The following is a 57,671-nucleotide window of genomic DNA, read 5'->3' on the forward strand; positions in this document are numbered from 1 at the left end:
GTGGGATTGTTTCTACTGGACAGATAGGGCCAATGGAAATTTTGCCCTTTAAAACTCCGTTTTCTTTGGTGGGATTTGGTTCACAGGAACTGCACAAAATAACAGTCCAAATGAAAATTGCAATTTTTGAAATATTCTTCATGACTTCCCAAATTTACCATAAGCAATAACACAAAATTATTGAGGAGCTTCTAAGCTATCCTTAACTAAAGGTACGACCTCTTTTTGAAATAAATTGATCTCCATAGCGTTTTTTGGACTAATAGCAGTAGGCTTTATGGTTTGTTTTACACAAACTGCATCTGTTAATACAAATGGTGTGGGTATCATCCAATTGGCTCTGGGCTGGATATTAAACAACGGATTTTCTAATAAGTCGAAAGAACTTTCCAATAATTGCATGTCAAAAGTAGTGGCTCTATTGAGTACAAAATCCATTTCTAGCGGCTGATTATTTACCACATAATAGCTTAAAATTTTCTTACCATTGCGATTCATTTTATTTCCGGTTTGATCCAATTGTGCTACTCCATTGGCTTTGAAATGGTAAAAATCCATTTTTTCATTGGCAAAAATATCATAACGATTGACAAGGCGATTAGGCGTGATTCTGATTTTTAGAAAATGTAAATTCCCCGCTAAACTGTCTTTTAAAAACTGAATTGTAGCTTTGGGGATAGGTTTTGTAGCTGTTTCAGTAGCATAAGTAAAAGAACTCCCGTATTTGCTAAACAATGGGATGTCATTTTCTAAATCCGCTTTTTTAGGATTGCTTCCTAGGACAGTTCTGGTCCAATCGTCTAGATTTTTATCATAAGTTAGCCAAAAAGCGGTTTCATTATCTGCGTCATATATGTAAACTAGGCTGTTGGATTTGGCTTCTCCTTTTTCATATCCTGAATGATAATGTGCTTTTGTAAAAAAAACAATTGAAATGAGAAAGAAAAGCAATGCCCAAAGTCCTTTTTTAGGGAACGGTCCAAAGAGCGGCAATAGTAAACCAAATAATAAAACAGTTAAAATGGCACTTCCAAATAGTATTTTGAGTCCTAAACCGATTGGGAACATATAAATAAATGGGGTAATAATTAGAAGGGCAGGTAAGCTCATGATAAAATTTAACCAGCGATTGTGGTGTTGACTTATGATAAAATAGGCGAAAATAATTAGTCCACAATATACAGGGAGGATTAAAAATCCAGCACCTTGTAGGTAATAAGCAATTCCTCCATTAATCAATAACCAGAAAAATAAAGGTGCGACCGAATTACTTACGGTTACTTTTTTAGCTGAAAAAAACAGGTAAAAGGTCATGCAGATGGACAATGTTAAAAACACAAAAGCCGCTATATAATCATGACCGTTATATGTAAAACCATTGAGCAAGTCGTTGTACTGTGGGTAAATGGAAAGCAAAGTTTTCCACCCAAAGAAAGTTACCAAGCCAGCGAAAACAAAACTAGCGATAAATGGAATGAAGCCTTTGGCAATGGTTTTGAAATCCAAAATGCGTTTAGCAAGTCCTATGAAAACTAGAATGAAAAACAAGCCAATAGCGATAAATAACATCGTTTTTACCCATTCAAAGGGATAGTGAATAAAGGCAAAGGGGACTGTGAAATAAACTTCATCCTCTAGTGATTGTGTTCTGTTCAGATTGGCATTTGAAAAATAATTTAATAATGGCAATAGGTAAGAACCTTGATGCGCTAAGGTTTTTTTGTCCAAATGTTTACTATCATCTTGAGCAGTATGATAATTATAATGTCCGTCAATAAACGCAAAATTAAAGCCTTGAATATTTCCTTCTTTTCTAAATACGGTGAGGTCAGTGTCGTTAGGGAGCATTTTATATATGCTGTACATCAACGAATTAGATACAGCATAAGGTGCGGCAGCATTGGCAAATTCATTGACTAAACCTGCATTTCCGTTATTGGTTTCCATCAACATATAACTCGGACCTGAAGTTCCTCTAGCTTCAAAGTTGAGTGCCAATCCAATTTCTTTGGCCCATTGGTGTTGTGTGACAAACAATGCAGCACCGTTTAATCCCAATTCCTCCGCATCCGAAAAAAGGATAATGATATCATTTTGGTGTGGCTTTTTCGAATGTAAAAAAGCACGAACACTTTCTAAAATAGTTGCCACTCCTGAACCTGCGTCGCTAGCGCCATAGGAAGCAGAATGTGGAGCGCTATCGTAATGAGAGAGTAGGAGTAAGGCTTTGGTGGTTTTGGTTCCTTTAATTCGGGCTAGAATGTTTTTAGAATAAACTAAGTTTCCCCAATCAGTTAGGGTATAGCCTTCTTGTATGCTTGTTTCAAGTCCTAGTTTATGTAATTCTTTTTGAAGGTGTTGGGCAACTACTTCATGATTTTTTGAGCCTACATAATGAGGTTTTTTCGAAATAGCTTGAACCTGTTTAAAAGCTCTATTGGTTGAAAATTCATTTAAAGGAACATCTGCCGTACTGCCCCATTGTGGCATCATGGTAAAATAACTCATTCCTATAACTAAAAATAGGAGTATCAGTGTAATTAGTGAGGCGTATTTTTTGATCATGATGCGCAGTTGTGGGATTAGATGTCTTTTTTAACAAGCATATAAAAATCATTTTCTAGAAGCATATAGCCTTGGTCATATAAAAAATAGTAGGTGTTTCCAGTTTTGGTTTTCAAAATATTAGTAAAAAAATCAAAATCAAACCCTAGACTCAACAACTTTGTTTTAGTTGTTTTAGACTTTCCTTCGGTGTTTAAACTTGATAAGATTCGGTAGTTTTTGCGCAGCCTATTGTTGATGTTACGCATATAATTGTTGCTGTCCTTGTTGATTTTATTGTTGTACGCATTTCGACAACCGTCACTACAAAATTTTTTGTCCTCCCGTCCAATGATTTTTTCACCACATTCTAAACAAGCTTTCATAGGCTACTTTTTTACTTTTTTTATTTGGTATAAATCATGACGACGGTCTTTTAGTATTTTAACACTTCCGTGTTCGTGTAGTTCTTTCAGTAAATCTAAATCTACATCGACAATTAAAGTCATTTCAGTATTTGGTGTCGTTTCTGCTTTGATTCCATTACTTGGAAAAGCAAAATCTGATGGGGTAAATACCGCCGTTTGTGCGTATTGTATGTCCATGTTGTTTACCTTAGGTAAATTCCCTACACAACCTGCAATGGCTACATAACATTCGTTTTCAATGGCTCTAGCTTGCGCACAGTGTTTGACACGAGTATAGCCGTTTTGTGTATCTGTTAAGAAAGGGACAAATAAGATATGCATGCCTTGGTCAGCCATCAATCGTGATAATTCAGGAAATTCGACATCATAGCAAATCATAATTCCAATTTTACCGCAATCCGTATCAAAGGTTTGAATGGTGTCGCCACCCGTGATTCCCCAATGAAAGACTTCGTTTGGAGTAATATGAATTTTGGTGTAAGTATCGTAAGAACCGTCTCGCCTACATAGAAATCCGCAGTTGTATAAAACACCATCAATCAGATGTGGCATACTGCCCGTAATGATATTGATGTTGTATGCAATGGCTAACTCTAGAAAACGCTTTCTAATTGGTTCTGCATATTTAGCTAGTTCTCTAATGGCATCGGCTTCAGATAAGTGATTGTAATCTGCCATCAAGGGAGCTATAAATAGTTCGGGAAATACGGCAAAGTCACTTCCATAACCAGAAACTGCATCGATAAAAAATTCAGATTGTTCGAATAAGGCTTCTAGATCTTTCAGTGGACGCATCTGCCACTGGATTAATCCTAAACGGATAACGCTTTTTTCAAGATTAATTATTTTAGGACTATCATCATAATAGATGTTGTTCCATTCTAGTAAAACGGCAAATTCTTTGGATTTTCTATCGCCTTCCAAATAATTTTTCATGATTCGCATCACGTGAAAATCATTGCTCAATTGAAAAGAAAGGACTGGGTCGTGAATTTCTTTTCTTTTTACTTTATCGATATAGGCTTTTGGTGTTAATTCTGTGGCATATTTTCCGTAGTTTGGGATTCTACCAGCAAACACAATTGATTTTAAATTGAGTTGCTCGCATATTTCTTTTCGAGCATCATACATACGGCGTCCCAATCGCAATCCACGGTATTTGGGGTCTACAAAAACATCTATACCATACAAAACCTCCCCTTTGTAGGTATGTGTTGAAAAAGTATAATTGCCAGTTATTTTAGCATAATCATGGTTTTTTTCTACTAAATCTTCTGGAACAATCAATGATAGGGCAGAACCTACTACGATGCCGTCGACAAGTATAACCAATTGTCCTTCGGGGAATATTTTGAGCAATTTTTTGACTTCAGATTCGTCCCAATAATTATCAGCCATTTCGGGATAAGACTGCATCATGGACTTTTTTAACTCTTTATAGTCTGCTATTTTTAAATTTCGTAATTCAACTTTATTGATTTCTGCTTGCATAAAAATGTTTTGGTTTTCGCTAAGTTACGAAAAAAAGTTATCCGTTTACAAACGGTTACAAATATTTACAACCGAAAGTAATTGAATGACAACCGAATAATTTTTGGGGGCTGTCGCATCTTTGCAATGTCGAAAACAAACAACGCTTCTTTCGACAAAATGATATACCAACAAAAGAATCTGAAACGAGTTCGGATTGAAACATTTAAATTTATACGCCATGAATGCATTAAGAAACAAAGTACAGTTAATTGGACACTTAGGAAATGACCCAGAAATCAAAAATTTTGATGGGGGTAAAAAACTGGCTCAGTTTACATTAGCCACAAATGAAAGCTACAAAAATGACAAAGGAGAAAAAGTAGAAGATACCCAATGGCATAAAGTAGTAGCTTGGGGAAAAACCGCCGAAATTATTGAAAAGTATGTCACAAAAGGCAAAGAGATTGTAGTTGAAGGAAAGCTTACTCATCGTACTTATGATGATAAAAACGGAGAGAAACGATATATTACAGAGGTAGTAGTTTCTGAGCTATTGATGTTAGGGAAATAGTGATTGATACTTTTAAAGGAAATCCTAGTTGGCAAATTGTTTTGCGAACTGGGATTTTTTATTCTAAATCAAATCTAGGACATTTTTTACAGCGTTTGTGTTCTCCTTTTTTGTATTTCTCACAACATTTATCCTTACGGTCTTTTTCTTTTTTACCGTTTTCTAAGGATTTTTTTTTGTCCTTTTTCTTTTCTTTTTTTTTGTCTTTATTGCCCAATTTGTAAAAATTTAAAAGTCAAAGCCAGAGTGGATTCTATTGGATGAAAGATGAAGTTAAACAGGTATTTAGATAATAGTGCCGTTGTTATTTATTTGCTGAATGTCTCTGTCAAATAAATACAGTCCTCCTTTATCATCGCCGATAAGGTTGATTTTGTCTAATATGGTTTTGGCTTGTGATTCTTCTTCTACTTGTTCTGCTACATACCATTGTAAGAAGTTGTGGGTAGCATAGTCTTTTTCTAAAAAACTAAGATGTACTAATTCATTTATGGATTCCGAAACAAATACTTCATGATTGTATAATTCTTGAAACATTTCCTGAAAAGTATCATAAGTGGTTTTGGGGGCTTTCAATTCAGAAACTTGAGCATGTCCGCCTCTTTCGTTAATGTATTTTACAATTTTAAGCATGTGCATACGTTCTTCATCTGACTGGGCATACATGAATTTAGAAATACCTTCTAGTCCATGAGTCTCTGCCCAAGATGCCATTGAAAGATAAATTTGAGAGGATTCAGCTTCAATTCGAACCTGTTTATTTAGCGCGGTTTCAATATTTTTGGATAGCATAGCGTAGTCTTTCTTGTAAAGTTACAAAAAAAACCTAAACTAGGATTTTAAGGATATTTGGAATTTGGATCAATTTAAAACAAAAAAAGCTCCAAAGAATTTCTTTGGAGCTTTTGAAAATAGGTAATAAGATTATTTTATTTTGAAAGTAACTCTTCTTACTAGTTTTCTTGCATCAGCAGAAGATTTATCTACTGAAGTGTCTTCACCAGAAGCAATTACATTTAATCTTGAAGCAGCAACGTTTGATTTCAACAAAGTTTGTTTCACATTGTTAGCTCTTGCAGCAGATAGTTTGTTATTGTATTGAGTTCCACCGATTTCATCAGCATGACCAATAATGTCTACTGAAGCAGAAGGATTGTTTCTTAAATATGCCAATACGTATGAAATAGCATCAGTAGATTCTTCTGTTGGTGTTGTTTTGTTGAAGTCAAAGAAAACACTAACATATCCACCATTTACTAAGTTTTTGATAGTTTCACTATCTGATGGAGTAGCAGTTGATGTTTTGTATTTACTGTCAATGTATTTCTCGATCTCATCAGGAATACCGTTTTTGTTCAAGTCAATAGCACGACCTCTAGAGTCAACCATTACACCTGACATAGTGTTTGGTTCAGCATCTAAGTAATCAACTACACCATCTCTGTCTGTATCGTTGTTCATTGTTTCAAGTTCGTCTACTCTTTTTTCTAAAGAAAGAACGTCTTTGTCTTTAAGAACGATCCAATCAGCATGTTTTTCGCTTTTTCCAAGGTAGTAAGTAAGACCTACAGTGGTATTAAGCATAATACCAAATGGGTAATTTGCCCCTGATTTCACATCAAAGTTTAAGTTTTGTCTAGCGTTAACAATACCAGTTGCATCTGCAGTTAAAGCAAAACGGTTAGATAATCTAACTTGAGCAGTTAAACCTGCCATAGCATTAAGTACGTTGTTTTTAGTGTCTCCACTTCTTACTTGTCCAGCACCAAGACCTCCATGAGCTAATAAACCTAAGCTGTTAGTCCAAGTTTCAAAATTCATGATACGTCCTAAGTTAGCAACCCCTTGTAAGTTTGCTCTGTAGTATCTTGATTCAAAAGCAGGAGTGTCATTTTTTTCTGAAAGGTTGTTGTAACCTACATCAGCTTTGATACCAAATTTATTGTTAATCATGTATCTTATTCCTAAATCAACAGTGTAAGGAGATACAAATCCAAAGGAATACCCAGGAGTGATGTCGTTTAATGGTTTGTTAAAACCACCTGCTAATTCAATAGACCATTTATTATAGTCTTGAGTTGCGTCATTCTTGACGTCATTTTGTGCGCTTACAGAAGATACAGCTGAAGCAAATGCTAGTGTAAATATAAGTCTTTTCATAGATTTTAAATTTTTTGATAAAAATAGCCTTTTTTTTTAAATTTAAAGTTTCAAAATTACATTTTAATTTTATTTAATTCCCATTCTATGTTTGGAAGCAGTTAAAAATAAAGATATGATTAGTACTATAATTCTGGTTTTTGTAAAAATGGTTTAATTATTTAAGGGTTGAATTATCATTTTTGTATTATTTTATCCTAAAATTTATAGTATTGAAAATAGTAATTTTATTTTTCAGTTGTGTCAAAAAAGTAAAAATTTTCCATTAATGATTAAAACTAAAGCCTTAAATGTAGTTTTTATCTTATTATTTTTAAAATTTCATTAATTGATTTTATGCTTTTAAAGTTGTTATGAACTATTTTATGGTCGATTTTTTCATGTGCCCAGGTTGTATGAAAGGGAATGTGTACAGCATGGCCTCCTATTTCGAGTACTGGGAGTACATCTGATTTAAGGGAATTCCCAATCATTAAAAATTCATTGGGCTGAATTTCCAAACGCTTTAGCAAGTCTAAATAATCAATTTGTTGTTTGTCTGACATCACTTCAATATGATGGAAGTATTTTCCAAGTCCTGAATTGTGTAATTTTCTACGTTGGTCTAATAAGTCTCCTTTGGTGGCTACTACTAATTTGTATTTTCCATACAAGGCCTCCAAAGTTTCTTCAACTCCATCGAGTAATTCGATAGGTTTGTCAAAGAGTTCTTTACCGTATAAGATGATTTTTTCAACTACTTCAATGGGAATGGTGTTGTTTGATATGGTCATGGCAGCTTCAATCATCGAAAGAATGTATCCTTTAATTCCGTAACCGTATCTTTTTAAGTTTTCGATTTCAATACGAAACAATTCTTGTGAAATGCTTTGGTGTGAAAGATAGTCACTCATTAAGGCGCAAAATTTCTCCTCAGTTTCAGCAAAATAGGTTTCGTTTACAAATAAGGTGTCGTCAGCATCAAAAGCAATTACTTTGAGAGTCATGGTTTGTGTTTTAAATTTTTATACGAGATGGGTTTGTCGTAAAAAGTAATTCGTATTCCTAAAAGTAGAAAAACAGCACCAATAATCCTAAACCCACTCATTTTTTCGTCCAAAAAAATCCAAGCTAAAAATGTTGCTAGTACAGCCTGTCCTAATAAACTTAGTGAAACTCTTGTGGCACGTAAATGTTGAGTGGCATAACTAATCAGTAACCAAGCGGTCAATTGACAAATGGCGCCTTGAATAAACAATACAAACCAAGCCGTGTTTGAAAAGCCTTTAAAAGATTCGTTTGCTCCCCAACAAACCAATCCTAAAAATAAACTTGAGGAAACCAAAACGATACTCATAAAGGAAAATACCTCCATTTGAGATAATATTTTTTTACTCATTAATATATAGGTAGCGTATAGCATTCCTGAAACAAGGGCAAAAGTAAAGGCTAGGTCAAAATGAAGTTGACTAAAAACTTCAAAGCCTACTAAGATTACCATTCCTATAAGAGCTATGGTAGTGCCAATCCAAAAATTAAGAACAGGTTTGCTTTTTAAAAACAAGAAAGATCCAAAGCCCACCCAAACTGGTGATAAGTTAGCCAATAAAGTTGCTTGTGTCGCACTGGAATGTTGAATGGCAATATTCCAAATTGCAATGTCAATTGCAAAGACAACGCCACTAAGACTAGCTAAAAGAATGTTTTTTGTATTTGGGAGTTGAAATTTTTTGGTGACTATTATATATGGTAATAATAAAACTGCTGCTATGAACATACGGTAAAAAGCCGAAATCAACCCAGTTGTCAATTGCAGCCGAACCAAAATAGGAAAGATAGAAATACAGAGTATTCCTATCGCTAACGCTATTTTGGGTTTGGCATTCATCATTTTTCATATTTTTAAAAACAAAAATTGCCACTAAATTAATTCGTGGCAATCTTTGTAATCAGTGATTTTATGGGTCTCTGGAATAGTTAAATTAGGTACTTTAGTGCATTTTGCTTTTAGCCTCTAAAAAATGCGCTCTGTGATTTTGCAGACTTTAAGTCTGCAAACCAAATCTTTGGACTTTGAGTCCAAAGTGGTTTAGTTCTTAACTAATCATGTCTCCATTAGGAACACCTTCGGCATCAGGATTGATGAAAATCAATTTTCCTTCGGCATTGGTTGCCATCAAAATCATTCCTTGACTTTCAACTCCACGCAACGCTCTTGGTGCTAGGTTTACCAAAACACTCACACGTTTCCCGATAATGTCTTCGGGTTTGAAACTCTCTGCAATTCCCGAAACAATCGTACGAACATCTATTCCCGTATCTACTTTCAAAACCAATAGTTTGTTTGCTTTTGGCATTTTCTCCGCTTCTAGAATTGTTCCTACGCGGATATCCATTTTGGCGAAATCCTCAAACTGAATGGTTTCTTTTTGTGGTTCTGCTTTTTTGTTATCGGCGATGTTAGCGGTTTTTGTAGCTTCCAATTTGTCTATTTGTTTTTGAATTTCTTCGTCTTCGATTTTTGCAAACAATAATTCAGCTTGTCCTATTTGATGTCCAGCTACCAATAAATCAGATATTTCAGAAACCGTATCCCAAGTGATAGTAGCATCTGGTTCCGAAATATTCAAAATACGTTTCAATTTTTGAGAAGTAAAAGGCAAGAACGGTTCGCACAGTGTACTCAAAGCAGCAGCAATCTGTAACGCTACATACATTTGTGTTTTTACCCGTTCTGGATTTTCTTTCACCATTTTCCATGGCTCTTCGTCTGCAAGGTATTTATTACCTAAACGAGCCACGTTCATCAATTCGCTCAACGCTTCTCTAAAACGGTATCTTTCTACAGAACTCGAAATCACCGCTGGATAGGCTTTTAATTCCGCCAAGGTTTGTTCATCTACTTCTTTGAAATCATTTGGTGTAGGTATAATTCCGTTATAATATTTATTGGTCAACACCACCACACGGTTGATGAAGTTCCCAAAAATAGCCACCAATTCATTATTATTTCTCGCTTGAAAATCTTTCCAAGTAAAGTCGTTGTCTTTGGTTTCTGGAGCATTTGATGTTAATGCATAACGTAAAACATCTTGTTGTCCCGGAAATTCTTCCAAATATTCATGCAGCCAAACCGCCCAGTTTTTAGACGTTGATAATTTATTTCCTTCCAAGTTCAAGAACTCGTTTGCAGGAACATTGTCTGGTAAAATATAACTTCCTTCGGCTTTCAGCATCGCTGGGAAAATCACACAGTGAAATACAATGTTGTCTTTTCCAATGAAATGTACCATTTTGGTGTCCTTATCTTTCCAATAAGGTTCCCAATCTTTTCCTTCTCGAGCGGCCCATTCTTTAGATGACGAAATGTATCCAATAGGAGCGTCAAACCACACATATAGCTTTTTTCCTTCTGCCCCTTCCACTGGAACGTCAATTCCCCAGTCTAAGTCACGAGTTACGGCACGAGGTTCAAGTCCGCCGTCAATCCATGATTTTACTTGACCATAAACATTCGGTTTCCAATCGTTTTTATGTCCTTCAATTATCCACTCTCTCAAGAAAGCATCGTATCGATCCAAAGGTAGAAACCAGTGTTTCGTTTCTTTCATGATGGGAGTTTCTCCTGTAATAGTTGATTTTGGATTAATCAAATCCGTAGCGTTCAGGGTAGAACCACATTTTTCACATTGGTCACCATAGGCCTCTTCGTTGCCACATTTTGGGCAAGTTCCAGTCACAAAACGGTCGGCTAAAAACTGGTCTGCTTTCGCATCATACAATTGCTCGGTTACTTCTTCTATAAAATCACCTTGGTTGTATAATTTCTTGAAAAATTCCGAAGCCGTATCATGATGAATCTGAACCGAAGTTCTAGAGTAATTGTCAAAAGAAACCCCAAAATCTGAAAATGATTTACGGATAATCCCATCGTACTTGTCAATTACTTCTTGAGGCGTGATGCCTTCTTTCTTAGCTTTCATCGAGATAGCCACACCGTGCTCATCACTTCCACACACAAACAAAACGTCTTTGTTATGGGCTCTTAAATAACGGGAATAAATATCAGCAGGAACGTAAACTCCAGCTAAATGCCCAATATGAATAGGGCCGTTCGTATATGGTAAAGCAGCAGTAATGGTATATCTTTTCGGATTCTGTATCATTTTTCTATTTTATTGGGTGCAAAAATAAGCAATAGAATTCAAAGTTTAGTACTTTTTATTAGGTCCTATTTAGCTCCGTTGAATCTTCGCTTTCCCGCTCCCGACGCTTCGGGACGCTATATCTTTTCTTATCAAAAAAAAGCATGAAAAGGATGCTGCGTCTATCGGGGCTCTAGGGGTTTTGGGAATCTAAACATATTTCGTTTCCAAGTATTCCCTATATTTGATATTCATTTCTAAACTACCAAAAATGAAAACCCTTTTCCAAGAAGAACAAAAATTTACCCAATGGTGGCTTTGGCTAATATTAAGTGTAATAGCAATTATTCCGGTATACGGAATTTACCAACAAATCATTCAAGGAGAAGTTTTTGGTGACAAACCCATGTCTGATAAAGGGTTGATTGTTTTAGCCATTTGTTCGCTTGGAATCCTACTGTTATTTTGGCTTTTTACATTAAAAACCGAAATCAATTCCAACGAAATCCAAATAAAATTTTTTCCGTTAGTTAAGAGAGTAGTGGAATGGAAAGACGTAAAATCTGCGGAGCTGTTAAACTATGGTTTTGTGGGTGGATGGGGGATTCGACTGTTTACAAAATATGGAACCGTTTACAACATCAAAGGGAACATAGGCCTTGCCCTAGAATTAAAAAACGGTAAAAAACTTTTAGTAGGCACTCAAAAAATGGAGGAATTGAAAGAGGTTGTTGGGTATGTTTTTAAATTGGAATCATAAATTACTCGCAAAATACCTTTTCGATTCAGTCTCTTGACAAATCTTGTTTTCTTAATTCTTTTAAAATTTTGTTGATTAAAAAAAGGATAAATTAAAAGTAGAATTTTGATTACTTTTTAATTGTTTGGTTTCCAATAACAATCGATTGACCTTGAAAAAACAACAACTTATTCTTAAAATTTTAGGATTAAAATAAAATAAATATATTTTTGTAAATCTACCAAAAATAGTATCATCCAATAAACAAGACAGTAGTTGAATATGGAGACTTTAGATCAATTTTCAAAATTATTTGTATTGGATATTCGCAGTACAATGGGATTGTTGTTTTGGGGGAATTTAGCTTTAGCTGCCCTTGTGTTTACGTTTAGATTTGCACTTTTTAGTAAGGATAATCAAAAACATTTATTGGTTTTTGGTTGTTCTAAAATTTTTCAAACTTTAGCATGGTTGTCTTTTTTTCTTAGGACGGATACCGTCACTTTCAATGCTGTTAACATAATTATTCCTAATACGCTGATTTTTTCCAGTTATTTTTTAGAGTCGATTGCCATGCTGATGCTGGTTAAGAGTAGCACTAAAAAGGATTTTCGCGGGCAAGCTATACTGTTTGTTGTTGCTTTATTGAGTTTTTATTATGCAGTTTGGGTAGAGTCGAGAACCAATATTCGAGTTTCACTGGCATCACTCATTATTTTTTTACTCTTAATTACTCCAGCTTTACGATTTTTGACAGAGGCAAGAAGTAGTTTGTTTAAAAAAATTCTAGGATTTAATTATATCATACTGTTAGTGGTCTTAATTTTTAGGATGTTTTATCCTCTCTTTAAGACTTCAACAACTTTGTATTCAATTGATGCCACGCAAAAAATCATTTTTTTAATTATATTTATGATGATGATGATTAGCGGTGTAGGTTATTTGCTTTTGCTGCAAGAGGAAAAAGAATTGCAAATCAAAAAATTATTAGAAGATAAAGACAAATTTTTTTCCATTATTGCTCACGATTTAAGAGGTCCATTTAACGGAATTATTGGTTTGTCGGAATTGCTTTTGGAGAATGATAATGAGTTAGATCAAAAAGAATCTAATGAATTTATACAGATGATTCACCAATCTTCAAAGAATACGTTTTCACTATTAGAAAACCTTTTAACTTGGGCAAAATCACAAACTGGAAGTTTAGAATTTAGTCCAGTAAATTTTGAAATCAGTACAATCACTGATAAAACAATCAGCCTATTGGCGAATATTGCTAAAAGTAAAAATATCAGTCTTCGGTCTGAAATAGAACCAAATCAATTTGTGGTTGCTGATAAGAATATGCTGGAAACCATTTTCCGAAATTTAATTACCAATGCCTTAAAGTTCACGGAGAATAATGGGGAAGTATTGCTTTCGATGCAAAGAGAAAAGAACCAAGTCGTCTTTTTAATTAAGGATAATGGGATTGGAATTGCTCCTCAAAAGTTAACCAATTTGTTTTCAATTAATCATAAAAACCACAGTCTGGGAACAAATGACGAAACAGGTACTGGATTAGGATTAATGCTGTGTAAGGACTTTGTTGAAAAACATGGTGGTGAAATTTGGGTTACTAGTGAAGTGGGAAAAGGAAGTGAATTTAAGTTTAGTATAGTCGAGGGTTTAAATTAATTTGAATGCTTCTGGACTCAATTCCTTTTTTTTAACTTTGCATTCATAATCAAATACGATTACAACCATGGCTAAAGGACCCCAAAAAAACACCAGAAACAAGGCTTTGCATACCAAACTACTCAATAGGAAAAAGGCAAAAGTCCAAGATGAGAAAAGAGAAAGAGCCGCACAGTTGAAAGCCATTGTAACAAAGATGAATCAACAAAAGAAAAGCAACGAATTAGACACTCCATAAATCTGTGAAATCTGTGTTGAAAAAGATTTCATCCTTCACTATTTTACCCGAAATTTGCCTTTTCAACTCCTTTAAACAACAATTTCATGGAATTTGGTAGTATCATTATCTCAGAAACAGCAGTCAATAGTGGCAATCCACAAGACATCATCAACTCAAATATATCCGTAATCAATCTCATGCGTGAAGAAAAAATCGATGACGACTTGATTCACGAGGATGCTTTAATGAGTTATTATATGGATTATTATGTGTCGCAATGTACTCAAGGAAATTTTGCGCAATTTGTCTATAATTCTAAATGGAATATGGAACTCAATGGGCTGATAGCCGATGGTTTGGAAATTCTTGGAGCGACAAAACACTTGGAATTGTTTCAAGCACAATGCAAAAAAGTAAACTTAATGAGCAGTGTGAAACGCGAAAAATTTTTTAAAAGTAAGTTAGAAGGTGTGAACCCAATACGTGATATTATTAACAACGATACTTTTTTCGAAATTGAAGAAAATCTGGTGCATCTAAATGCCGATTTCCTAAAATCACACCCTGATACCCAAATTTTGACTGTGGACGGGATGTTTGAATTGTTGGAGGATTATTTGGGTAGAGCTATAAAAAGAGAATAGCTTTAGTTTTTGCCAACCATCTATTTTAGTCCTCCCATTTTAATTTTACATTAGTTTTTGATCTTTAAAAATTTCCAATATTAACTATAAATAGTAAGGAATCCGTTAAATTAATGACTTATTATTTTTATTTTCTAAAATTAACCATATATTTGGAGAACCAAATTGGTAAACCAATAATATTTTATAAATATTCACTAATAATGAAGTTGTTGGTATTCTAGAAATTTCCTTTCATCCAGTATTGCTAGTGCAATTTGTTTGATTAGAATACAAGGAGATGATTTATATTTTGGATTAATGATTAAAACATAGTGTTGATGAAATTAAAGGGAAATAATTATTTAGAAATGGCTGCTTTAGTAGTGTTTTTATTAGTCTTTCAATATGGAATAGCTCAAGGACATCCCCGATTGATAATGACCCAGAAAGGAGTTCAGGAAATCAAATCACAATTAGGTAAAGTACCGCTTTTTGACAATTCAGTTGCTGAGGTTAAAAAAGAAGTTGATGCTGAAATGGCATTGGGAATTGATGTTCCTTTACCTAAAGATTTTTCTGGAGGTTACACGCATGAACGCCACAAAAAAAACTGGTTGATTATGCAAAAAGCAGGTGCTTTGTATCAAATACTAGGAGACAAGAAATACGCAACTTATGTGAAAGAAATGTTGTTAGCGTATACTAAATTGTATCCTACTTTGCCTCTGCATCTACAAGAGCGTTCTTATGCCCGTGGAAAATTATTTTGGCAAGCTTTAAATGATGCCAATTGGTTGGTTTATGTAAGTCAAGCTTATGATTGTGTGTATGATTTTATAGGAGCTAAGGATCGTGCTTTGATTGAGAAAGATTTGTTTAAACCTTTTGCAGATTTTATTTCTATAGGTTCTCCACAATATTTTAATAGAGTTCATAATCATAGTACTTGGGGCAATGTAGCTGTAGGAATGATAGCTTTGGTTATGGATGATGCAGAGTTGCTCGAACGCGCAATGTACGGTTTAAAAGAAGATTCTGTTCCTGCTGGAATGAAAGATAATGATGGTGGATTAATTAAAAAACCAGGGCAAAAAACGGGTTTTTTGGCAAATGTAGACGAGCCTTTTTCGCCTGACGGCTATTACAATGAAGGTCCGTATTACCAGCGTTATGCCATGTATCCTTTTATGGTTTTTGCAGAAGCCTTACAAAACACGAAGCCGAAGCTAAAAATTTTTGAGTATAAAAATGGTATCCTTATTAAATCTGTTTATGCTTTACTGAATTTAACCAATTCAGCGGGTGAGTTTTTTCCTTTAAATGACGGACAAAAAGGGATGTCCTATTATTCAAGAGAATTAGTTTCGGCGGTGGATATTGCTTATTTGTACGGAGGAAAAGATCCTTCTTTGTTGTCCATTGCTGAGAAACAAGGAAGAGTGCAATTGGACAATTCAGGAATGGCTGTAGCATTAGGAGTTAAAAATAACTTAACAAAGCCATTTGTGAAAAAATCAATCGATTTGTCTGATGGTTCAGATGGTAAACAAGGAGGTGTAGCTATCATTAGAAATAGGAACAAAGACAAAGAGCTAACATTAGTGATGAAATATGCCGCTCAGGGTTCCAGTCATGGACATTTTGATAAATTATCTTTTTCGTATTATAATAATAGTTCGGAGGTATTACAAGACTATGGATTGGCACGTTTTGTCAATATTGAACAAAAAGGAGGTGGGAATTATTTGAAAGAAAATACTACTTGGGCAAAGCAAACTATAGCACATAATACAATTGTTCAGAACGAAACTTCTCATTTTGGAGCCGATTTTGAAACAGGTAGTCAATTCTCATCAAAAAAATATTCATACGATGTGAGCAATCCTAAAGTTCAAATTATTAGTGCAACTGAAGATAATGCATATCCAGGAACAAAAATGCATCGTACAATGGTAGTTTTGGAAACAGATGATTTCGAAAATCCATTATTGCTAGATATCTTTCAAGTGAATTCTAAAACAGCTAACCAATATGATTTGCCGTTTTATTACTTAGGGCAGATGATGTCGGCTAATTTTAAGTACGAAACCCCAAAAATATTAGAGCCACTTGGAAAATCTTTTGGCTACCAACATCTGTGGAAAGAAGCTGTTGGAAAATCTTCATCAGAGAACACAAAATTTTCATGGTTGTATGAAGGTAGTTTTTATACTTTGACTTCGGCAACAAGTCCTGATGATGAGTTGTTGTTAGTTCGGTTGGGAGCCAATGATCCTAATTTTAATTTGCGTAGAGATGCTGGATTTATTATTCGTAAAAAAAACACTCAAAAATCGATTTTTGTAAATGTAATTGAAACGCATGGGAGTTATAGTCCAGTAACGGAAAATGCCGTAAATGCTTTCAGTGCAGTTGCAAATGTTGAGGTGGTATATGAGGATGAGAATTATGTAGCGGTTTCAATTAAAAATAACAAGGGAAAGGTTTCTTTGTTTATCTTATCTACCATGAATAATTCTGCAACGCAAAATCACAATATAGAAATAAAAGGAAAGACCTATTCTTGGGTTGGTACACATTATTATACATTAATTAAGTAAATATATCGATATGCAAAGTTTTGGAGCAAGTAAAGAGTTTTTGATTGGAGATGAAATACAATGGGAAGTTGTAGGAGAAGGAGTAAAACGTAAAATCATGGGTTATGATGATACCATCATGCTTGTGAATGTAGATTTTAAAAAAGGAAGTATTGGACCGTTACACGAGCATTACCATGCACAAGTAACTTATGTGGTAAGTGGTGAGTTTGAAGTGACTATTGGGGATGATAAGAAAGTATTAAAAGGTGGCGATTGCTTTTATATTCCACCGCATGTACTACACGGAGCTATTTGTTTGGCAGATGGTGTTTTGATCGATGTGTTCAGTCCTATACGTGAAGATTTCATGAATAAAGAACATTACTAGAAATTTGTACCACAGTTTGTAGGTTGAAATTTAACTGCAAAACATTTATTGATATGTTTTGCAGTTTTTTTATGCTTTTTTTAGAAAAGTTAAGCTATTCTTTACAAATTATTTGTCATGGTATTCTTGATTAAGTGCTTGTTTTATTGCTTTTTATGAGATTGAAGCTAAGATTTATAAAATAAATCACGAATTGTTTTTTTTAATTGAAATTAGTTTTTATATTTGGTTCTCCAAATTGGTTTACCAAACTGGTAGGGTAAAAAAAGTAACGCTATTTAACTAACTATTTATCAAGTAAAACAATTATAATGAAATTACATTTTTCAAAAATTGCATTTTTGGCTTTGTTGACTACTGTAGCAATAAGTTATGGTCAAGACAAAAAAGATAAAAAAAATAAAACAGCAAAAATTGATTGGGCACATTGGACAGTAACTGTTCCTGAAGAAAACCCTAACAAGCCCGGAAAACCATATTCAATTGGTTATCCACAAATTTTAGAATATGCCAATGATAAGATTGTTTCTAAATATATGTATGACGATCCAAAAGACAGGTCTGTTGTTTTTTATGCCTATCCTTCTGGGACTACAACCGCTAATAGCAGTTACTCTCGTTCTGAGTTAAGAGAAACGATGGAGACTGGAAGCAATAAGGCGAACTGGACTTTTGTCCAAGGAGGAAAAATGAGAGCTACTTATGCTATTGAAGATATCTCTAAAGAACCTGATGGTAAATACAGTCGTGTTATTATTGCGCAAATTCACGGAGTATTGACAGATGAACAACGGGAATTGATTGGTCAAAAAGATAATAATGCACCGCCAATCTTAAAAATATATTGGGATAAAGGTAAAATTCGGGTAAAAACAAAAGTCCTAAAGGATTTGAATGCAACGTATAAAGAGATGCTTTCAGAGCATGCTTGGGGTGACGATGAAGGGAGAAATTTTAAAGAAAAAATTGATTTGAATACGAAATTTACTTTAGAAGTTAAAGTGTCTAGTGGACGAATGGAAGTGATTCTGAATGATGGGGAATCATTGATTTATGATGACATTCATATGAGCAAATGGAACATTTTTGAAAATTATTTTAAAGCTGGAAACTATTTTCAGTCAAAAAATCCTAACTCTTTTGCAAAAGTAAAAATATATTCACTAGAAGTGTCTCATTAACAAGTTGTTAGTTTTGATTTTTTAATGGTTTCTTTTTGAATTTTGTGTTGTTTTTTTTTATAATTTTATCAACCAATCTGGTTAACCAGAGTTTTTAATTTAATTTAAAGAGTATGAAGTTAGAAGTTTTCACCAAAAAAGATAATAAGGAATCACTAAATACAATTATAGCTAAAATAAGAGATTATATAAATTATAAAAATTTAGAACCACAAGATAAGCTTCCGTCAGAGAGAATGTTGTCTGAAAAGTTTGAGGTAAGTAGAAGCAGTGTTCGTGAAGCTATCCAGAAATTGGAGTTTTACGGAATTCTAAAGTCAATACCTCAAAGTGGAACATTTGTGGCTAATATTGGAAAAATAGCGATCAACGGTATAATAGACGATATTTTGAGATTAGGAACATCTGATTTTAAATCATTAGTAGAAACCAGAATTCTTATCGAATTGAAAACAGTTCGCTTAGCGGCTACAAGGAGAACTGAAGATGATATAATTAATATAAAAACAGCTTTGGATGCTTATGCAGAAAAAGTTCAGAAAGGCGAAGATGCTGTTCAAGAGGATTTGATTTTTCACTTAGCTATTGCTAAAGCTAGTGGCAATAGCACCATCAATAATTTGATGTTGATTATTACACCTGAAATTTTGACCAATTTTGAGAAGTATCATGTATGTGACAAAAGTGAAAATGAGGGTTTTGATAGGGTAAAAGAACATACTGAGGTTTTTGATGCTATTGTCGCACAGGATCCTCAATTGGCAAAACAAAAAATGAAAGAACATTTCAAAGCATTATATGAATATTGCTATAGTGTACAGGAATAATACAAACATCCAAAAGTTAAAAATGGACTCAGGTGCCATAGTTCTTTTTTAACATATTACATTTTTTTAGAATTTTAAGACAATTTTGCCTAATTGTAAAATATAGGTACGGGTAACTTTTGGCTTTTTTTAAACGAAAGTTTTAGGCCAATACAAACAGTAATATTATGAAAATAAAGGGATTAAGATGGTGGATTATTACGCTAATCTGTTTAGCTACAGTGATTAATTACATTGACAGAACGGCATTTGGTATCATGTGGCCAGAGATGGGTAAGGATTTAGGTATGGACGAAGCTGATTATGCAATCATGCTTAATATATTTATGATTACATACGCTGCTGGTAAGTTTTTGTCGGGTAAACTTTATGACATGATTGGAACTCGTTTAGGTTTTACAGTCTCAATTATTTTGTGGTCTGTAGCTTCTATTTTTCATGCTTTTGCCAAAGGATTATTCTCTTTAACTCTTTTTAGAGGACTCTTAGGTCTTGGTGAAGCAGGGAACTGGCCTGGAGCTGTAAAAAGTAATGGAGAATGGTTTCCTGTAAAACAAAGAGCTATCGCTCAAGGAATTTTCAATGCAGGGGCTTCTTTAGGAAGTGTTATCGCTCCAGTTTTAATTGCTACTTTATACGGAGCTTATGGTTGGAGAATGACTTACATTATCATTGGTGCGGTTGGAGTTTTATGGGTCATTCCATGGTTGTTTATCAATAAATCAACTCCAGAGAAACATCCTTGGATTACGGAAGAAGAATTGAATCTTATTGTGGCAAGTAGTAAGGTGGATGACTCTAAGGAGGCTTCAAAGGAAAAAGGACTAAGTGTGATGGGGATTTTGAAATACAAAGAATCATGGGGAGTTCTTGTGGGGAGTTTCTTTATAGAACCTATTTGGTGGTTGTTTGTGGGTTGGATGCCATTATATCTTCATTCTGCTTATGGATTTAGCATTGTAGAAATTGGTTCTACTATATGGATATCTTATTTGGGCGGAATGGCAGGAAGTATTATAGGCGGATGGTATTGTGGAAAATTAATTGAGACAAAAACCGTTGACGCCGCAAGAAAAATTACAATCGGGATTGGTTGTGCATTGATACTAATGGGATTGTTAGGAATTATCTTTTTAATAGACGGATCAAACGCGATGTCATTTATATACATTGTTGCCTTGGTGCTTTTTGGTTTTCAATTTGCTATTGGAAACTTGCAAACATTATCAAGTGATTTGTTCAAAGGACCATCTGTAGGAACATTAGCTGGATTAGCGGGTAGTGTGGGAGCTGTCTCTGTAATCATTATGAACTGGTTGATCCCTAAAATCACAACAGTATCGTATACACCAGCTTTCATTATCATAGCGGTTTTAGCGCCACTAACGTTATTGTCGATTGTGTTTTTTATTAAAAAAATACATCCAGTAGAAAAATAAAATAAAGAGTAAAAAAAAATAAGGATTTTAAATAATTAAAATAGAATAAAGATGAGTAAAGTAGAAGGAAAAGTTGCATTCATTACTGGTGCTACTGGAGGAATTGGTTTTGCAGTAGCTAAAAGGTTAGGTAAAGACGGTTATACTGTAGTTTTAAACGGTATTGATGATGAAGCAGGTGCGCAAAGAATAGCTGAACTTACTGCAGAAGGAATCACTGCTGAATATTATGGATTTGACGTAACAAATGCTGATGCGGTAACTGAAAACATCAACAAAATTGGTGAAAAGTACGGTAAAATTGATGCTTTAATCAATAATACTGGTGGTATCGGTATCAGAGCTAGATTTGAAGATATGACAAATGATGAGTACAAATTCGTTATGGCTTTGAACCTTGATTCGGTATTTTATGCATCAAGAGCAGCTATTCCTTTCTTGAAAAAAGGTAAAAATGCTTCTATCATTAACTATACTTCAAATGCAGCATGGAATGGAGCAGGACCTGGGGCAGGTATCTATGCAACTTCTAAAGGTGGAGTACAATCTATCACTAGAGCTTTAGCTAAAGATTTAGCGGAGTACGGAATTAGAGTGAATGCAGTATCTCCTGGTACAATTGACACTCCTTTCCACGCTCAAATTAAAGCTACTAAACCAGAAGTTTTTGCATCTTGGAAAAGTAGTGTTTTGTTAGGTAGATTAGGAGAACCAGAAGAAGTAGCTTCTGTGATTTCTTTCTTAATTAGTGACGAAGCTTCTTTCTTAACTGCCGAAACTATTCAAATTGGTGGAGGTCAAGCTTTAGGAATCTAATTATATTTTCTCAAAAAGGAAGTGTATTAGTCATAGTAGGAATATTTTAGTCCTAAGATGATTGCAATTTGTATTCATGATGATTTCACAAAAGATTGAGATCATGTGAATGTTGCAAAGAACACACTTTTAATAATTGGAAACGTACTTGTTAAGCGTTGAATTTACTAGCTTTTCAAGCTGCTGTAAATTTGCCATTTTAACAAATAAGAATGTAAACAGTAGTAACGAATTGGCTTTAGCCAAAAAAAATAATATGATTTACATTTAAAAAAGTTACTTTTGAACCTTCTTTCGAAAACGATTGAAGGTTTTTTTATATTTATTTAGCTTTGCTAAACATTGTTAATCAATTAGGAATTTAATAAGATGAAAAAAGTAATCACTTTTGGTGAAATTTTACTCCGTTTGTCAACAGAAAGACATTTGCGATTTTCGCAAGCTGAATCTTTTAAGGCTACTTATGGTGGAGGTGAATTTAATGTAGCTGTATCATTAGTAAATTATGGTATGAATGCTGAATATGTAACTAAGATACCAAACAACGAATTGGGAATTAGTGCCTTGAAAGAAATGCGTAAGCTTGATGTAGGTTGTGAAAATGTATTATTTGGAGGCGATCGTTTAGGGATTTATTTTTTAGAAACAGGAACCAGTACTCGTGCTAGTAATGTGATTTATGATAGAGCCAATAGTTCTATGGCATCATTGGAAAAAGGAGAGTTTAATTGGAGAGAAGTTCTAAAAGGTGCTACTTGGTTCCATTGGAGCGGAATTACTCCTGCACTTTCTGAATCTGCAGCTGAGGCTTGTTTGGAAGCGATCAAAGTGGCGCACGAAATGGGATTGACTATTTCTACCGATTTGAACTATCGTGCTAAACTATGGAATTATGGGAAAGAACCAAAAGATGTTATGCCTGAGATGTTGAAGTACAGTAACGTGATTTTGGGAGATATTGATACGGCTTACTTCATGTTAGGTTTAAATAAAGTGGATCCAGATTATACAAAAGGAGAATTATTGCCTTCATTGTATGATAAAATTTTTGAATTATGTCCTGAAATGAAGTATGTAGCAACTACACTACGTTATTCAGTAAGTGCTTCTCATCAAAGAATTGGTGGTGTATTGTATGATGGTAAAAAGATATACAATGCCGCTGTGCAGGAAGTAACTCCAGTTGTGGATAGAGTAGGTAGTGGTGATGCCTTTATGGGAGGTTTGATTTATGGATTGAACGAAGAACCTTTAGATAATCAGAGAGCATTAAATTTTGCTGTTGCGGCTTGCTGTTTGAAACACACCATCTCAGGAGATTATAACTTAGTAACCAAACCAGAAATTGAAAAATTATTATCAGGTGATTTTTCAGGAAAAGTTTCAAGATAAAATAATAAAATATGGCTCAATTTTCAAGAATAGAAGTAGCACAAGTGATGAAAGAAACAGGTCTTGTACCGTTGTTTTATCATAAAGATGTAGAAGTAAGTAAAAAAGTATTGAAGGCTTGTTATGATGGAGGGGCTCGTTTGTTAGAATTCACTAGCAGAGGAGATTTTGCTCATGAAATTTTTGCAGCATTAGTGAAATATGCAGTTGCTGAATTACCAGGAATGGTATTGGGTGTAGGTTCTGTTACTGATGCAGCGGCAGCGTCATTGTATATGCAATTGGGAGCTAATTTTATTGTTACTCCAGTTTTTAGAGAAGATATTGCAATTGTATGTAACCGTCGTAAAGTGATGTGGTCACCAGGTTGTGGTTCGTTAACTGAAATTGCAAGAGCAGAAGAAATGGGTTGTGAAGTGGTAAAATTATTCCCAGGTGAATTATATGGTCCTGCTTTTATCAACGGAATCAAAGGGCCTCAACCATGGACTACTATTATGCCAACAGGTGGGGTTTCGCCAACCAAGGAAAGCTTAACAGAATGGATCACTGCAGGTGCAGTTTGCGTAGGTATGGGTTCCAAATTAATTAAAGCCGAAGCAGATGGTAATTTTGATTTAGCTAAAATTGAATCTTTGACTAGAGAATGTATTGAAATTATTAAGGATTTAAAAAAATAATATTCTGTTGAAATACAATTAGTCGAATGACTAATAAATATAAAATCCCAACTTACTTTATTTGTAAGTTGGGATTTTTTAGATTATTCTATCAGATTAGATGTTTTGTACAGTATATAGATTCATTTTTTACATAAACAATATTTATTGGTAACTACTAGGTTTTTTTTTGATTATTATTGGTTTTGCTAAAAGGTTTATATCAAATGTTTTAACTTAAAAAAAACATTTGGTTTCAAAAAATTATTTTTATATTTGGTTTTTCAAATTGGTAAACCAAAATGATTTTCCAGAAAAAACAACTAACCAAAATATTAAAATAATGAAAAAAACTACTTTTCTAAAAGGCAAAACAATGAAGCATTTCTTGGTGCTTGTGGTGCTTTTTTTATTTAATGTTGTTGAAGCTCAAACACTTTATACCTCTGCTTCTGCTTTACAAACTGCTGTAAATGCTTCTGCTGCCACAGGAGGAACCTTTATTATAAAAGATGGTTCGTATTCTGGTTTTAAGGTTACAATAACTTCAGTTACAGCAACTAGTGATAAGCCTATTGTTATTAAGCCACAATCTTTGGGAGGGGTCACATTTACAGGAGATTCTTATTTTACTTTTAAAAAATCGGCTAATATTATATTAGAAGGATTTAATTTTAATTGCAGTGGAAATAGTACCATTGTGAAATTGGAAGGGAGTAATAATATTAGAGTAACTCGCAATATATTTAAATTAACGACTCTTAATCCAATCAAATGGGTTTTTATAGGTGGCGTTTGGGATGATGTTGAACCATATCAATTCTTAAGTCATCACAATCGAATTGATCATAATGTCTTTAAGGATAAGAATACCCCAGGACATTACATTACTGTTGATGGAACGGGTGAAAAAGTGCAATCACAGTATGACCGTATCGATCATAATCATTTTAAAGACAATAGTCCTAGAGCGGTAAACGAGCAGGAGTCTATTCGAGTGGGATGGAGTAAAATGTCGAAATCCATTGGTTTTACTACCGTGGAATATAATTTATTTGAAAACTGTGATGGTGATCCTGAAATAGTTTCTGTAAAATCTTCTGATAACATTATTAGACACAACACTTTTAGAGGGAGCTATGGTACACTTTCTTTTAGACACGGAAACAGAAACAGATCCGAAGGGAATTATTTTTTTGGTAATGGTAGGTCTATTAGTACTTCGCCTGACGGAGCTACTTTGTATACAGGAGGAATGCGTGTGTACGGTACTGATCATGTAATAATCAATAATTATTTTGAAGGACTAAACGGAACCAAATGGGATGCGCCAATTACCTTAACGCAAGGGGATGCTATTGAAGGAAGTAGTTCTGATTTGACAAAACATTACAGAATAGAACGTCTTGTTGTTGCATACAATACTTTGGTGAACAATGATCAAGGAATCGAAATTGGCTTTTCTAATAATGGAGCCTATGGTCAAAAAATGAAAGAGGTCACAATCGCAAATAATCTCATTACTAGCGATAGAAATAGCTTGGTTAAAATAGTAGATGGTAAAGATCAAGGTTCTGATATTACTTGGATAAATAACCTGATGTATCCTACGGGTAGTGCAACTTTAATATCAGGAGCAACAACGACTACTCTGTCGAGTACAAGTCAGGTCATTAATGAAAATCCGAATTTAATATTTAATACTGGCACAGGTACATGGAAATCTACAGTGTTAACGCCACTTTATGCTAATGGTGCTACATTAACTAATGATGAAGATATTGATGGGCAATCAAGGCCGTCAAGCAGCAATCCCGGTGCGGACCATTTCAGTATGGAATCAGTACGTTATATGCCAATGACAGCGGCAACGGTTGGGCCATTAGCCTATGAAGATATTCCACTAGCTTTATCTCCAATTACAAGTTTTGCAATAGGAGGCGAGAGTAAAACGACAAATGTAACCACTAACCTTTCTTGGACAGCGAGTGTTGATAGTCCGAGTTGGTTGAGTATCAATAATAGTTCTGGAACAGGAAATGGTTCTATTTCAATAACTGCTACAGCAAATACATCTGGCGTAGCAAGAACAGGTTTGTTAACTGTGACTGGAAACGGAATTGATCCAGTTACATTAACCGTGACTCAAGTTGGACCTACACTTACATTATCAGCTATTTCAAATTTTGTAGCTACAGGTGAAAGTAAAGCGACTACAGTAACCTCTAATGTTTCATGGACAGCGAGTATTGACAACCCAAGTTGGTTAAGTATCAATTCTGCTTCTGGAACAAATGATGGTTCCATTACAGTTACTGCAACAACTAATCCATCAACAACAGCTAGAACAGGTACTTTGACAGTAACGGGTAGTGGGATGTCTCCAACTACTTTGACAATCACTCAAGCTGGGCAGCAGTCTGGAGCAATCTTGATAAATTCAGGAACAAATGGAAATCCGGTTTCAGCTACTGCTACTTCTGAACAAGTTGGAGGGTCAAATTTTAATTATGCGATAAATTCATTGGATAAAGATACCGCAACAAGATGGTCCGATAATGCTGATGGTGGAATTATTACTTATGATTTTGGTAGTGTTTATACAATGGAGTCTATTAAAATTGCTACAACAGGCTCTGCTTCAAAATGGTATTTCTATGATGTTCAGTTTTCAACTGACGGTGTAAATTATTCAGCAGCTACAAGCATACAAAGTGCTGCTGCTGGAGCTACAACTTTTGCAACTTTTCCATTTACAAATGTGGCTCGATATGTGAAAATTACTGGTAAAGGGAATAATACTTCTTCATTTTCAACTATTTCTGAAATCGAGTTTTATGGTACAGTAAATTTGTCTGTTAAGAAAAATGCTTTGAACAATGCATTTACAGTCTATCCTAATCCTGCTTCTGGAAGTATAAGTATGTATACTGCTATCGCAACGAATGCTGTAAATGCTTTGGTTTACAGTATGGATGGTAAACAAGTATTGGATAAACAACTTCAGAACTCCGATGTTAATTTCTATAATCTAGATATTAGCACACTTAAAAACGGTACATATTTGTTGAAAATCCAAAATGATAAAAATGCTACCGTAGGAACTAAAATGATAATCGTAAGAAATTAGTTGAGTCAAATTTCTGTAAGTGTTTTAAGCACAGAATGTTTTTTGCATGTTAAAAATGAATTTTTATAGAAAAACGTTTTTTTAATATAATTAGATTGCTTATATTTGGTAACCCAAATTGGTTTTCCAGTTTGGGTTACCATAAAAAATAATCTAATCTTTAAATTTTTACATTATGAAAAAACATTACTTATTAATTTTATTACTTGCCATAAGTGTATCTGGATTTGGGCAAATAAAGTGGGTTGCTGCAGGTAGTGGCGACTGGGGAACTGCTTCAAACTGGAGTGGTGGTGTAGTGCCAACAATTGGTGATGATGTTGTTTTGGATAACTCTACTACAGTTGGAGCTTACACTGTTACGATGCCTGGAAATGGTACACCTGTTGAAATTAAATCTTTACAAATTGGGTATCCAGGAAATGTCAATGTAATTAAAGTTCTAATTACTAATGATAGTCCAGCAACTGGAAGTATTTTGAAGTTAAATGGTGGTGGTGCAACCGCCTTGCACATAACAGATAATGGTGTTTTACAAAATGAAGGTTCTAAAATTAATGATGCAAGAGTAGTTGCATTAAGTTCAACTACTGATATTTTTAAAATGTCTGGAAACGCTAAATACATTCATAAAATGATTGGCGGTTCAAGTACTACTACTTCAAATAACACAGCTTTGCCTTCGAAAAATTCAACAGATAATAATTATGATTTTGGAATTGATAGTACGGTTGAAGTTCAAGTTACTGGAGGTGCTACAACATCACTAAGAGGGGAATTTGCCAGACCTACATATGGAAATTTTACAGTAATAGGTACAACGTCAATAAACTTTTTTGGTGCTTCAGGTACGAATGAAACTACTATAAATGGTAATTTAACTATAGGCTCTGGTGCTGGTTCTGCTATGACATTAAGTCTTGGTTCAAGTAATGGGGGGACTTTAACGGTTGAAAAAAATATTATAATTAATGCTGATGCAGAATTAAAAGGGGCTAATGGAACTGGTGCACAAACTTTGATAGTTAAAGGAGATGTTACAGGAGATGGTAGAGTAAGTATGACAGGAACAACTTCTTCAGGATTGGTAAGTTTCACATTACAGGGTAATCTTAACGCAAGACTTGGTGGTATTGCTAGTGCAACAGGGCAAAATAGCGGAAATATTTTAAAATTTAGTGGCGGAGCAGTAAGTAACGTAAACTTCAATGCAACAAATTTAAGTGGAGATAGTTTAATAAAAAACATTATCATTGATAGCGGGAAAAATGTTACATTAAGTGGAAAAGCTACTTTTGTATCTGATGCTACTCCATTGGCAAAATCTATTACTATTAACAGTGGAGGTTCTTTAATTATAGGAACAACAGGCATTTTAAACACAGATGTCTCCAAAGTAACAGGAGCTGGTACATTGGTGGTTAACGGTACTTTAGGTATAGGTTCATTAGATGTTAGCAATGCTTTTTCAGACAATATTAATCCTACAACAGTAACATTAAATCCTACAGCTAATATAGAGCTTAACGGTACTGCTGCTCAAAAATTAGCTGCTCGTACTTTTCCTAATTTGACTATTAATAATGCAGCTGGTGTTACTTTAGGTGGTGTAATTACTGTAACAGACAAACTTAATATAGCTACTGGGATACTAAACTTAGGTTCATTTACTCATACTGCAGATAAACTCTATACTGCAGGAGTAGGAACAGTCTCAGGTTCTTGGGGAAGTGAAAGTTCATCTGCAACTAATAAAAGCGATGTTTATTTTGCAGGATCTGGACTTTTAAATGTTACTGCAACAACTTTAAGCGTGGCAAAAAACAACATCCAAGGATTAAATGTTTATCCAAATCCAGTGAAAGACGGTATATTGTTTATCAATACTAATAGCAGTGATGCTAAAACGGTTGCTATTTATGACATTTTAGGAAAACAAGTAGTGTCTAAAGAAGTTGCTTCTGGACAAGTTGATGTTTCTAGTTTGAATAAAGGTATTTATGTTTTGAAAATTACAGAAGCTGGAAAAACAAGTACAAGAAAAATAGTTATTGAATAAATATTTCCACAATATTTTTGTGTTACAAAAAAAAAGATCGCTTCCCCAAGGCGGTCTTTTTTTGTTTACTCAACATTGTTTTAAGTTTTTCATATTGTCCGCTTATAATTGAAACATTTCCTTAAATTTGCTTACTTTATTAGTAAGAACAACTAGAGTAATAAAAATCAAACTATGTTACAAATTGCATTTATTAGAGAGAATCAGGATAAGGTAATCCAAGCTTTGACAAAAAGAAATATGGACGCGAGACCTGTGGTGGAAGAAGTGGTACAACTAGACGAAAAGCGTCGTGCTACACAAGTGGAGTTAGACAATACTTTAGCCGAATCTAATAAGCTATCCAAAGACATAGGTGGATTAATGAAAAGTGGTGAAAAAGCAAAAGCAGCCATCTTAAAAGAGAAAACAGTTACTTTAAAGGAAAAAAGTAAGGAACTAGCAGAAGTTGCAGATACTTTGGCAGCTGAACTTACTGAGAAACTATACACGCTTCCAAATCTTCCTGCAGACATTGTTCCTGAAGGGAAAACTCCTGAAGAAAATCTAAACGTATTTGAAACTGGTGAAATACCTGTTTTGCACGAAGGAGCACAACCGCACTGGGAGTTGGTGAAAAAATACGACATTATTGATTTTGAACTAGGGAATAAAATCACCGGGGCAGGTTTTCCTGTTTATAAAGGGAAAGGAGCTCGTTTGCAACGTGCCTTAATCAATTATTTTTTAGACAAAAATACAGCTGCAGGATACAATGAGGTGCAAGTCCCGCATTTAGTTAATGAAGCTTCAGCTTATGGAACTGGACAATTGCCTGATAAAGAAGGGCAAATGTACCACGATGCCACTGACGATTTGTATTTAATTCCAACAGCAGAAGTTCCGGTTACCAACTTATTCAGAGATGTGATATTGACTGAAAGTGAATTACCTGTTTTAACAACTGCTTACACACCTTGTTTTCGTCGTGAAGCGGGTTCATACGGAGCACACGTACGTGGATTGAATCGTTTACACCAGTTTGATAAAGTGGAAATTGTACGCGTAGAACACCCTGATAAATCTTATGAAGCTTTGGATGGAATGGTAGAACATGTAAAAGATATTTTAAACGACTTAAAATTACCATACCGTATTCTTCGTCTTTGTGGAGGAGATATGGGATTCACATCAGCATTGACTTATGATTTTGAAGTATTTTCAACGGCTCAAGATCGTTGGTTAGAGATTTCTTCTGTTTCTAATTTTGAAACCTTTCAAGCAAATCGTTTGAAGTTGCGTTTCAAAGACAAAGACGGTAAAAATCAATTAGCACATACCTTAAACGGAAGTGCATTGGCTTTACCTAGAGTATTAGCAGGAATCTTAGAAAATTACCAGACTCCAGAAGGAATCGTAATTCCAGAAGTATTGCGTCCTTACTGTGGGTTTGATATTATAAATTAAATTTTATATAATTTAATACAGTAACCATTAAGAAATTAAGAGTCATTAAACTTAATCTACTTAATTTCTTAATGGTTTATTTTTTTGTCAATTAAATGTTTAATTGCAAAATGGACTTTGATTAAAAAACTGAAATATGAAAAACATTTTTATTTATATTGTTTTATTATCATCAGTTTTTGTGTTTTCGCAAAACGAACAACTCGCGCAGTATTACTACGATAAAGGCGATTTTGAAAAAGCAAAAATCAGTTACCAAGAGTTGTTAGAATCGGTGCCGCAAAACATGCAGTATTTTCTAAGAACCGTTGATTGTCTCCAGCAATTACAAGAATTTGGCATTGCCGAGAAAACCATTACTGAACAACTTAATAAATACAAACAAGCCAGTGTTTTAGTGGAATTGGGATACAACTTTCAATTACAAAAAAACGAATCCAAAGCCAAAGAATACTACCAGCAAGCTATTGATAGAATCAGTATTAATGCCTATGAGGTATATGGAGTTGCTGCTTCTTTTGAGAAGAAGGTTTTGCTGGATTATGCATTGAAATCCTATGAAACGGCGGAGCTCAAAATGCCAAATCTCAATTTCAACTATCAAAAAGGATTGCTTTACGGACAATTAGGAAATATGGAAAAGATGATTACTACTTTTCTAGACGAAGCTTATTTGAATCCTCCAAATTCTGTTTTGATTCAAAATCAAATGTCGCGATTTATGACAGGCGAGGGAGATGCTGCTTTTAGTGATTTGCTCAAAAAAGCCTTAATTCTTAGAGTTCAAAAAAATCAGGATGTTTTTTGGAATCATTATTTGAGTTGGTTTTATGTCCAACAAAGAGAATTTGCAAAGGCATTTGTTCAAGAAAAAGCCGTTTACAAACGCAATCCTGTTTCACTTTCAAATATCGTAAATTTGGCTCAAAGCTGTATTGAAGAGGATGAAAATGAGACTGCTAAGGAAATATTAGATTTTGTTATTGAAAACACCAAGGATTTAGAGCTTTTGATTCAAGCCAATTCTTATTTGATGCAGATGAAAATTGATAAAGCAACACCCAAAGAATATCCATTAATTCAAACAGCACTAGAAGACTTGCTCAAACAATATGAAATCGGTCCTTTTAGTTTATCTTTGCAGCTGATTCAGGCGCATTTTATGGCTTTTAATTTGAAAAAACCAGAAGAAGCGAGGTTGATAATCAAAAAAGCACTCGATTTACAGCTGAATGAATATCAAAAAGCGCAGGTTAAAATGGAGCTTGCGGATATTTTGTTATTCGAAGAAAAATTCAATCAAGCTTTGTTGTATTATTCTCAAATCGAATTGGATTTAAAAAATGATGCTGTTGCGCATGAAGCAAGTTTAAAAGCGGCCAAAACCAGTTATTTCAAAGGTGATTTTGATTGGGCTTTGAAACAATTTAAAGAATTGAAGTCGGCCAGTACGCAGTTGATTGCCAATGATGCTTTGGAATATTTTCTGTTGATAAATGACAATACCGTTGCCGATTCAACGCAAACAGCATTAAAAGAATTTGCCAAAGGCGATTATTTGTTGTACCAAAGTAGAAACGAAGAAGCAATTGCACAGTTTCAAGCTATTTTAAAAAAGTATAAGGGTGCGGAAATAGAGGCTGTGACCTTGTTACGATTGGGAAAAATATTTGAAAAATTAGGTGATTTCCCTTTGGCGTTAAGCCAGTACCAAGAGATAATGGACAAACACAAGGACGGAATCTATATTGATGAAGCCTTGTATTTTTCAGCTGAGATTTATAATAAAAAAATGATGGAGCCCGAAAATGCAAAGCCGCTTTACGAGAAAATACTCTTTAATCACCAGGATAGTATTTATTTTGTTGAAGCAAGAAAAAATTTCAGGACTTTGAGGGGAGATAAGAATTTGTGAAATAAGGTTAATCGCTTAATTGTTTAGAGTTTAATCGTTTAAGAAAAGGTTTAAAGGGTTGACTGTTTAATAGTTTAGAAGATTCTTTCGATTAACCAGTTAACCGATTAACCAATTAAACAAAAAAAAGAAAACATGATAATATACAACGTTACTACAAACATACACGAGAGCGTACACGACCAATGGATGATCTGGATGCAGCACAAACACATTCCAGAAATGATTGCAACTGGGAAATTTATTTCAGCTCGTTTGGTTCGTGTTTTGGTCGAAGAAGAAATGGGAGGTGTAACCTATTCTACACAATACACTACGGATAGTAAAGAGACTCTGGAGAAATATTATTTAGAAGACGCGGCTGCCTTACAGGCCGAAGGACAAGAAATATTTGGAGAAAGAATGCTCACTTTCCGTACAGAATTACAAGTGATATCGGAACATTAAAATAGTAGTCAGTTTCAGTAATCAGTGATCAGATTTCAGGGAATAAAAACTTAGTATCTAAGTTACTTAGTAACTTAGAACCTTATAGAAATATGGAAAAAGTAAAAGCAAAAAAACACCTAGGACAACATTTCTTAAAAGATGAAAGTATCGCTAAAGACATCGCTGATACCTTGAGCATAGAGGGATACGAAGATGTTTTGGAAATAGGTCCAGGAATGGGAGTGTTGACTAAGTATTTGTTAGAAAAACCAGTGACTACTTATGTAGTGGAAATCGATACAGAATCTGTGGACTACTTAGGAGTTAATTATCCAAAGTTAGAAGGAAAGATTATCTCCAAAGATTTCTTGAAGTATGATGTTAATGAAATTTTTGCTGGAAAACAATTCGCTATTGTAGGTAATTTTCCTTATAATATTTCGACTCAGATTGTCTTTCGAATGCTAGAATACAAAGAGCAAGTGCCTGAGTTTTCAGGAATGTTTCAAAAAGAAGTAGCCGAGCGTATTTGCGAGAAAAAAGGAAGTAAGACGTATGGCATTTTATCCGTTTTGGCACAAGCTTTTTATGATGCGGAGTATTTGTTTACTGTGGACGAAAATGTATTTAATCCACCGCCAAAGGTGAAGTCGGGAGTATTGCGTTTAAGACGAAAAGAAGATTTTAGTTTGCCTTGTGGAGAGAAATTGTTTTTTACCGTTGTAAAAACGGCTTTCCAGCAACGTAGAAAGACTTTGCGCAACAGTTTAAAAACCTTAAATTTGTCCGACATTTTAAGGGAAGACGAAGTGTTTAACCTTAGACCTGAGCAACTAAGCGTTGCACAATTTATTGAATTGACTCAAAAAATAGAAGCCGATGGAATTCAAAATCAGTAAAGATTTAATACAAGAACTAGAGCAGCACATTGTCAATAAAAACGACAGGGAATTAGAGTCCTTGTTGAATGACATGCACCATGCTGATATAGCCGAGGTATTAGATGAACTGGATTTTGATGAGGCAACCTATATCTTTAAGCTTTTAGATTCTGAGAAGACCGCTGAGATTCTTCTGGAACTAGAAGATGATTTAAGAGAAAATATATTAAGTCGCCTTTCGGCAAAAGAAATTGCAGAGGAGTTAGACGAGTTGGATACCGATGATGCGGCAGATATTATTGCTGAGTTGTCACAATCCAAAAAAGAAGAGGTAATCTCAGAATTAGAAGATTTAGAGCATGCCAAAGACATTATTGACTTGCTACGCTATGATGAGGATACCGCTGGTGGACTTATGGGGAAAGAGCTTGTCAAAGTCAATGAAAACTGGAATGTTTTAACTTGTGTGAAGGAAATGCGTGCACAAGCGGAAAACGTTTCTCGTGTACATTCTATTTATGTGGTTGACGATGAGAATCGATTGAAGGGTAGGTTGTCGCTCAAAGATTTATTGACCACTTCTACCAAAGCTCAAATTTCGGATATATATATTAAAAACGTGACTTCAGTAAGCGTAGACGCTGAAGATGTGGAGGTGGCTCGTATCATGCAAAAGTACGATTTGGAAGCGATTCCAGTAATCGATGCAATGGGCCGATTAGTAGGTCGTATTACCATTGATGATATTATTGATGTAATTCGTGAAGAAGCTGATAAGGATTACCAGTTAGCTGCGGGTATCTCTCAAGACGTTGAAGCAGATGATAGCATCATTGAATTGACCAAAGCACGTTTGCCTTGGCTAGTTTTGGCCTTATTGGGTGGATTTATTACCGTACGAGTGTTAGGATTGTTTGAAGGCGCAATGCTAGAGCATGGTAAATTATTTTTCTTCACACCTCTTATTGCCGCTATGGCAGGAAATGTGGGCGTACAATCATCGGCAATTATTGTACAAGGTTTGGCAAATGACACCTTAAGTGGTTCTTTGTTTAATCGACTCATCAAAGAAATTTCATTGAGTTTGTTAAATGGAACTATCTTAGCTGTGATTCTGTTTTTAGGGAGTTACTTGTTATTAGACGAACCATTAATTATGGGATTTGTCATTTGTTGTGCTTTGATTTCTGTGATTGTTATTGCGTCTCTTATTGGGACATTTGTTCCCCTGTTGCTGGATAAGTTTGGAGTTGATCCTGCTTTGGCAACTGGTCCATTTATCACAACCAGTAACGATATTTGCGGAATTTTGATTTATTTCTCAATCGCAAAACTGATTTTAGGATTTTAAAATAACATAGATATAATTCAATATGAAAATACACATTATAGGTGGTGGAAATCTTGGAGTTTCAGTTGCAGTAGGAATTGCCAAGTTTACACAAGGAAACCAAGTTACTGTTACAAGACGTAATGTAGCGAATATCAAACATCTTGAAGAACTAGGAATTACGGTTTCTTCAGATAATAAACATAACATTCAAGAAGCTGATGTAGTTCTTTTGACTATTAAACCTTACCAAGTAGATTTGGTATTGGCTGAAATTCTGCCTGTATTGTCCAATAAAATCATTGCTTCGGCAGTAAGTGGCTTGTCAATTGAGTCACTTCAAAATAAAATTGGGACCAATCATCACGCCATTCGTGTGATGCCTAATATTGCTGCTCAATTTGGTGAATCAGCGACATGTGTCAGCTTTCAAGAGGACAAAGAAAGCTACGGACAACAGTTAGTAACTTTGTTTGAAGGACTTGGAACAGCACCTGTTATTGATGAAAAATTGATGGATGCTGCAACCGTTTTGGCTGCTAGTGGAACTGCTTTTGCTTTGCGTTATATGCGCGCTTCCATGCAAGCAGGAATCGAAATTGGATTTGATTGGAAAACTGCTTTGGCAATCTCAGCTCAAACCGTTAAAGGTGCTGCTGAAATGTTAATGGAAGAACAGGTGCATCCAGAACAATTAATTGACCGCGTAACAACGCCACAAGGTTGTACCATTGCTGGATTGAGCGAGATGGAATCACATGGTTTTAGTTCGTCTCTTATTCGCGGAATTAAATCGGCTTTGAAAAAAATCAAAGGATAGTCCTCAAACTGAAATAATTAATGTGTTTTTGGGTTTAAATAAAATATTTTGAGAGAAATTAAGATTCTACATATCGATAGCAACAATCCCATCATGATGGAGCAGTTAGAATCTGCTGGTTTTGTCAATCAAGAAGATTTTTCTTCTTCAAAAGAAGAAATTGAATCTAAAATTCAAAATTATCAGGGCGTTGTCATTAGAAGTCGATTCAAGATAGATCAAACATTTTTGGACAAAGCGACCAACTTGCAGTTTATTGCAAGAGTAGGAGCTGGATTAGAAAGTATTGATTGTGATTATGCCGAATCTAAAAACATTACCTTAATTGCTGCGCCAGAAGGCAATCGTAATGCTGTTGGGGAACATACCTTAGGAATGATTTTGTCTTTGTTCAACAATCTCAATAAAGCGGATAGAGAAATCCGTTCGGGCCAATGGAATCGTGAAAGTAACCGCGGTCATGAACTCGATGGGAAAACCGTTGGAATCATTGGCTACGGCAATATGGGAAAATCATTTGCCAAAAAACTAAGAGGATTTGAAGTCGATGTACTTTGTTATGACATTAAAGAAAATGTAGGTGACGAAAATGCCAAACAAGTTTCCTTTCAAGAGTTTCAACAAAAGGTAGATGTAGTGAGTTTACATGTTCCTTGGACACCAGAAACTAATAGAATGGTTAATGAAGCGTTTATTGATGGTTTTAAGAAGCCTTTTTGGCTTATGAATACATCAAGAGGTAAAAACATTGTTACGACGGACCTAGTTGCTGCCTTAGAGTCTGGAAAAATATTAGGTGCGGGACTAGATGTGTTGGAGTATGAGAAGTCTTCTTTTGAAACCCTTTTTCAAGAAAATGACACTCCAGAAGCCTTTCAGTATTTGTTAGGAGCTAATAATGTAATTTTATCCCCTCATGTCGCTGGTTGGACTTTTGAAAGCCACAAACGATTGGCACAAGTAATCGTGGATAAGATTAAATTGAAGTATGATTTATAGCTGTTTTTGTTTGTAATAGTCTTTAAGTTAGAATGTTGTGTGTTTGTTGTCGTTGTAAAAGAATGAGTAATTGAGTTTTTTTTCGTAAATTTAGGAGATATAAAAATCCTTAAATTACTTAATCATGGAAAATTCAAGTCATATGCATTGGAATGATCCGCATTCTTATGAGGAAGATAGTAAACGATTGGCAGCAGGTATATTAGCTATAGTGTTAGCTCCATTTGGTGTTCATAAATTTCTTTTAGGCTATGTCAAAGAAGGAATTATTTGGCTCATCATGAGCGCTGTAACTATGGGAATGTTGACGGGGTTCTTAGGGATAATGGAAGGATTTCTTTATTTGTCAAAATCGGATGAGGAATTTTACGATACCTACCAACTTCATACAAAAAAGTGGTTCTAATTCATAAAAAAAGGCCTCGAGATTTTCGAGGCCTTTTTTGTTATATTTCAGAGTCATGTTCATGTTCTCCTTTTTCGTTTAGTTTTCGTTCTAATTCTGCCTGAAATTCTTCCATAACAGGTTTCATAGTGCTTTCAGGAATATCTTCGATACGAATGTACATTAAGCCGTCAACGGCATTATTAAAAAGTGGGTCCACATTAAAGGCTACCACTCTTGCATTTTGTTTGATGTATTTTTTGATTAATACAGGCAAACGTAAAACGCCTGGTTCTAATTCGTCAATAATTTTATCAAACTTATTTAAATCGGCTTCGGTTTCATTAAAGATAAAATCTTTATCAGCATCCTTTAGTTTAACCTTGTAGGCTTTTTTAGGATGAATGTATTGCGCAATATAAGGATCGTAATAATTCGATTTCATGAATTGAATCATCAACGATTTAGAGAAATCCGAAAACTGATTACTGATACTTACGCCACCCATTAAGAATTTATGCTCAGGAAAACGGAGAGTAGTATGTATAATTCCTTTCCAAAGTAAGAACAAAGGCATTGGTTTTTGTTGGTATTCTTTGATGATGAAAGCACGTCCCATTTCGATACTTTTGCTCATCATATCGTGCAATTCGGGTTCAAAACGAAAAAGGTCATTCAAATAGAATCCCTCAATACCGTGGTTTTTGTATATTTCAGAACCTAATCCCATTCTATAGGCGCCAGCTATTTTTTTTGCTTCTTCATCCCATAGGAACAAATGGTGGTAATATTGGTCAAATTTGTCTAAGTCGATAGACTCGTTTGTTCCTTCACCGACTTCTCTAAAGGTAATTTCACGTAATCTTCCAATTTCATGGAGGACATTAGGTATTTTGTCTGCACCAGCAAAAAAGACTTCATAATTTTTACTTTGCAAAAGTCGGCAATCGGTTTCTCTTAGTGCTGAAACTTCACTAACAATATTATCAGTATTGGCTGGAGTTACGATTTCTTTTGGGCTCCTAGGTAGTTTTAGGTTTGGAGTAGAGATTAACTTGCTTTCCTTTTCAAAAGGATTAGCAAGCATATAGGTTTTTTTTCTCAGGAATTCTGAGTAGGCTTCAATGGTTTTGTATTCGTTTTGTTCATTTACTGAAATGGGCTTTCCTATACGAACCTTAATCACTCGTTTTTTTTGACTAAAAACTTCAGATGGCAATTTCGCTGTGCGAAGTGTACCACTGATTGCGGATAGTAAATAAAATAATCGACTATTTTTGGCGTGGAAATAAATAGGGACCACAGGAACTTGTGCTTTTCTGATGACTTTGATAGCTCCTTCTTCCCATGGTTTGTCGACCATTAATTGACCGTCTCGGTAACTAGAGACTTCACCGGCTGGAAACATACCAAGAGGTTTGCCATCACTCAGGTGACGTAATGTTTCTTTAATTCCTACCACGCTAGATTTGGCATCCTTATGATTTTCAAAAGGATTAACCGGCATGATGTATTGCTTAAGAGGCTCAATACGGTGTAGTAAAAAATTGGCAATGATTTTGAAATTAGGCTCTCTTTCAAGCATTAATTTCAATAATAAAACACCGTCAATTCCGCCAAGAGGATGATTGGATATGGTAATATAAGGGCCGTCTTTTGGGATTCGTTTTAAATCTTCTTCGGGTATTTCAAATTTAATTTTCAAGTCATCTAGAACACCATTTAGAAAGGCTACTTCTTGTAAATGTTTGTTCCTATTATAAACTTTGTTTAAAGTTGATATTTTTAGAATTTTCATTAATAGCCAACCTGAAAAAGTTCCTAAAATCCCGTATTTTTCAATATTGATAGCTTTTGCAACTTCCTTGGCAGTAACTAGACCCATATGTTTTTTTCTTTTTGAGCGAAAAACAAAGATAGAAAAAAACTCCATTATTTAGCCATCGACTATTTCTAATTTCAGGAATTATCCATAGTCCTTTTTATTTTTTAGTACTTTTGAAAAATGCAATAAAATTAAAAATATGAAGATTATATCCTATAATGTAAATGGAATTAGAGCAGCAATTACTAAAGGACTCATTACTTGGTTGCAACAAGCAGACCCTGATGTGATTTGTTTACAAGAAATTAAGGCAACACCTGAACAAGTTCCTTTAGAAGATTTTGAAGCTGCGGGTTATCCTTACCATTATTGGTTTCCTGCTACAAAAAAAGGGTATAGCGGAGTGGCTATTTTGTCTAAAATAAAACCCAATAATGTGGTTTATGGCACGGGAATTGAGCACATGGACTTTGAAGGAAGGAATCTAAGAGTAGACTTTGATACCGTTTCGGTAATGAGTTTGTATTTGCCTTCTGGGACTAACAGCGAACGCTTGAGTCACAAGTTTAAATATATGGATGATTTTCAAGAATATATTACAAATTTGAAGAAGGAAATTCCTAATCTTGTGATTTGCGGGGATTATAACATCTGTCACGAGGCAATCGATATTCATGATCCTGTTCGAAATAAAAAAGTCTCTGGATTTTTACCTGAAGAGCGGGCTTGGTTGGATGCTTTTTTAAATAATGGATTTATTGATAGTTTCCGTTTTTTAAATAAAGAACCTGATAATTATACCTGGTGGACGATGCGATTTCCTTCCGCTAGATTGAATAATAAAGGATGGCGTATAGATTATTGTTTGGTGAGTGAACCTTTAAAAGAGCGAATTACAAGAGCCTTGATTTTGCCCGAAGCCAAACATTCTGACCATTGTCCCATTGTAGTTGAGATAAAATAAACAGTATATTAATATTTAAAAATTGAATTTGATGATTAAAAAAGTTTCCATCGGATTGTTGCTCGTTGCAATGACCAGTTCCTGTGTTTCTAAGAAGATTTATAATGAATTAGAGAGTAAATATACCGATCTTAAGAAAGAAAATAGAAGCCTTTCGGATGAAAATGCGGAACTTTTAAAAAGCAAAAACCAATTAGAATTAGATCAAGACGCTTTGAAGTCAGAATTAGCTAAAGTTAAATCGGAACGTGAAAGATTAAATGCGGAATATGCAGCTTTAAATGATAAATTTAAAAATCTAGACGCTTCCTATAAGGCTTTGGAGAAAAACAGTAACGAAGCTTTGCAAGCCAATATGAGCAAAAATCGTGATTTGCTTTCGCAATTGGATGCTAAGTCTAAGGCTTTGGCCATCGAGCAAGAGCGTTTGAACAAAAGTGCACAACGATTGCAAGAACTGGAATCTTTGATTGCAGCTAAGGAAGAAAACATGCGCAAGTTGAAAGAAACTTTGTCAAATGCATTAAATGGATTTGAAGGCAAAGGATTGACTGTAGAACAAAAGAACGGAAAAGTTTATGTTTCTATGGAGAATAAATTACTGTTCGGTTCAGGAAGTTGGTCTGTAGGCTCAGAAGGTCGTAAGGCCGTAGTGGAAGTAGGGAAAGTTTTGGCTGACAATCCCGAAATTTCGGTTTTGATTGAAGGACATACAGATGATGATCCTTATCTAGCTTCAGGTCCTATTGCGAATAACTGGGATTTATCAACAAAAAGAGCGACAGCTATTGTTGCCATTTTGAGTGAAAACAAAATGATCAATAAACAAAACCTAACTGCAGCAGGTAGAGGGGAGTTTTCTCCATTAGCAACTAATGCTACTGCCGAAGGAAAAGCAAAGAATCGTAGAATTGAAATTATTTTGACTCCGCGGTTAGATGAAATTTCTAAAATGTTGAATGAAATCAACTAGAAAGGTTTAATTTTAAGAAAAGGTTCAGAGTTATTCTTTGAACCTTTTTTGTATTTTAGATACTTTTGTTGCTGATTAAAGAATTAAGATATGATATATAATAAATTACCCAATACAGATATAAAGGTAAGCGAAGTGTGCCTTGGTACGATGACTTTTGGTCAACAAAACTCTGAATCCGAAGGTCATGCTCAGATGGATTATGCCTTTGAAAAAGGCGTGAATTTTTTTGATACTGCTGAGATGTATTCTATTCCAAGCCATAAGGAAACTTACGGAAGTACTGAGAAAATAATAGGTTCCTGGTTTAAAAGTACGGGTAAAAGAGAGAAGGTTGTATTGGCCAGTAAAATTGCGGGACCAAGCCCGATTTTTGGATATATGCGTGAGAAATTAGACTTTTCACCTGAAAGTTTACAATACGCATTGGATAATAGTCTTAAACGTTTGCAAACGGATTATATCGATTTGTATCAATTGCATTGGCCTGAACGAAAGACTAATATTTTTGGACAGCGAGGATTTAAGGTGAAAGATGATCAATGGGAGGACAATATACATCAAGTTTTAGAGACCTTAGATGGTTTTATCAAGGCTGGAAAAATAAAAGCTATCGGAGTTTCAAATGAAACCCCATGGGGTTTGATGCGTTTTCTAGAAGAAAGCAAAAAATACAATTTGCCTAAAATAGCAACGGTTCAAAATCCGTATTCATTGTTAAACCGCTTGTTTGAAGTGGGTTCGGCTGAAATTTGTTATAGAGAAAATGTTGGTTTATTGGCCTATTCTCCTTTAGGTTTTGGGGTATTAACAGGGAAGTTTTTAGATGAAAAAGTCAAACATCCTAAAGCTCGATTAAATTTGTTTCCACAGTACAATCGTTATAGTAGTGAACAAAGCACGGCAGCTACAAAGATGTATAATGATATTGCGAGCAGTCATGGCTTGACCTTGACACAAATGGCATTGGCATTTGTGAATCAACAACCATCAGTGACTAGTACTATTATTGGCGCAACCTCAATTCCGCAATTAAAAGAAAATATAGAATCTTTTAGGATAAAACTTTCAACCGAAATTTTTGACCTAATTGAAGCGGTTCAAGCGGTTTATCCAAATCCTGCTCCGTAATTAAAATTTGAAGGGACGATATTTTGTTCAAATATTTTAATTTTTTAAAATCGCCGTTTTTAGTTTTCTAAAAACGGCTATTTTTTGGTGGATTTACTATCGGAACAGGAGTAAGTTTAGGAGTAATTAAAGAATCTATTTTGGTCGAATCTTTAACTGTTATTTTGATTAATGATTTCGCAGGACCAGATATAATAACTGGTTGTGTTTTGTAGATTGTGTCTTCAATAGTCAAAAGCCCTCTTTTTATCATAATGTTGGTTATGAAAGATGCAACTTTTTTAGAGGAATCTTTTAGGTTTCCTTCGGAGTTAAAATGATACATGAATTTATTGGGACTTGGGATAATTCGTGCCAAGTACAAGCATTCGTTTAAGGTTAAATCGATAGGTTTTTTTTGGAAGTAATATTGGCTAGCCTCTCCAATTCCGTAGACATTTGGACCCCATTCGATAATGTTGAAATATACTTCGAGCATGCGTTCTTTACTTGCGATTCGGTTGTTTTCTAATAGGTAGACTAGTAATATTTCTTCTAGTTTTCGAGATAATGTTTTTTCGCGGGTTAGAAAAACATTTTTGACCAATTGCATGCTGATGGTACTTGCGCCTCTGGAGAATTTTTTTGTCTTGATGTTTTTGGCGATGGACTGTTTAAAAGCTTCGTTGATGAAACCACGATGATTAAAAAATGAAGGGTCTTCGGATGTTAAAACACTTTTTTGTAAATAAGGCGAAATCTGGTCTAAAGGAGTGAAATTAGGGTTGTCTGGTCCAACCAAAATTGGGCGTTGCAGTACGTCTTTTATGATGGCTCGATACGTGAAATCACTATTGATTTTGCTGAGGTTTGCCTCGCCATATTTAGTAATTCGTAAATTTTCTTTTTTGATATTGCTGTCAAATACTAACTGATTTGGTTTGTTTTTGTTGAATTTAAAATTCAATTTATAATTAAAATAACCCGTAGTTTCCATTCCTTCAAAATGGGTAAATAGCCCTTCAGGAAGCGAGGTGATAAAATCTTGGGCTTTCATTTTTGGGATTGCTACTTTAAGCCTGTAAATAGTGTCATCTTCAGTATTGTAGGACAAGTAGGGGTGTAGTTTTATTTTGTTTAATTGAACCGTAGAGCTACTATCTATTGAAATAAAATCAGCGCCTAAAAGGAAACGATAGTCAAAGCGGGCATTTTTTAAAAAAACGTCTTTGCGGGCAATTTTGGGATGGTTAATTTTCAAATTTACAATGGAAGCAAAACCGTCCAAATGGAATTCACCTCTGCTTTTTTCAATATTTTGAATGTTTAAACGTATGGAATCAAAACTCGAAATTAGATTATAGCGTTCGTCAAAATAAGGTAGTTTGATAGCTCCTGAGTCTAAATTAAAGAATCGGATATCGGCTTGTTTGTTTCGAGGGTCAGCTAGTCCTTTGATTTTCCATCGTTGCGTAAAAGTATTGGTCTGCACATGAATGGCTGTTTCGATATTCTTATTGACAAGTATCAGTTTTTTGATGTCAATAGTTGCTTTTTTGTCATTGTCATCAAGTTTGAAAACTAGATTTTCAATATTCATATTTGTGGGAACCAAATTCAAAAGCTTTGAAATGGTTTTGTAAGTAAATGAAGCGTAGTTTAATTTGTCATTCTTAGTGTTTTCAGTGCTGTCTTTTTTTATAAAGGCGGCAAAATTTTTCAGCTTGCCCTTTTGAGTCAATTGTACGTAACCATTGTTGATTTTTAATGTGCCGATTTGCACATCTCCTAAGAATAATTTCCAAATATTAATTGTGGTTTCAATATTTTGGATTTTAAAAAGGGTGTCTGCATTCTTTGGAGCAAGAATTACATTAGTCAATTTTACGCCTGAAAAACCATCGAAAGAAGCTTCTTTTATAGTGAAGTTACAGTCGTATTGGTAAGCAGCTTTGGAAGTGGTTCGGGTTAATAATTGATCCAAAAGCGTGTTCCTAAAGCTAAAAAGACCAATAATTACGATAGTAGCAATCGCGAAAGTTATTTTTAAAAATAGTAGTATTTTTTGTTTTCGGGTTCTCATGAACGGGCTAATATTTTGCAACGGGCTAAAATAATAACTTTTTTTGTTAGGCTACGGATATTTATCTAAAGTTTAATAAAAATATGAGTGTGAGAATAAAAAAAGAAGCGGTATCCCCAGATATTGTGGCAAACAGACAATGTAAATACACGAGGGCAACTTACTACAGCCAAAATGGCTAATGGAAATATTAGTATTAGCAATACCTACGATAGTTATGGGTTTATAACCCAATCAAAGCAAGATAGGGCAAATGGTTATTCAGGTAATATTATGACCCTTAACACCGTATTTGATGAGCAAAGAGGTAATTTAACGAGTAGAACCAATAGCTTGTTTAATTGGAGCGAAAGCTTTACTTATGATTCCTTAGACCGTCTTACAACATATAAAAACGTTGCTGGAATAACCGAAACACAAAGTTATGATGACCGTGGAAGAATCACTCAAAATGCAGTGGGAACATACAATTATTCCAATAGCCCTAAGCCGTATCAAAACACCTCAGTGACAGTAACACCAGATGCTCTAGCATATTATCAAGGGAATACAGAGCAAAACATTAGTTATAACGCCTTCAAAAGTCCCTATGAAATAGAAGAAGTAGGCAAAGATAAAATTAGTTTTACCTATAATGATAGCAACGGTCGTAGTACAATGTTCTACGGTAGTCTCGCTAATGATAAATCATTACGCCCCTTACGTAAATACTACAGTGCTGATAGTAGTATGGAGATAAAACATAATAGCACCACTGGAGCTGTTGAGTTTATAACCTACATAGGTGGTGATGGCTACACCGCACCACTAGTGTTAAAAAGTGACGGAACCACCCAAAATTACTTATTTTTACAGCGAGATTATCAAGGCAGTATTGTGGCTATAAGCGACAACTCAGGAATGGTACTAGAAAAACGCTTGTATGATGCTTGGGGAAATGTTTTGGTGCAAGATGGTGCAGGTAATACGCTAAACTGTCTTACTTTATTGGATAGAGGATATACAGGTCATGAGCATTTGCAAAGCGTAGGACTCATACACATGAATGGGCGCTTATACGATCCTAAATTGCATCGATTTTTACAACCTGATAATTATGTGCAAGATCCTTCTAATACGCAGAATTATAATAGGTATGGGTACGTTCTTAATAATCCTTTGAAGTATACCGATCCTAGTGGGGAAATATCGTTTAAATCGGCTGGAAGGTGGTTAGATAAAAATTGGAAAAGTGTGGTCACTGTCGGAGCTGCGGTAGTTACAGGAGTTGTCATTGTAGCTTCTATGGGAACTGCAACTCCATTAGCAGTTGCTTTTTGGGCTGGGGCTGGAGCAGGATTTGTTGGAGGAACATTAGGTACTGCATTAAATGGTGGAAACTTTGGAGAATCCTTAGTGGCAGGTTTGACTGGTGCAGCTTTTGGTGCGGTTACTGGTATGGCAGGAGCTTATATGAGTGCAGCTGTAGGTGCAGTAGGAATAATTCCAGGGGCGATTGCTGGAGCGGCTAATTCAACTGCTTTAACTGCATTTACCAATTTGGTAACTGGTAATGATTGGAATTCGGGATTAGGAATGTCGGCAATATTTGGAGCAGTAGGTGGAGGTATTTCGGGTTTTCAAGCAGCAAAAGACAGCGGTGCGGGAATTTGGATGGGTACTAAATCAAAGCCGTCAATATCGGTCATTGCAACAAGTAATCAAAACTCAGGAACTAAATTTGAAAACAGTCCAGAAGTAAGAGATGCAATTAAAGCACAAGCGAAAGCTACTAATGTAGAAATTGATATGGGAAATCAAGGCAAACATTTATTAGATCATAATAATTATATGGACGGTAGAAGTATTTTAGATGCTAACCCACATACTCTTTTGGAAAATGTTCAATCAGGTAATATTAAAAGCTTACAGACGATTAATTCTGTAAAAACAAGGATAGATTTTGGAACAGGAATAGGTACTTTTAGGGATATCAATCTCGGAGGTGCTGCATCTCAGACAACAAAAGCTATAATGATTACTGGGAAAAATGGAGTTCATTTTGTTCCATCAAGACCGTAATTATAGTTAAAAAATGGAAAAAATGGAAAAAAATATTGATTTATTTAGGAATGTCTTATTATCTGCGCAGAGAGCTATTCTAGGTGAAATATATGTTGAAATTAGGGCAATTGCGATTGGATTTGATTCTAAAAAACTCACGATTATTTGTTATTTAGACAGGATGCCAATTGAGGACGATTATGAAAATTTAAGTAATATAGCAGGGCAAATATTGGCGGATATAGATTTTGAAACAGTTGAAGAAAGATGTGTATTTAGCAACGATTTATTCTCAAAACTCGATAGTTTAGATTCTTTTATATATGCAAGAAAAGAGCACCCTGTCTCGTCCTAAAATAGGTTTATTCCTGTGAGTCATAGGGATGTAGATGTTAAAGGTATAAGCTTACCAAACAAGGGTACATAATATTAAAATAGATGATAGAAAAAGATTTTTTTATAGATACTTTGAAAATAATGCCTGAAAATTCAATCTGTTATTTACAGGCACCTAATTTAAGTTCGAAATTATTGTTAAGAGTGTTGCAAGATTCTGAATATGAATACTATCTAAAAATAAAATTGGATAATCTTAACAGAAAATTATTAATAAATTGCATTTTATCAGAAAATATTCAAGAAGATCTTCAGTCAATTGAAATAAAGAAAGATGATGAATTACTTTTTGAAGGATTTGATGGTGTAGAATACGGCACAATATCGAATAAATTAAAACTTACGGAGGATTATATTAAAAAATACATAAATGATGATTTTTGTAATATTTCCAATGATTGGTGATCCAGGAAGTCAAGTAAAAGGTCAACTCCAGCTATGCAAAGTGTTCGATAAAAAGAAAAACGTTATTAAAAGTCGGGAATTGCTGTGCGAAGGCACATTCAGAAGTAAGTTTGTTTTTTTTCAAGAAATAAAAAAATGACCAAATTTTGAGTTTCAAAATTGGTCATTTATATTTTTCACGAACTTGCTGGAGCGGCTAATTCAACTGCTTTAACTGCATTTACCAATTTGGTAACTGGTAATGATTGGAATGCGGGATTAGGAATGTCGGCAATATTTGGAGCAGTAGGTGGAGGTATTTCGGGTTTTCAAGCAGCAAAAGACAGCGGTGCGGGAATTTGGATGGGTACTAAATCAAAGCCGTCAATATCGGTCATTGCAACTAGTAACCAAAACAAAGGAACTAAATTTGAAAACAGTCCAGAAGTAAGAGATGCAATTAAAGCACAGGCGAAAGCAACAGGAGAAACTAATTCTGGAAAATATCCAGAAGGTTACATAAATACAGATTCTCCGAAACCTAATAATATTCCTAATTCATCAAAAGATTATACAACGTCAAATGGTAAGCCAATTTCAAAACATTTTTATGATAGTAATGGTAATATTGAATTTGAAATTAATTATAAAAATCATAATATGGGAGCTCCACATGGACACAAATTTAGTATCCCAGGAAATATGCAGAGTGGGCATTTGCCAGAAAATCATATACCTTTTATGTTAATTCCCAAAAAATATTTTTAAAAATTAAGTTTTATGATTAAGAAAATAATAGAAGATTATTATGAGTTTTCAGATTCTTGGATTTCAGAAATTAAGTTATTCGAGAATAATAATGAAAATGTATTTGATTTAATTATTCATTGTGCAAATAAAGGTAAAAATTATAACTATGAAAAAGTAAAGATTTCTTTTATAGAAGTTATTTTTTATAAATTAATTGGAGAAAATGGAATATCTGATTTTGCACCAAAAGATGTTTATATAAAAGAAGAAGATGGAGTAATAACTTTTGATTTTTTTCCAATAGATCATTTTGATTATTTAGAAGAAAATCCTAACTCTAATTTTATAATTAAATGTAGAAAAATTGAGTTTAAAGTTTTAAAATAAAATATGCTTATCCGTAAACTGACCTAAAATTTGTAAATTTATTTAACAAAATTGAATCCCAGCTATGCAAAGTGTTCCATAAAAGAAAAACGTTATTAAAAGTCGGGGATTGCTGTGCGAAGTCTCCCGACTTCGTACCCGTTCCAATAGTTCACACAGTTAATCAGGCAAAAAAAATGTTTATTTGTAGTAAAAAACTACATATTTGAATAAAAAAGTGATATCTGAAGGATACAAGATAAGAAACCAAACTTTGCCACATTTTGTAACGGCAACCGTTGTTGATTGGGTTGATGTTTTTACAAGAAAAAATTATAGAGACATCGTTATAGGCTGTTTGGATTTTTGTATCAAAGAAAAGCCAATGGTTTTGTACGGCTATGTGATTATGAGTAATCATATTCATATGGTAGTGCAATCTGGCGATGGCGAGTTATCGGATTTGTTGCGAGATTTTAAGAAATTTACAGCTACAAAAATTATAGAAAAAATAAAATCAGATGCCGAGAGTCGAAGTGAAACCTAACGAAGTGGTTCGGCGGAGCCAATGGATGTTAGAGCGTTTTAAATTGGCAACCGAAAGTCATTCAAGAAACAAAAATTATCAGTTTTGGCAGTATGGCAATCATCCTGAAGAAATTTACAGCAACAAGTTTATGTGGTCAAAGTTGGATTATATTCACTTAAATCCTGTTCGTGCAGGAATTGTAGAGAAAGCATCACATTATACTTATTCAAGTGCCAGTAATTATGTTTCGGATACAGGCTTACTAAAAATAGAAAAAGCAGAGATTCCGATAGTTGATGTTTTAAATTTGAATAATTTTACTCGTTATAATGAATATTGAGTTTTAGAAATTTGGAACGGCATATAGGAATGGGTACGAAGTCGGGAGACTTCGCACAGCATACCCCTATTTCTAGGAATTTTTTTTAGACGACTTCGTGCAGCGGGTCTCACAACTTGCATTGCATCCATATAGCATCTAACTTTTTGGTGTAGCTTAACTTCGTGAAACAGCTTCTTCGTAATATTTTAACTTAGGTTATTTCTTAAAGAATTTTTTTACTTGTGCTACAACTTGATTTTGGGTCATGCTATCAGCGGTCTCAACTAATTTTAATTTAGTAGCTATTTCGGTTTTTTCACTATTAATTTTTTGCTGTAGTTTGTTCTTTGTTTCTGCTGGGCCAAAAACATACAATTCATCGGCTTCTGCCACTTTAGAAATAACATTTTTCAAATAGTTATTGGTTTGATGTTTCTTTCTTTCGTCAAATGTTTTTTCTGAATTTACGTGTTGGTCGCCAAAAAAAGCGCCTTTGTTTCCTTCGCCGTTGTGATGTACAGGGTTTTCTATATCTGATAGGATTTCGGTGATGGATTCATTTTGACCGTCTATCGTTACTATGATTGCTTTTTTTGTATCTATCCAAATGCCAGTTTGCTTTTTCATGAGTATTGGTTTTTTAGGTTAAAAATAGATTGCTTTTGATATTATTTATCAGGTGCATTTTAATTTTAGTTCGCTAATTTTCGTCGAAAAGGTTTATATAAGTTCCATTGTTCAAATACGCTTCATTACTGAAAAATATAGGAACTATAGTTCGTTAACTGTGAATAAAGATTAGCGTAACTGTACTTATTTGTTAATTGAAGTCTTTTTTGATAGTACTGAAATAGTATAAAAAATGACACCTCTTAAAGGTACGAAAAAAACATTGAAATAAATAGTTGTCAGGTAGTTAAGTGGTTGAAGTGGCTGGTTTTTATTTGCTAATCTGTGAAGGTGTTGATTATAGCCGATGAGGGCTATTAAGTTTATTTTAATTCAGATTATTTGTTTAAAAATAAATTTTATCCAAACAACATACTTGCTACATCTTCGATTTTGGCAACCAATTCAATTTTGATTCCTGGATTTTTTAGCGCTATTTTATTGTATTTAGATACAAAAATCGTAGAAAATCCTAATTTTTCGGCTTCTTGAATGCGTTGGTCTACTCGGTTTACGGGACGAATTTCACCAGATAAACCTACTTCTCCTGCAAAGCAAAAACCTTTGTTTACTGGGATATCTTCGTTTGAGGATAAAATGGCTGCAACAACAGCCAAGTCAATGGCAGGATCGTCAACAGAAATTCCGCCCGTTACATTGAGGAAAACATCTTTGGCTCCTAATCTAAAACCTGCTCTTTTTTCAAGTACAGCTAGGATCATATTTAATCTTTTGGCGTTATATCCTGTGGTGCTACGTTGAGGTGTTCCGTAAACTGCAGTGCTGACAAGAGATTGGATTTCAATCATTAGTGGTCGCATTCCTTCAAGAGTGGTGGCAATGGCGGTTCCAGATAATTCTTCGTCTTTGTGCGAGATTAATATTTCAGAAGGATTGTGAACTTCGCGCAATCCGCTTCCTAGCATTTCATAGATTCCAATTTCGGCTGTGGAACCAAAACGGTTTTTTAGGGAACGTAAAATACGGTATACATGGTTTCGGTCGCCTTCAAATTGAAGTACCGTATCGACCATATGTTCCAAGATTTTAGGACCAGCAATATTTCCGTCTTTTGTAATGTGACCAATAAGAATCACTGGAATATTGGATTCTTTAGCAAACTTGATGAGTTCAGCAGTGGTTTCCCGAATTTGAGAAATGCTACCAGCAGTAGATTCTATATAGTCCGTATGAAGCGTTTGAATAGAATCAATAATAACAATTTCGGGTGCAATAGCTTCAATTTGTTTGAAGATGTTTTGTGTTTTCGTTTCGGTTAAAATGTAACAGTTGTCACTAGAATCAGTGATGCGTTCTGCGCGCATTTTGATTTGTTTTTGACTTTCTTCTCCTGAAACGTACAATGTTTTATAGGGTAATTTTAACGAAATTTGAAGTAAGAGTGTACTTTTTCCAATTCCTGGTTCACCGCCTAAAAGCGTTAAAGAACCAGGTACTAACCCGCCTCCAAGGACACGGTTTAGTTCAGAGTCGGTAGTATTCATTCGAACCTCCTGTGTGGAGTCAATCTCTTTGATTTTTAAAGGTTTGGAGACTCTGTTGTTTTGGGATGATTCTGTTTTCCAAGCTACCTTGTCTTGTTTTTGAATGATTTCTTCGGCTATGGTGTTCCATTCTTTGCAAGAGTTACATTGTCCTTGCCATTTGGCAAATTGTGTTCCGCAATTTTGACAAAAAAAAGTAGTTTTTACTTTGGACATAACTTGGTTTTATTTCGTTATTTGAAGTTCAAAAATAGCATAAAATAAATAATATTGTAGTTTATCTATTTTTTTAAAAATGTTTATAAAAAACAAAAGAGGAGTGTGTTTTTGCAAACATACTCCTCTTTATGACTTTGTTTTTCTTTAATTAGGTTAACGAATTGTCTTTTTCATTTGGGAAAATAATCCAAGGCTTGAAAGTTTTGGCCTCTTCAAAGTCCAATGTAGCATAAGATATAATGATGATAATATCGTCTTTTTGAACTTTACGAGCGGCTGGACCGTTCAGTGTGATTTCGCCTGAATTTCTTTCACCTTTGATGGCGTAAGTGTCAAAACGTTCTCCGTTATTAATATTTACAATGGCTACTTTTTCACCTTCAATAATGTTTGAAGCTTCTAGTAGCGTTTCATCGATGGTAATACTGCCAATGTAATTTAAATCGGCCCCCGTTACTTTTACACGATGAATTTTTGATTTTAGTACTTGAATTTGCATGGCGCAAAATTAAATTATTTTAATGAAATTGTATCAATCAATCGGATATTATTAACAAATACGGCAATAAATGCACGATATTTTTTATCTTTTTCCGGGTCAATACAAGGGTTAAGTGTTTCTTCGTCAGCAATTTCAAAATATTCTAAATCAAAAGTGGGGTTTTTTTCAAACACCTCCGCTACCCATTCTTTAATGGCTGCTGGACTTTTGTTTTTGAATAGTTCTTTGGTTTTAAAAATAGTTTGGCTAATTAGGCTGGCTTCTTCACGTTGTTGAGCTGTTAGGCGTTCGTTTCGGGAGCTCATCGCTAATCCGTTTGCTTCACGGTGAATGGGACAGCCTACAATAGTGACGGCCAGATTGTTTTTTAGAGTCATTTTCTTGACTATTTGTAATTGTTGGAAATCTTTTTCGCCAAAATAAGCATTATTTGGTTGTACGATTTCAAATAGGCGTTTGACAATTGTTCCTACGCCATCAAAATGACCAGGTCTAAATTTGCCTTCCATTTGGTTTTCTAATCCATCAAAATCAAAGGATTCTGCATTAACATTGCCTTCGTAAATATCCTCAACGGAAGGTGCGTAAATAATAATTTCAGGATCTAAGTCATTAATTTTTTCGGTGTCTTGTTCTAGTGTTCTTGGGTATTTAGAAAGATCTTCGGGGTTGTTGAACTGGGTTGGATTGACAAAAATACTAACTACCGTATATTGGTTTTCTTTTAATGATTGTTGCATCAATGAAAGATGACCTTGGTGTAATGCTCCCATAGTAGGGACAAAGCCAATGGAAGTATTTTGTTTTTTGACCGACTTTAAAAAAGTGTTCAAAGCTACTTTTCCGTAGAAAATAGGCATGGCTATTTTATTAAAATTAAATGCAAACATAATATTTTAGTTAATAACTGCATAAAATTTTGTAATTTTGCATGGTTTTTATTGCCAATAAATAAAGCAAATTACAATATGAAAGACAAGAGGATATTATATGTATCATCTGAAGTGGTGCCTTATCTTGCTGAAAATGAAGTTTCTTTGATGTCTTACGATGTTCCGAAGATGGTAAATGATCAAGGAGGACAAATCAGAATTTTTATGCCGAGATACGGAAATATTAATGAGAGAAGACATCAATTACATGAGGTAATCAGGCTTTCTGGGATGAATTTAGTAGTGAATGATTTAGATATGCCATTGATTATCAAAGTCGCTTCCATTCCAAAAGAAAGAATTCAGGTCTATTTTATCGATAACGATGAGTATTTTAAAAGAAAAGCAACTTTTGCTGATGAAGAGGGGGTTTTGTATCCAGATAATGATGAGCGCGCTATTTTCTTTGCTAAAGGAGTAGTGGAGACTGTCAAAAAATTAAATTGGGTTCCAGATATTATTCATGTTCACGGATGGATGGCTGCAATGTTGCCAGTGTATATGAAGCATTATTACAAGAATGAAGCTTTGTTTTCCGAAACAAAAATAGTGACTTCTGTGTATGGTCAGTCTTTTGATGGTACACTTGATGCAGAGATGATTAATAAAGTAAAACTAGATGGAGTTTTAGAAGAGGCTATTTCTGATTTAGTGATTCCTGATTATGAAGGAGTCATGAAAGCGGCTGTAAAACATTCTGATGGAGTGATAATAGCCTCAGAAAATGTTTCTGCAAGTTTAACAAAATTTATAGAGTCATCCGGTAAACCTTTTTTACCTTTCGTGCCAAAAGATGCCTTTGCAGAAGCTTATGGCAATTTTTATAATAACGAAATTCTGTAATTAAACTTTATTATCAAATATGTACAATAATTCTTTTTTCAAGAGAGTCCTTATAATATGTAGTGTTGTTTTTTTGTATTCTTGTGATAAAGATTATAATTCAATTGGTGATGATTTGATAGGAGGTAATCACTTTATCTTTGATAAATATACTTCGGAAGTTGTTGCTTACAATCAGGGAATTACTGCTGTTCAGTCTAACAATCAAGCGATAAATCCTTTAGGTATTTATGAAGACCCAAATTTTGGTACAACTACAGCTAATTTTGTAACTCAATTGTCTTTGGTTTCTACTAATCCAGTCATTGGAGCAAATCCTGATGTTGAAAGTGTAGAACTTTCAATTCCATATTTTGTTGATGCCACGCAAACAACCATTAATGTGGAAGGTGGGGCAAATTATGTTTTGGATTCTATTTACGGAAGTGAGGATGCTAAACTAAAATTGAGTGTTTTTCGTTCAGGTTATTATTTGAGAAATTTAGATCCTATAGGAGGTTTTGTCAATGCGCAAAAGTATTTTACAGATCAGAATTCAGTTTTTAATGATGTAAAAATTGGGGCTAAATTAAATGACGATGCAGATCCGAGTCAGAATGATGCCTTTTTCTTTAATAAAGCCCAGCATTCAGTTACAACGACTGTTGATGGGGTTTCTACAACTACATATACGGCTCCGGCTATGAAGTTGAAATTGAACAAAACCGATTTTCAGGAAATGATTAATGAGCATAAAATTAATTCGTTAGTTTTATCTTCTAATGATGTGTTTAGGGATTATTTTCGAGGTTTGTATTTTCAAGTTGAAAAATCAGGCTCAAATCCTACTAATTTGGCGATGCTAAATTTTGCAGGAGGAACTATTACAATTAAGTTTAAAGAAGGTGAAACCGCTAGCAGAATTGATAATTCAATTGTGCTTAATTTGACAGGTAATACGGTTAGTTTGTTGGAGCAATCTAATACAAAAGCAGCTTATACGTCGGCAATTGGGTCTGCAAACAAGAATCTGGGCGATCCTAATTTATATGTTAAAGGCGGGGAAGGTGCCATGTCAGTGATTAAGCTTTTTGATAAAGGTGACTTGGCAACAATCAAAGGAAATGGTTGGTTAGTAAATGAAGCTAATTTGGTTTTTTACGTAGATAAAGATAAATTTACTGGTGAGAATATGTCACAACGCCTGTACTTGTATGATTTTACAAATAATCGACCAATTATCGATTATTATGATACAACAACGGGAACAAATGCAAAAAATGGTAAAACGATATACGGCGGAATTCTAGGCAAAGATGCCTCAGGGAATAGTATTTATAAATTTAGAATTACGAATCATGTACGTAATTTGATTCAGAAAGATTCGACAAATATCGAATTGGGATTAGTAGTCACTGAAAATATTAATACTATTATGAATGCAAGGTTGAAAAACGAAACTGCTGGATTTTCACGTGTTCCACAAGCTTCAGTAATGAATCCTCTGGGTGTTGTTTTATTTGGAAATAATATTCCGATAGGGGATCCTAATTATGATAAACGTTTGAAATTAGAAATTTACTATACTAAACCAAATTAATCTAAATATATGTGTGGAATTGTTGGATATATAGGTCATAGAGATGCATACCCAGTTGTTATTAAGGGGTTGAAGCGATTGGAATACAGAGGGTACGATAGTGCTGGGGTTATGACGTATGATGGAAATGAAATTGCCGTTTGCAAGACAAAAGGAAAGGTTGCCGATCTTGAAGCTAAAGCTGACAAGGAGTGTAATAAGGGGTCTATTGGAATGGGGCATACACGTTGGGCAACTCATGGGGTTCCTAATGACGTAAATTCACATCCACATGTTTCTAATTCAGGAGAATTGGTGATTATTCACAACGGAATTATAGAGAATTACGCTCCGTTAAAAGAGGAATTGATTAAAAGAGGGTATGCCTTTCAATCTGATACCGATACGGAGGTTTTGGTTAATTTGATTGAGGAGATACAGAAAAATGAAAATATAAAATTGGGCAAAGCTGTTCAATTAGCGCTGAATCAAGTGGTTGGAGCTTATGCGATTGCAGTATTTGATACCAAAAAACCTGATGAAATAGTGGCGGCTCGTTTGGGAAGTCCGTTAGCAATTGGAGTTGGTGAGGGAGAGTATTTTATTGCTTCTGATGCTTCACCATTTATTGAGTATACTGCTAATGCAGTGTATCTGGAAGATGGTGAAATTGCCATCATCAAAAAAGACAGGCCTTTAAAGGTTCGTAAAATTGTAAGTGATGCTCCTGTAGATACGTATATTCAAGAGTTGCAAATGAATTTGGAACAGATTGAAAAAGGTGGTTATGACCATTTTATGTTGAAGGAGATTTATGAGCAACCTAATGTGATTAAAGATACTTATAGAGGTAGGTTGCTTACAGATAAGGGAATTATTCAAATGGCAGGTGTTGAGGATAATATCGAGAAGTTTTTAAATGCTAAGCGTATTATTATCATTGCTTGTGGTACATCTTGGCATGCGGGATTAGTAGCAGAATATATATTTGAAGAATTTGCTCGAATTTCTGTTGAGGTAGAATATGCTTCTGAGTTCAGATATCGTAATCCAATTATTAATAGTGATGATGTAGTTATAGCTATTTCTCAATCTGGAGAAACAGCAGATACCATGGCGGCTATAAAATTAGCCAAAGAAGCTGGGGCTTTTGTTTTTGGTGTTTGTAATGTTGTAGGCTCGTCTATTTCTAGAGAAACTCATGCTGGGGCTTATACTCATGCTGGACCAGAGATTGGAGTGGCTTCAACCAAAGCATTTACTACTCAAATTACGGTTTTGACAATGATTGCACTTCGTTTGGCGAAGGCTAAAGGAACGTTGTCTTATTCTGATTTCCATAGGTATTTATTAGAATTGGAGTTGATTCCTGAAAAAGTAAATGACGCCTTGGGTACAAATGGAATAGCTGAAGAGATTGCGGCTACTTTTAAAGAGGTCTCCAATTGTTTGTACTTAGGTAGGGGTTATAATTTCCCTGTAGCTTTAGAGGGCGCATTAAAATTAAAGGAAATATCATATATTCATGCTGAGGGTTATCCTGCTGCCGAAATGAAGCATGGTCCTATTGCGTTAATTGATGAGCATATGCCAGTAATCGTTGTAGCGCCAATTCAAGGTCACTATGATAAAATTGTTAGTAATATACAAGAGATAAAATCAAGAAGCGGTCGAATCATTGCTATTGTTACCAAAGGGGATACCGAAGTTAGGAAATTAGCAGACTATGTAATTGAGATTCCAGAAACATCAGATGCTTTATCTCCGCTAATAACTACCATTCCATTGCAATTATTGTCTTATCATATTGCAGTTTTGAGAGGTTGTAATGTAGATCAACCACGTAACTTAGCGAAGTCAGTTACAGTAGAATAGCCTCCAAAGTCACAAAAATTATTAAGAGATTACCTTTTTTAGGTAGTCTCTTTTTTTATATAGTATTTTTATGAAATTTATAGCTTAGAGGTCTTTAGGTAGTATGCGTGCATAGTAAAATGTTGTTTTCTGTTATTTTTTTGAATTAATCTTAAAAAATAACGCAATTTATTGCAGTGTCTGTAGTTGTTTTTTGTTTGTTATATTGTTATTATTTAGGAGGATCTTTTGTTGATAATTAATTTAATTGTACATTAGGTATGATAATCCTTAATAATCTACCTATGCGAATGAAATTACTCTTTGTTGTATTGTTTTTGAGCGGGCTTAGTTTTGCTCAGAATTCAGTTACAGGTTCTGTCACTGATAGTGCTAACCAACCTCTTATTGGTGTCAATGTTGTTTTAATTGGAGATTCCTCTGGTACAATAACAGATTCCGATGGGAATTTTATTTTAAGATCCAATAAGGCTTTTCCATGGATAGTTGAATTTTCAAGTGTCAGTTTTCAGAATAAAAGAATGACCATTACTTCTAGTAAGCAAAAAGTAGCTGTTGTTTTATTGGATGAAGAGACAAAGCT

The 57,671-nt window shown here is 34.6% G+C and carries 53 protein-coding genes (2 of these 53 running past the window's edge); 37 read left to right on the plus strand and 16 right to left on the minus strand.

Annotated elements, in window-relative coordinates:
* The 4 genes in view from ACNH59_RS06115 to ACNH59_RS06130 are tightly spaced (at most 35 nt apart) and all read right to left on the minus strand, a layout consistent with a single transcriptional unit that may run on beyond the window.
* Positions 1-142 carry the start of a hypothetical protein gene (locus tag ACNH59_RS06115; RefSeq protein WP_418264545.1) on the minus strand. 257 nt of this gene lie to the left of the window's left edge, so the window shows 142 of its 399 coding nt (coding positions 1-142); its start codon is at positions 140-142; the stop codon falls past the left edge of the window.
* Positions 143-177: 35 nt separating this feature from the next.
* A complete protein-coding gene (locus tag ACNH59_RS06120) occupies positions 178-2,565 on the minus strand; it encodes a M28 family peptidase (RefSeq protein WP_418264546.1) in 2,388 nt (795 codons plus the stop codon).
* 17 nt (positions 2,566-2,582) lie between these two features.
* Positions 2,583-2,930 (minus strand): hypothetical protein, encoded by a 348-nt coding sequence (locus tag ACNH59_RS06125; RefSeq protein ID WP_418264547.1) that lies wholly within the window; start codon positions 2,928-2,930, stop codon positions 2,583-2,585.
* Between the two features lie 3 nt (positions 2,931-2,933).
* Positions 2,934-4,463 (minus strand): GNAT family N-acetyltransferase, encoded by a 1,530-nt coding sequence (locus tag ACNH59_RS06130; protein WP_418264548.1) that lies wholly within the window; start codon positions 4,461-4,463, stop codon positions 2,934-2,936.
* Positions 4,464-4,683: 220 nt separating this feature from the next.
* On the opposite strand from ACNH59_RS06130, the gene ACNH59_RS06135 reads away from it, so the two are divergent.
* The gene (locus tag ACNH59_RS06135) at positions 4,684-5,016 is read left to right on the plus strand and encodes a single-stranded DNA-binding protein (RefSeq protein WP_418264549.1); all 333 of its coding nucleotides are present in this window, start codon (positions 4,684-4,686) and stop codon (positions 5,014-5,016) included.
* Positions 5,017-5,074: 58 nt separating this feature from the next.
* Here ACNH59_RS06135 and ACNH59_RS06140 read toward each other — a convergent pair whose 3' ends face one another.
* The 6 genes from ACNH59_RS06140 to metG all read right to left on the minus strand — a co-directional run bounded on the left by ACNH59_RS06140 (position 5,075) and on the right by metG (position 11,321).
* Positions 5,075-5,233: a hypothetical protein gene (locus ACNH59_RS06140; protein WP_418264550.1), complete on the minus strand. Its 159-nt coding sequence runs from the start codon at positions 5,231-5,233 to the stop codon at positions 5,075-5,077.
* A gap of 68 nt (positions 5,234-5,301) precedes the next feature.
* The gene (locus ACNH59_RS06145; protein ID WP_418264551.1) at positions 5,302-5,808 is read right to left on the minus strand and encodes a ferritin; all 507 of its coding nucleotides are present in this window, start codon (positions 5,806-5,808) and stop codon (positions 5,302-5,304) included.
* A 132-nt stretch (positions 5,809-5,940) separates the two neighbouring features.
* The gene (locus ACNH59_RS06150; protein ID WP_418264552.1) at positions 5,941-7,176 is read right to left on the minus strand and encodes an OmpA family protein; all 1,236 of its coding nucleotides are present in this window, start codon (positions 7,174-7,176) and stop codon (positions 5,941-5,943) included.
* 299 nt (positions 7,177-7,475) lie between these two features.
* Positions 7,476-8,162 carry an HAD family hydrolase gene (locus tag ACNH59_RS06155; protein WP_418264553.1) on the minus strand — a complete coding sequence of 229 codons (687 nt, stop codon included), beginning with the start codon at positions 8,160-8,162 and terminating at the stop codon, positions 7,476-7,478.
* On the minus strand, positions 8,159-9,046 hold the full coding sequence (locus ACNH59_RS06160) for a DMT family transporter (protein WP_418264554.1): 888 nt from the start codon (positions 9,044-9,046) through the stop codon (positions 8,159-8,161). The genes ACNH59_RS06155 and ACNH59_RS06160 overlap by 4 nt, the downstream gene beginning before the upstream one ends.
* 205 nt (positions 9,047-9,251) lie before the next feature.
* A complete protein-coding gene (gene metG, locus ACNH59_RS06165) occupies positions 9,252-11,321 on the minus strand; it encodes a methionine--tRNA ligase (RefSeq protein ID WP_418264555.1) in 2,070 nt (689 codons plus the stop codon).
* Between the two features lie 250 nt (positions 11,322-11,571).
* Here metG and ACNH59_RS06170 point away from each other — a divergent pair, with 250 nt between their 5' ends.
* The 22 genes from ACNH59_RS06170 (at position 11,572) to ACNH59_RS06275 (ending at position 37,261) form a co-directional block, all read left to right on the plus strand.
* Positions 11,572-12,060, plus strand: coding sequence for a hypothetical protein (locus ACNH59_RS06170; protein ID WP_418264556.1), 489 nt, complete (start codon positions 11,572-11,574; stop codon positions 12,058-12,060).
* 261 nt (positions 12,061-12,321) lie between these two features.
* Positions 12,322-13,716 carry a sensor histidine kinase gene (locus ACNH59_RS06175; protein ID WP_418264557.1) on the plus strand — a complete coding sequence of 465 codons (1,395 nt, stop codon included), beginning with the start codon at positions 12,322-12,324 and terminating at the stop codon, positions 13,714-13,716.
* A gap of 67 nt (positions 13,717-13,783) precedes the next feature.
* Positions 13,784-13,954, plus strand: coding sequence for a hypothetical protein (locus ACNH59_RS06180; protein WP_418264558.1), 171 nt, complete (start codon positions 13,784-13,786; stop codon positions 13,952-13,954).
* An 86-nt stretch (positions 13,955-14,040) separates the two neighbouring features.
* Entirely contained in the window at positions 14,041-14,580 is a 540-nt protein-coding gene (locus ACNH59_RS06185) for a DMP19 family protein (protein ID WP_418264559.1), read from the plus strand.
* Positions 14,581-14,900: 320 nt separating this feature from the next.
* Positions 14,901-17,162, plus strand: coding sequence for a heparinase II/III domain-containing protein (locus ACNH59_RS06190; RefSeq protein ID WP_418264560.1), 2,262 nt, complete (start codon positions 14,901-14,903; stop codon positions 17,160-17,162).
* A gap of 10 nt (positions 17,163-17,172) precedes the next feature.
* Positions 17,173-17,532 (plus strand): cupin domain-containing protein, encoded by a 360-nt coding sequence (locus ACNH59_RS06195; protein WP_418264561.1) that lies wholly within the window; start codon positions 17,173-17,175, stop codon positions 17,530-17,532.
* Positions 17,533-17,843: 311 nt separating this feature from the next.
* Positions 17,844-18,713 (plus strand): polysaccharide lyase family 7 protein, encoded by an 870-nt coding sequence (locus tag ACNH59_RS06200; RefSeq protein ID WP_418264562.1) that lies wholly within the window; start codon positions 17,844-17,846, stop codon positions 18,711-18,713.
* Between the two features lie 113 nt (positions 18,714-18,826).
* A complete protein-coding gene (locus ACNH59_RS06205; protein ID WP_418264563.1) occupies positions 18,827-19,540 on the plus strand; it encodes a FadR/GntR family transcriptional regulator in 714 nt (237 codons plus the stop codon).
* Between the two features lie 167 nt (positions 19,541-19,707).
* Complete coding sequence (locus tag ACNH59_RS06210; RefSeq protein WP_418264564.1) at positions 19,708-20,979, plus strand: MFS transporter; 1,272 nt, start codon at positions 19,708-19,710, stop codon at positions 20,977-20,979.
* 51 nt (positions 20,980-21,030) lie between these two features.
* A complete protein-coding gene (locus ACNH59_RS06215; RefSeq protein ID WP_418264565.1) occupies positions 21,031-21,795 on the plus strand; it encodes an SDR family NAD(P)-dependent oxidoreductase in 765 nt (254 codons plus the stop codon).
* Between the two features lie 369 nt (positions 21,796-22,164).
* Positions 22,165-23,187: a PfkB family carbohydrate kinase gene (locus ACNH59_RS06220; protein ID WP_418264566.1), complete on the plus strand. Its 1,023-nt coding sequence runs from the start codon at positions 22,165-22,167 to the stop codon at positions 23,185-23,187.
* Between the two features lie 11 nt (positions 23,188-23,198).
* Positions 23,199-23,867: a bifunctional 4-hydroxy-2-oxoglutarate aldolase/2-dehydro-3-deoxy-phosphogluconate aldolase gene (locus ACNH59_RS06225; RefSeq protein ID WP_418264567.1), complete on the plus strand. Its 669-nt coding sequence runs from the start codon at positions 23,199-23,201 to the stop codon at positions 23,865-23,867.
* 322 nt (positions 23,868-24,189) lie between these two features.
* Positions 24,190-26,976, plus strand: coding sequence for a chondroitinase-B domain-containing protein (locus ACNH59_RS06230; RefSeq protein ID WP_418264568.1), 2,787 nt, complete (start codon positions 24,190-24,192; stop codon positions 26,974-26,976).
* A gap of 175 nt (positions 26,977-27,151) precedes the next feature.
* Positions 27,152-29,035 (plus strand): T9SS type A sorting domain-containing protein, encoded by a 1,884-nt coding sequence (locus ACNH59_RS06235; RefSeq protein ID WP_418264569.1) that lies wholly within the window; start codon positions 27,152-27,154, stop codon positions 29,033-29,035.
* Positions 29,036-29,209: 174 nt separating this feature from the next.
* Positions 29,210-30,481, plus strand: a complete 1,272-nt coding sequence (serS, locus tag ACNH59_RS06240) for a serine--tRNA ligase (protein WP_418264570.1) — start codon at positions 29,210-29,212, stop codon at positions 30,479-30,481.
* Between the two features lie 136 nt (positions 30,482-30,617).
* Positions 30,618-32,396, plus strand: coding sequence for a tetratricopeptide repeat protein (locus ACNH59_RS06245; protein WP_418264571.1), 1,779 nt, complete (start codon positions 30,618-30,620; stop codon positions 32,394-32,396).
* Between the two features lie 135 nt (positions 32,397-32,531).
* Positions 32,532-32,843: a DUF4286 family protein gene (locus ACNH59_RS06250; protein WP_418264572.1), complete on the plus strand. Its 312-nt coding sequence runs from the start codon at positions 32,532-32,534 to the stop codon at positions 32,841-32,843.
* Between the two features lie 92 nt (positions 32,844-32,935).
* Positions 32,936-33,724: a 16S rRNA (adenine(1518)-N(6)/adenine(1519)-N(6))-dimethyltransferase RsmA gene (rsmA, locus tag ACNH59_RS06255; RefSeq protein ID WP_418264573.1), complete on the plus strand. Its 789-nt coding sequence runs from the start codon at positions 32,936-32,938 to the stop codon at positions 33,722-33,724.
* Positions 33,705-35,057 carry a magnesium transporter gene (mgtE, locus tag ACNH59_RS06260; RefSeq protein WP_418264574.1) on the plus strand — a complete coding sequence of 451 codons (1,353 nt, stop codon included), beginning with the start codon at positions 33,705-33,707 and terminating at the stop codon, positions 35,055-35,057. Before rsmA ends, mgtE begins: the two co-directional genes overlap by 20 nt.
* Before the next feature lie 22 nt (positions 35,058-35,079).
* Positions 35,080-35,856: a pyrroline-5-carboxylate reductase gene (gene proC, locus ACNH59_RS06265; protein ID WP_418264575.1), complete on the plus strand. Its 777-nt coding sequence runs from the start codon at positions 35,080-35,082 to the stop codon at positions 35,854-35,856.
* A gap of 93 nt (positions 35,857-35,949) precedes the next feature.
* A complete protein-coding gene (locus ACNH59_RS06270; protein ID WP_418264879.1) occupies positions 35,950-36,855 on the plus strand; it encodes a 2-hydroxyacid dehydrogenase in 906 nt (301 codons plus the stop codon).
* A gap of 124 nt (positions 36,856-36,979) precedes the next feature.
* Positions 36,980-37,261 (plus strand): TM2 domain-containing protein, encoded by a 282-nt coding sequence (locus tag ACNH59_RS06275; RefSeq protein WP_418264576.1) that lies wholly within the window; start codon positions 36,980-36,982, stop codon positions 37,259-37,261.
* 40 nt (positions 37,262-37,301) lie between these two features.
* Here the strand turns inward: ACNH59_RS06275 and ACNH59_RS06280 are convergent, their stop codons facing one another.
* Positions 37,302-39,125 (minus strand): GNAT family N-acyltransferase, encoded by a 1,824-nt coding sequence (locus ACNH59_RS06280; protein ID WP_418264577.1) that lies wholly within the window; start codon positions 39,123-39,125, stop codon positions 37,302-37,304.
* Between the two features lie 139 nt (positions 39,126-39,264).
* Here ACNH59_RS06280 and ACNH59_RS06285 point away from each other — a divergent pair, with 139 nt between their 5' ends.
* The 3 genes from ACNH59_RS06285 to ACNH59_RS06295 all read left to right on the plus strand — a co-directional run bounded on the left by ACNH59_RS06285 (position 39,265) and on the right by ACNH59_RS06295 (position 42,133).
* Positions 39,265-40,029 carry an exodeoxyribonuclease III gene (locus ACNH59_RS06285; RefSeq protein WP_418264578.1) on the plus strand — a complete coding sequence of 255 codons (765 nt, stop codon included), beginning with the start codon at positions 39,265-39,267 and terminating at the stop codon, positions 40,027-40,029.
* A gap of 31 nt (positions 40,030-40,060) precedes the next feature.
* A complete protein-coding gene (locus ACNH59_RS06290; RefSeq protein ID WP_418264579.1) occupies positions 40,061-41,002 on the plus strand; it encodes an OmpA family protein in 942 nt (313 codons plus the stop codon).
* Between the two features lie 90 nt (positions 41,003-41,092).
* Positions 41,093-42,133: an NADP(H)-dependent aldo-keto reductase gene (locus tag ACNH59_RS06295; protein WP_418264580.1), complete on the plus strand. Its 1,041-nt coding sequence runs from the start codon at positions 41,093-41,095 to the stop codon at positions 42,131-42,133.
* 67 nt (positions 42,134-42,200) lie between these two features.
* Here the strand turns inward: ACNH59_RS06295 and ACNH59_RS06300 are convergent, their stop codons facing one another.
* Positions 42,201-44,195: a transglycosylase domain-containing protein gene (locus ACNH59_RS06300; RefSeq protein ID WP_418264581.1), complete on the minus strand. Its 1,995-nt coding sequence runs from the start codon at positions 44,193-44,195 to the stop codon at positions 42,201-42,203.
* Positions 44,196-44,369: 174 nt separating this feature from the next.
* Here ACNH59_RS06300 and ACNH59_RS06305 point away from each other — a divergent pair, with 174 nt between their 5' ends.
* The 7 genes from ACNH59_RS06305 to ACNH59_RS06335 all read left to right on the plus strand — a co-directional run bounded on the left by ACNH59_RS06305 (position 44,370) and on the right by ACNH59_RS06335 (position 49,003).
* A complete protein-coding gene (locus ACNH59_RS06305) occupies positions 44,370-46,256 on the plus strand; it encodes an RHS repeat-associated core domain-containing protein (RefSeq protein ID WP_418264582.1) in 1,887 nt (628 codons plus the stop codon).
* A 22-nt stretch (positions 46,257-46,278) separates the two neighbouring features.
* Positions 46,279-46,593 carry a hypothetical protein gene (locus ACNH59_RS06310; protein ID WP_418264583.1) on the plus strand — a complete coding sequence of 105 codons (315 nt, stop codon included), beginning with the start codon at positions 46,279-46,281 and terminating at the stop codon, positions 46,591-46,593.
* 83 nt (positions 46,594-46,676) lie between these two features.
* Positions 46,677-47,039, plus strand: a complete 363-nt coding sequence (locus ACNH59_RS06315; RefSeq protein WP_418264584.1) for a hypothetical protein — start codon at positions 46,677-46,679, stop codon at positions 47,037-47,039.
* Positions 47,040-47,198: 159 nt separating this feature from the next.
* Positions 47,199-47,786 (plus strand): hypothetical protein, encoded by a 588-nt coding sequence (locus ACNH59_RS06320; protein ID WP_418264585.1) that lies wholly within the window; start codon positions 47,199-47,201, stop codon positions 47,784-47,786.
* Between the two features lie 12 nt (positions 47,787-47,798).
* Positions 47,799-48,155 carry a hypothetical protein gene (locus ACNH59_RS06325; protein ID WP_418264586.1) on the plus strand — a complete coding sequence of 119 codons (357 nt, stop codon included), beginning with the start codon at positions 47,799-47,801 and terminating at the stop codon, positions 48,153-48,155.
* A gap of 205 nt (positions 48,156-48,360) precedes the next feature.
* Positions 48,361-48,681, plus strand: a complete 321-nt coding sequence (locus ACNH59_RS06330) for a transposase (protein WP_418264587.1) — start codon at positions 48,361-48,363, stop codon at positions 48,679-48,681.
* A 43-nt stretch (positions 48,682-48,724) separates the two neighbouring features.
* On the plus strand, positions 48,725-49,003 hold the full coding sequence (locus ACNH59_RS06335) for a hypothetical protein (RefSeq protein ID WP_418264588.1): 279 nt from the start codon (positions 48,725-48,727) through the stop codon (positions 49,001-49,003).
* A gap of 198 nt (positions 49,004-49,201) precedes the next feature.
* On the opposite strand, the gene ACNH59_RS06340 is transcribed toward ACNH59_RS06335, so the two are convergent.
* The 4 genes from ACNH59_RS06340 to panC all read right to left on the minus strand — a co-directional run bounded on the left by ACNH59_RS06340 (position 49,202) and on the right by panC (position 52,770).
* The gene (locus tag ACNH59_RS06340; protein WP_418264589.1) at positions 49,202-49,612 is read right to left on the minus strand and encodes a hypothetical protein; all 411 of its coding nucleotides are present in this window, start codon (positions 49,610-49,612) and stop codon (positions 49,202-49,204) included.
* Positions 49,613-50,013: 401 nt separating this feature from the next.
* A complete protein-coding gene (gene radA, locus ACNH59_RS06345) occupies positions 50,014-51,375 on the minus strand; it encodes a DNA repair protein RadA (RefSeq protein ID WP_418264590.1) in 1,362 nt (453 codons plus the stop codon).
* Positions 51,376-51,526: 151 nt separating this feature from the next.
* Positions 51,527-51,877 carry an aspartate 1-decarboxylase gene (panD, locus tag ACNH59_RS06350; protein ID WP_320890497.1) on the minus strand — a complete coding sequence of 117 codons (351 nt, stop codon included), beginning with the start codon at positions 51,875-51,877 and terminating at the stop codon, positions 51,527-51,529.
* A gap of 14 nt (positions 51,878-51,891) precedes the next feature.
* Positions 51,892-52,770: a pantoate--beta-alanine ligase gene (panC, locus tag ACNH59_RS06355; protein ID WP_418264591.1), complete on the minus strand. Its 879-nt coding sequence runs from the start codon at positions 52,768-52,770 to the stop codon at positions 51,892-51,894.
* A gap of 78 nt (positions 52,771-52,848) precedes the next feature.
* Here panC and ACNH59_RS06360 point away from each other — a divergent pair, with 78 nt between their 5' ends.
* The 4 genes from ACNH59_RS06360 to ACNH59_RS06375 form a co-directional block, all read left to right on the plus strand.
* A complete protein-coding gene (locus ACNH59_RS06360; protein WP_418264592.1) occupies positions 52,849-53,655 on the plus strand; it encodes a glycogen/starch synthase in 807 nt (268 codons plus the stop codon).
* 19 nt (positions 53,656-53,674) lie between these two features.
* Positions 53,675-55,234 (plus strand): DUF4270 domain-containing protein, encoded by a 1,560-nt coding sequence (locus ACNH59_RS06365; protein ID WP_418264593.1) that lies wholly within the window; start codon positions 53,675-53,677, stop codon positions 55,232-55,234.
* 9 nt (positions 55,235-55,243) lie between these two features.
* Entirely contained in the window at positions 55,244-57,088 is a 1,845-nt protein-coding gene (gene glmS, locus ACNH59_RS06370) for a glutamine--fructose-6-phosphate transaminase (isomerizing) (RefSeq protein ID WP_418264594.1), read from the plus strand.
* A gap of 284 nt (positions 57,089-57,372) precedes the next feature.
* Positions 57,373-57,671, plus strand: the beginning of a protein-coding gene (locus ACNH59_RS06375; RefSeq protein WP_418264595.1) for a TonB-dependent receptor domain-containing protein. It continues 2,581 nt past the right edge of the window; the window shows 299 of its 2,880 coding nt (coding positions 1-299); the start codon lies at positions 57,373-57,375; its stop codon lies beyond the right edge, outside the window.

Origin of the sequence: Flavobacterium faecale (assembly GCF_048320115.1) — a bacterium.
Taxonomy (GTDB): domain Bacteria; phylum Bacteroidota; class Bacteroidia; order Flavobacteriales; family Flavobacteriaceae; genus Flavobacterium; species Flavobacterium faecale_A.

Coding starts and splice junctions, on each gene's coding strand:
- ACNH59_RS06120 (WP_418264546.1), bottom strand. CDS start 2,565: ATGATCAAAAAATACGCCTCACTAATTACACTGATACTCCTATTTTTA.
- ACNH59_RS06125 (WP_418264547.1), bottom strand. CDS start 2,930: ATGAAAGCTTGTTTAGAATGTGGTGAAAAAATCATTGGACGGGAGGAC.
- ACNH59_RS06130 (WP_418264548.1), bottom strand. CDS start 4,463: ATGCAAGCAGAAATCAATAAAGTTGAATTACGAAATTTAAAAATAGCA.
- ACNH59_RS06135 (WP_418264549.1), top strand. CDS start 4,684: ATGAATGCATTAAGAAACAAAGTACAGTTAATTGGACACTTAGGAAAT.
- ACNH59_RS06145 (WP_418264551.1), bottom strand. CDS start 5,808: ATGCTATCCAAAAATATTGAAACCGCGCTAAATAAACAGGTTCGAATT.
- ACNH59_RS06150 (WP_418264552.1), bottom strand. CDS start 7,176: ATGAAAAGACTTATATTTACACTAGCATTTGCTTCAGCTGTATCTTCT.
- ACNH59_RS06155 (WP_418264553.1), bottom strand. CDS start 8,162: ATGACTCTCAAAGTAATTGCTTTTGATGCTGACGACACCTTATTTGTA.
- ACNH59_RS06160 (WP_418264554.1), bottom strand. CDS start 9,046: ATGATGAATGCCAAACCCAAAATAGCGTTAGCGATAGGAATACTCTGT.
- metG (WP_418264555.1), bottom strand. CDS start 11,321: ATGATACAGAATCCGAAAAGATATACCATTACTGCTGCTTTACCATAT.
- ACNH59_RS06170 (WP_418264556.1), top strand. CDS start 11,572: ATGAAAACCCTTTTCCAAGAAGAACAAAAATTTACCCAATGGTGGCTT.
- ACNH59_RS06175 (WP_418264557.1), top strand. CDS start 12,322: ATGGAGACTTTAGATCAATTTTCAAAATTATTTGTATTGGATATTCGC.
- ACNH59_RS06180 (WP_418264558.1), top strand. CDS start 13,784: ATGGCTAAAGGACCCCAAAAAAACACCAGAAACAAGGCTTTGCATACC.
- ACNH59_RS06185 (WP_418264559.1), top strand. CDS start 14,041: ATGGAATTTGGTAGTATCATTATCTCAGAAACAGCAGTCAATAGTGGC.
- ACNH59_RS06190 (WP_418264560.1), top strand. CDS start 14,901: ATGAAATTAAAGGGAAATAATTATTTAGAAATGGCTGCTTTAGTAGTG.
- ACNH59_RS06195 (WP_418264561.1), top strand. CDS start 17,173: ATGCAAAGTTTTGGAGCAAGTAAAGAGTTTTTGATTGGAGATGAAATA.
- ACNH59_RS06200 (WP_418264562.1), top strand. CDS start 17,844: ATGAAATTACATTTTTCAAAAATTGCATTTTTGGCTTTGTTGACTACT.
- ACNH59_RS06205 (WP_418264563.1), top strand. CDS start 18,827: ATGAAGTTAGAAGTTTTCACCAAAAAAGATAATAAGGAATCACTAAAT.
- ACNH59_RS06210 (WP_418264564.1), top strand. CDS start 19,708: ATGAAAATAAAGGGATTAAGATGGTGGATTATTACGCTAATCTGTTTA.
- ACNH59_RS06215 (WP_418264565.1), top strand. CDS start 21,031: ATGAGTAAAGTAGAAGGAAAAGTTGCATTCATTACTGGTGCTACTGGA.
- ACNH59_RS06220 (WP_418264566.1), top strand. CDS start 22,165: ATGAAAAAAGTAATCACTTTTGGTGAAATTTTACTCCGTTTGTCAACA.
- ACNH59_RS06225 (WP_418264567.1), top strand. CDS start 23,199: ATGGCTCAATTTTCAAGAATAGAAGTAGCACAAGTGATGAAAGAAACA.
- ACNH59_RS06230 (WP_418264568.1), top strand. CDS start 24,190: ATGAAAAAAACTACTTTTCTAAAAGGCAAAACAATGAAGCATTTCTTG.
- ACNH59_RS06235 (WP_418264569.1), top strand. CDS start 27,152: ATGAAAAAACATTACTTATTAATTTTATTACTTGCCATAAGTGTATCT.
- serS (WP_418264570.1), top strand. CDS start 29,210: ATGTTACAAATTGCATTTATTAGAGAGAATCAGGATAAGGTAATCCAA.
- ACNH59_RS06245 (WP_418264571.1), top strand. CDS start 30,618: ATGAAAAACATTTTTATTTATATTGTTTTATTATCATCAGTTTTTGTG.
- ACNH59_RS06250 (WP_418264572.1), top strand. CDS start 32,532: ATGATAATATACAACGTTACTACAAACATACACGAGAGCGTACACGAC.
- rsmA (WP_418264573.1), top strand. CDS start 32,936: ATGGAAAAAGTAAAAGCAAAAAAACACCTAGGACAACATTTCTTAAAA.
- mgtE (WP_418264574.1), top strand. CDS start 33,705: ATGGAATTCAAAATCAGTAAAGATTTAATACAAGAACTAGAGCAGCAC.
- proC (WP_418264575.1), top strand. CDS start 35,080: ATGAAAATACACATTATAGGTGGTGGAAATCTTGGAGTTTCAGTTGCA.
- ACNH59_RS06270 (WP_418264879.1), top strand. CDS start 35,950: ATGATGGAGCAGTTAGAATCTGCTGGTTTTGTCAATCAAGAAGATTTT.
- ACNH59_RS06275 (WP_418264576.1), top strand. CDS start 36,980: ATGGAAAATTCAAGTCATATGCATTGGAATGATCCGCATTCTTATGAG.
- ACNH59_RS06280 (WP_418264577.1), bottom strand. CDS start 39,125: ATGGGTCTAGTTACTGCCAAGGAAGTTGCAAAAGCTATCAATATTGAA.
- ACNH59_RS06285 (WP_418264578.1), top strand. CDS start 39,265: ATGAAGATTATATCCTATAATGTAAATGGAATTAGAGCAGCAATTACT.
- ACNH59_RS06290 (WP_418264579.1), top strand. CDS start 40,061: ATGATTAAAAAAGTTTCCATCGGATTGTTGCTCGTTGCAATGACCAGT.
- ACNH59_RS06295 (WP_418264580.1), top strand. CDS start 41,093: ATGATATATAATAAATTACCCAATACAGATATAAAGGTAAGCGAAGTG.
- ACNH59_RS06300 (WP_418264581.1), bottom strand. CDS start 44,195: ATGAGAACCCGAAAACAAAAAATACTACTATTTTTAAAAATAACTTTC.
- ACNH59_RS06305 (WP_418264582.1), top strand. CDS start 44,370: ATGGCTAATGGAAATATTAGTATTAGCAATACCTACGATAGTTATGGG.
- ACNH59_RS06310 (WP_418264583.1), top strand. CDS start 46,279: ATGGAAAAAAATATTGATTTATTTAGGAATGTCTTATTATCTGCGCAG.
- ACNH59_RS06315 (WP_418264584.1), top strand. CDS start 46,677: ATGATAGAAAAAGATTTTTTTATAGATACTTTGAAAATAATGCCTGAA.
- ACNH59_RS06325 (WP_418264586.1), top strand. CDS start 47,799: ATGATTAAGAAAATAATAGAAGATTATTATGAGTTTTCAGATTCTTGG.
- ACNH59_RS06340 (WP_418264589.1), bottom strand. CDS start 49,612: ATGAAAAAGCAAACTGGCATTTGGATAGATACAAAAAAAGCAATCATA.
- radA (WP_418264590.1), bottom strand. CDS start 51,375: ATGTCCAAAGTAAAAACTACTTTTTTTTGTCAAAATTGCGGAACACAA.
- panD (WP_320890497.1), bottom strand. CDS start 51,877: ATGCAAATTCAAGTACTAAAATCAAAAATTCATCGTGTAAAAGTAACG.
- panC (WP_418264591.1), bottom strand. CDS start 52,770: ATGTTTGCATTTAATTTTAATAAAATAGCCATGCCTATTTTCTACGGA.
- ACNH59_RS06360 (WP_418264592.1), top strand. CDS start 52,849: ATGAAAGACAAGAGGATATTATATGTATCATCTGAAGTGGTGCCTTAT.
- ACNH59_RS06365 (WP_418264593.1), top strand. CDS start 53,675: ATGTACAATAATTCTTTTTTCAAGAGAGTCCTTATAATATGTAGTGTT.
- glmS (WP_418264594.1), top strand. CDS start 55,244: ATGTGTGGAATTGTTGGATATATAGGTCATAGAGATGCATACCCAGTT.